This is a genomic window from Streptomyces sp. NPDC001108 (assembly GCF_053598535.1).
The window spans coordinates 342,898-398,376 of the sequence record NZ_JBSFKL010000002.1; the positions used below are offsets into that span (position 1 = coordinate 342,898).

Annotated in this window: 56 protein-coding genes (2 of these 56 cut by a window edge); 21 read left to right on the forward strand and 35 right to left on the reverse strand. The window is 72.0% G+C overall.

The annotated features are described in order from the left end of the window. Positions 1-321, reverse strand: partial view of an NYN domain-containing protein gene (locus ACWC97_RS06345; protein ID WP_352278285.1) — the beginning only. 567 nt of this gene lie to the left of the window's left edge; the window shows 321 of its 888 coding nt (coding positions 1-321); it begins with the start codon at positions 319-321; its stop codon lies off the left edge, out of view. Positions 322-532: 211 nt separating this feature from the next. Between ACWC97_RS06345 and ACWC97_RS06350 the strand changes: the two genes are divergently transcribed. Continuing rightward, entirely contained in the window at positions 533-685 is a 153-nt protein-coding gene (locus ACWC97_RS06350) for a hypothetical protein (RefSeq protein WP_352278284.1), read from the forward strand. 76 nt (positions 686-761) lie between these two features. On the opposite strand, the gene ACWC97_RS06355 is transcribed toward ACWC97_RS06350, so the two are convergent. The 3 genes from ACWC97_RS06355 to ACWC97_RS06365 form a co-directional block, all read right to left on the reverse strand. After that, the gene (locus tag ACWC97_RS06355) at positions 762-1,367 is read right to left on the reverse strand and encodes a MarC family protein (protein ID WP_450647749.1); all 606 of its coding nucleotides are present in this window, start codon (positions 1,365-1,367) and stop codon (positions 762-764) included. A gap of 169 nt (positions 1,368-1,536) precedes the next feature. Then, positions 1,537-2,403 (reverse strand): PHP domain-containing protein, encoded by an 867-nt coding sequence (locus tag ACWC97_RS06360; RefSeq protein ID WP_450647751.1) that lies wholly within the window; start codon positions 2,401-2,403, stop codon positions 1,537-1,539. A gap of 123 nt (positions 2,404-2,526) precedes the next feature. Beyond that, complete coding sequence (locus ACWC97_RS06365) at positions 2,527-3,165, reverse strand: DUF6758 family protein (protein WP_450647753.1); 639 nt, start codon at positions 3,163-3,165, stop codon at positions 2,527-2,529. Between the two features lie 167 nt (positions 3,166-3,332). Between ACWC97_RS06365 and ACWC97_RS06370 the strand changes: the two genes are divergently transcribed. Continuing rightward, positions 3,333-4,565: an MFS transporter gene (locus tag ACWC97_RS06370; protein WP_450647755.1), complete on the forward strand. Its 1,233-nt coding sequence runs from the start codon at positions 3,333-3,335 to the stop codon at positions 4,563-4,565. Between the two features lie 87 nt (positions 4,566-4,652). On the opposite strand, the gene ACWC97_RS06375 is transcribed toward ACWC97_RS06370, so the two are convergent. Then, entirely contained in the window at positions 4,653-5,237 is a 585-nt protein-coding gene (locus ACWC97_RS06375) for a suppressor of fused domain protein (protein ID WP_385214025.1), read from the reverse strand. A gap of 447 nt (positions 5,238-5,684) precedes the next feature. On the opposite strand from ACWC97_RS06375, the gene ACWC97_RS06380 reads away from it, so the two are divergent. Beyond that, the gene (locus ACWC97_RS06380; protein WP_352278273.1) at positions 5,685-6,800 is read left to right on the forward strand and encodes a magnesium and cobalt transport protein CorA; all 1,116 of its coding nucleotides are present in this window, start codon (positions 5,685-5,687) and stop codon (positions 6,798-6,800) included. A gap of 44 nt (positions 6,801-6,844) precedes the next feature. Then, the gene (locus ACWC97_RS06385) at positions 6,845-7,366 is read left to right on the forward strand and encodes a hypothetical protein (protein WP_385214031.1); all 522 of its coding nucleotides are present in this window, start codon (positions 6,845-6,847) and stop codon (positions 7,364-7,366) included. An 11-nt stretch (positions 7,367-7,377) separates the two neighbouring features. Here ACWC97_RS06385 and ACWC97_RS06390 read toward each other — a convergent pair whose 3' ends face one another. Next, positions 7,378-8,139, reverse strand: a complete 762-nt coding sequence (locus ACWC97_RS06390; RefSeq protein ID WP_450647758.1) for a hypothetical protein — start codon at positions 8,137-8,139, stop codon at positions 7,378-7,380. Between the two features lie 204 nt (positions 8,140-8,343). Here ACWC97_RS06390 and ACWC97_RS06395 point away from each other — a divergent pair, with 204 nt between their 5' ends. The 3 genes from ACWC97_RS06395 to ACWC97_RS06405 are packed head-to-tail and all read left to right on the forward strand — an operon-like array spanning position 8,344 to position 11,347. Continuing rightward, positions 8,344-9,612, forward strand: a complete 1,269-nt coding sequence (locus ACWC97_RS06395) for a magnesium transporter MgtE N-terminal domain-containing protein (protein ID WP_352278269.1) — start codon at positions 8,344-8,346, stop codon at positions 9,610-9,612. Next, a complete protein-coding gene (locus tag ACWC97_RS06400) occupies positions 9,602-10,159 on the forward strand; it encodes a DUF1003 domain-containing protein (RefSeq protein ID WP_450647760.1) in 558 nt (185 codons plus the stop codon). The genes ACWC97_RS06395 and ACWC97_RS06400 overlap by 11 nt, the downstream gene beginning before the upstream one ends. 54 nt (positions 10,160-10,213) lie before the next feature. Beyond that, positions 10,214-11,347 carry an Mrp/NBP35 family ATP-binding protein gene (locus ACWC97_RS06405; protein WP_352278267.1) on the forward strand — a complete coding sequence of 378 codons (1,134 nt, stop codon included), beginning with the start codon at positions 10,214-10,216 and terminating at the stop codon, positions 11,345-11,347. A 72-nt stretch (positions 11,348-11,419) separates the two neighbouring features. Here ACWC97_RS06405 and ACWC97_RS06410 read toward each other — a convergent pair whose 3' ends face one another. The 5 genes from ACWC97_RS06410 to sigE form a co-directional block, all read right to left on the reverse strand. Beyond that, positions 11,420-12,106: a hypothetical protein gene (locus ACWC97_RS06410; protein ID WP_352278265.1), complete on the reverse strand. Its 687-nt coding sequence runs from the start codon at positions 12,104-12,106 to the stop codon at positions 11,420-11,422. Between the two features lie 120 nt (positions 12,107-12,226). Beyond that, on the reverse strand, positions 12,227-12,703 hold the full coding sequence (locus tag ACWC97_RS06415; RefSeq protein WP_450647762.1) for a sec-independent translocase: 477 nt from the start codon (positions 12,701-12,703) through the stop codon (positions 12,227-12,229). Positions 12,704-12,805: 102 nt separating this feature from the next. Further along, entirely contained in the window at positions 12,806-14,440 is a 1,635-nt protein-coding gene (locus ACWC97_RS06420) for a S1C family serine protease (RefSeq protein ID WP_450647764.1), read from the reverse strand. A 109-nt stretch (positions 14,441-14,549) separates the two neighbouring features. Next, a complete protein-coding gene (locus ACWC97_RS06425) occupies positions 14,550-15,566 on the reverse strand; it encodes a zf-HC2 domain-containing protein (protein WP_450647766.1) in 1,017 nt (338 codons plus the stop codon). After that, positions 15,563-16,324 (reverse strand): RNA polymerase sigma factor SigE, encoded by a 762-nt coding sequence (gene sigE / locus ACWC97_RS06430; RefSeq protein WP_352278258.1) that lies wholly within the window; start codon positions 16,322-16,324, stop codon positions 15,563-15,565. Before sigE ends, ACWC97_RS06425 begins: the two co-directional genes overlap by 4 nt. A 182-nt stretch (positions 16,325-16,506) precedes the next feature. Here sigE and ACWC97_RS06435 point away from each other — a divergent pair, with 182 nt between their 5' ends. Further along, the gene (locus ACWC97_RS06435) at positions 16,507-17,172 is read left to right on the forward strand and encodes an O-methyltransferase (protein ID WP_352278256.1); all 666 of its coding nucleotides are present in this window, start codon (positions 16,507-16,509) and stop codon (positions 17,170-17,172) included. Positions 17,173-17,266: 94 nt separating this feature from the next. Here the strand turns inward: ACWC97_RS06435 and ACWC97_RS06440 are convergent, their stop codons facing one another. Next, entirely contained in the window at positions 17,267-17,434 is a 168-nt protein-coding gene (locus ACWC97_RS06440; RefSeq protein ID WP_003966491.1) for a DUF3117 domain-containing protein, read from the reverse strand. A 312-nt stretch (positions 17,435-17,746) separates the two neighbouring features. On the opposite strand from ACWC97_RS06440, the gene chcB reads away from it, so the two are divergent. Further along, entirely contained in the window at positions 17,747-18,559 is an 813-nt protein-coding gene (chcB, locus tag ACWC97_RS06445; RefSeq protein ID WP_450648191.1) for a 2-cyclohexenylcarbonyl CoA isomerase, read from the forward strand. Positions 18,560-18,574: 15 nt separating this feature from the next. Here chcB and ACWC97_RS06450 read toward each other — a convergent pair whose 3' ends face one another. Together ACWC97_RS06450 and ACWC97_RS06455 are read right to left on the reverse strand one after the other, a co-directional pair. Then, positions 18,575-19,162 carry a DNA-3-methyladenine glycosylase I gene (locus ACWC97_RS06450; protein ID WP_352278254.1) on the reverse strand — a complete coding sequence of 196 codons (588 nt, stop codon included), beginning with the start codon at positions 19,160-19,162 and terminating at the stop codon, positions 18,575-18,577. Beyond that, positions 19,159-19,617, reverse strand: a complete 459-nt coding sequence (locus ACWC97_RS06455) for a hypothetical protein (protein WP_450647769.1) — start codon at positions 19,615-19,617, stop codon at positions 19,159-19,161. Before ACWC97_RS06455 ends, ACWC97_RS06450 begins: the two co-directional genes overlap by 4 nt. Before the next feature lie 153 nt (positions 19,618-19,770). Here ACWC97_RS06455 and folP point away from each other — a divergent pair, with 153 nt between their 5' ends. Further along, a complete protein-coding gene (gene folP / locus ACWC97_RS06460) occupies positions 19,771-20,643 on the forward strand; it encodes a dihydropteroate synthase (RefSeq protein WP_352278251.1) in 873 nt (290 codons plus the stop codon). A gap of 50 nt (positions 20,644-20,693) precedes the next feature. Here the strand turns inward: folP and ACWC97_RS06465 are convergent, their stop codons facing one another. Both ACWC97_RS06465 and dapE read right to left on the reverse strand, forming a co-directional pair. Continuing rightward, positions 20,694-21,443 carry an LOG family protein gene (locus ACWC97_RS06465; protein WP_352278249.1) on the reverse strand — a complete coding sequence of 250 codons (750 nt, stop codon included), beginning with the start codon at positions 21,441-21,443 and terminating at the stop codon, positions 20,694-20,696. Between the two features lie 102 nt (positions 21,444-21,545). Further along, the gene (dapE, locus tag ACWC97_RS06470) at positions 21,546-22,625 is read right to left on the reverse strand and encodes a succinyl-diaminopimelate desuccinylase (RefSeq protein WP_352278247.1); all 1,080 of its coding nucleotides are present in this window, start codon (positions 22,623-22,625) and stop codon (positions 21,546-21,548) included. A gap of 118 nt (positions 22,626-22,743) precedes the next feature. Between dapE and ACWC97_RS06475 the strand changes: the two genes are divergently transcribed. Both ACWC97_RS06475 and ACWC97_RS06480 read left to right on the forward strand, forming a co-directional pair. After that, entirely contained in the window at positions 22,744-23,703 is a 960-nt protein-coding gene (locus ACWC97_RS06475; protein ID WP_450647772.1) for a hypothetical protein, read from the forward strand. A 310-nt stretch (positions 23,704-24,013) separates the two neighbouring features. Further along, complete coding sequence (locus tag ACWC97_RS06480) at positions 24,014-24,385, forward strand: ATP-binding protein (RefSeq protein WP_450647774.1); 372 nt, start codon at positions 24,014-24,016, stop codon at positions 24,383-24,385. A 66-nt stretch (positions 24,386-24,451) separates the two neighbouring features. Here ACWC97_RS06480 and dapC read toward each other — a convergent pair whose 3' ends face one another. Both dapC and fdxA read right to left on the reverse strand, forming a co-directional pair. Then, complete coding sequence (gene dapC / locus ACWC97_RS06485; protein WP_450647776.1) at positions 24,452-25,546, reverse strand: succinyldiaminopimelate transaminase; 1,095 nt, start codon at positions 25,544-25,546, stop codon at positions 24,452-24,454. 112 nt (positions 25,547-25,658) lie between these two features. After that, positions 25,659-25,979 carry a ferredoxin gene (gene fdxA, locus ACWC97_RS06490; RefSeq protein WP_014048159.1) on the reverse strand — a complete coding sequence of 107 codons (321 nt, stop codon included), beginning with the start codon at positions 25,977-25,979 and terminating at the stop codon, positions 25,659-25,661. Positions 25,980-26,096: 117 nt separating this feature from the next. Between fdxA and ACWC97_RS06495 the strand changes: the two genes are divergently transcribed. Continuing rightward, positions 26,097-27,098, forward strand: a complete 1,002-nt coding sequence (locus tag ACWC97_RS06495) for a GNAT family N-acetyltransferase (protein WP_450647778.1) — start codon at positions 26,097-26,099, stop codon at positions 27,096-27,098. Positions 27,099-27,116: 18 nt separating this feature from the next. Then, the gene (locus ACWC97_RS06500; RefSeq protein WP_450647780.1) at positions 27,117-27,956 is read left to right on the forward strand and encodes a transglutaminase-like domain-containing protein; all 840 of its coding nucleotides are present in this window, start codon (positions 27,117-27,119) and stop codon (positions 27,954-27,956) included. Here the strand turns inward: ACWC97_RS06500 and ACWC97_RS06505 are convergent. The 3 genes from ACWC97_RS06505 to ACWC97_RS06515 form a co-directional block, all read right to left on the reverse strand. Next, the gene (locus ACWC97_RS06505; protein WP_450647782.1) at positions 27,949-28,491 is read right to left on the reverse strand and encodes a hypothetical protein; all 543 of its coding nucleotides are present in this window, start codon (positions 28,489-28,491) and stop codon (positions 27,949-27,951) included. The two genes, ACWC97_RS06500 and ACWC97_RS06505, sit on opposite strands and share 8 nt — an antisense overlap. Positions 28,492-28,570: 79 nt before the next feature. Continuing rightward, positions 28,571-30,586, reverse strand: a complete 2,016-nt coding sequence (locus ACWC97_RS06510; protein WP_352273282.1) for a translation factor GTPase family protein — start codon at positions 30,584-30,586, stop codon at positions 28,571-28,573. 623 nt (positions 30,587-31,209) lie between these two features. Further along, positions 31,210-32,115 (reverse strand): hypothetical protein, encoded by a 906-nt coding sequence (locus tag ACWC97_RS06515; protein WP_450647784.1) that lies wholly within the window; start codon positions 32,113-32,115, stop codon positions 31,210-31,212. A 27-nt stretch (positions 32,116-32,142) separates the two neighbouring features. Here ACWC97_RS06515 and ACWC97_RS06520 point away from each other — a divergent pair, with 27 nt between their 5' ends. The 3 genes from ACWC97_RS06520 to ACWC97_RS06530 all read left to right on the forward strand — a co-directional run bounded on the left by ACWC97_RS06520 (position 32,143) and on the right by ACWC97_RS06530 (position 34,763). Further along, positions 32,143-32,256, forward strand: a complete 114-nt coding sequence (locus tag ACWC97_RS06520; RefSeq protein ID WP_352273284.1) for an MYXO-CTERM sorting domain-containing protein — start codon at positions 32,143-32,145, stop codon at positions 32,254-32,256. Between the two features lie 175 nt (positions 32,257-32,431). Then, complete coding sequence (locus ACWC97_RS06525; protein ID WP_352273285.1) at positions 32,432-33,151, forward strand: class F sortase; 720 nt, start codon at positions 32,432-32,434, stop codon at positions 33,149-33,151. Between the two features lie 124 nt (positions 33,152-33,275). Beyond that, positions 33,276-34,763 (forward strand): FG-GAP-like repeat-containing protein, encoded by a 1,488-nt coding sequence (locus tag ACWC97_RS06530; protein ID WP_352273286.1) that lies wholly within the window; start codon positions 33,276-33,278, stop codon positions 34,761-34,763. Between the two features lie 29 nt (positions 34,764-34,792). Here ACWC97_RS06530 and ACWC97_RS06535 read toward each other — a convergent pair whose 3' ends face one another. The 8 genes from ACWC97_RS06535 to ACWC97_RS06570 form a co-directional block, all read right to left on the reverse strand. Further along, on the reverse strand, positions 34,793-35,404 hold the full coding sequence (locus ACWC97_RS06535; protein WP_352273287.1) for a response regulator transcription factor: 612 nt from the start codon (positions 35,402-35,404) through the stop codon (positions 34,793-34,795). Between the two features lie 54 nt (positions 35,405-35,458). Then, positions 35,459-36,634 carry a sensor histidine kinase gene (locus ACWC97_RS06540; RefSeq protein WP_352273288.1) on the reverse strand — a complete coding sequence of 392 codons (1,176 nt, stop codon included), beginning with the start codon at positions 36,632-36,634 and terminating at the stop codon, positions 35,459-35,461. Continuing rightward, on the reverse strand, positions 36,631-37,386 hold the full coding sequence (locus tag ACWC97_RS06545) for an ABC transporter permease (protein WP_352273289.1): 756 nt from the start codon (positions 37,384-37,386) through the stop codon (positions 36,631-36,633). Before ACWC97_RS06545 ends, ACWC97_RS06540 begins: the two co-directional genes overlap by 4 nt. Further along, positions 37,383-38,318, reverse strand: a complete 936-nt coding sequence (locus ACWC97_RS06550) for an ABC transporter ATP-binding protein (protein WP_352273290.1) — start codon at positions 38,316-38,318, stop codon at positions 37,383-37,385. Before ACWC97_RS06550 ends, ACWC97_RS06545 begins: the two co-directional genes overlap by 4 nt. Positions 38,319-38,485: 167 nt before the next feature. Continuing rightward, positions 38,486-40,525, reverse strand: a complete 2,040-nt coding sequence (locus ACWC97_RS06555; protein ID WP_450647788.1) for a peptidoglycan binding domain-containing protein — start codon at positions 40,523-40,525, stop codon at positions 38,486-38,488. Positions 40,526-40,701: 176 nt separating this feature from the next. Further along, on the reverse strand, positions 40,702-41,139 hold the full coding sequence (locus tag ACWC97_RS06560) for a DUF6113 family protein (protein WP_450647790.1): 438 nt from the start codon (positions 41,137-41,139) through the stop codon (positions 40,702-40,704). Further along, complete coding sequence (mshB, locus tag ACWC97_RS06565; RefSeq protein WP_450647792.1) at positions 41,136-42,035, reverse strand: N-acetyl-1-D-myo-inositol-2-amino-2-deoxy-alpha-D-glucopyranoside deacetylase; 900 nt, start codon at positions 42,033-42,035, stop codon at positions 41,136-41,138. Before mshB ends, ACWC97_RS06560 begins: the two co-directional genes overlap by 4 nt. 65 nt (positions 42,036-42,100) lie before the next feature. Then, entirely contained in the window at positions 42,101-42,295 is a 195-nt protein-coding gene (locus tag ACWC97_RS06570) for a hypothetical protein (RefSeq protein WP_352273294.1), read from the reverse strand. A 189-nt stretch (positions 42,296-42,484) separates the two neighbouring features. On the opposite strand from ACWC97_RS06570, the gene ACWC97_RS06575 reads away from it, so the two are divergent. Beyond that, positions 42,485-44,617, forward strand: a complete 2,133-nt coding sequence (locus ACWC97_RS06575; protein WP_450647794.1) for a prolyl oligopeptidase family serine peptidase — start codon at positions 42,485-42,487, stop codon at positions 44,615-44,617. A gap of 19 nt (positions 44,618-44,636) precedes the next feature. Here the strand turns inward: ACWC97_RS06575 and ACWC97_RS06580 are convergent, their stop codons facing one another. The 6 genes from ACWC97_RS06580 to ACWC97_RS06605 all read right to left on the reverse strand — a co-directional run bounded on the left by ACWC97_RS06580 (position 44,637) and on the right by ACWC97_RS06605 (position 51,603). Next, complete coding sequence (locus ACWC97_RS06580) at positions 44,637-45,644, reverse strand: hypothetical protein (protein WP_450647796.1); 1,008 nt, start codon at positions 45,642-45,644, stop codon at positions 44,637-44,639. A gap of 108 nt (positions 45,645-45,752) precedes the next feature. Continuing rightward, positions 45,753-46,976: an ABC transporter ATP-binding protein gene (locus tag ACWC97_RS06585; protein ID WP_450647798.1), complete on the reverse strand. Its 1,224-nt coding sequence runs from the start codon at positions 46,974-46,976 to the stop codon at positions 45,753-45,755. Continuing rightward, complete coding sequence (locus tag ACWC97_RS06590; RefSeq protein WP_352273298.1) at positions 46,966-47,943, reverse strand: ABC transporter ATP-binding protein; 978 nt, start codon at positions 47,941-47,943, stop codon at positions 46,966-46,968. Before ACWC97_RS06590 ends, ACWC97_RS06585 begins: the two co-directional genes overlap by 11 nt. A gap of 13 nt (positions 47,944-47,956) precedes the next feature. Next, positions 47,957-48,931 carry an ABC transporter permease gene (locus ACWC97_RS06595; RefSeq protein WP_450647801.1) on the reverse strand — a complete coding sequence of 325 codons (975 nt, stop codon included), beginning with the start codon at positions 48,929-48,931 and terminating at the stop codon, positions 47,957-47,959. After that, positions 48,924-49,847 (reverse strand): ABC transporter permease, encoded by a 924-nt coding sequence (locus ACWC97_RS06600; RefSeq protein ID WP_352273300.1) that lies wholly within the window; start codon positions 49,845-49,847, stop codon positions 48,924-48,926. The genes ACWC97_RS06595 and ACWC97_RS06600 overlap by 8 nt, the downstream gene beginning before the upstream one ends. Positions 49,848-49,971: 124 nt before the next feature. Further along, entirely contained in the window at positions 49,972-51,603 is a 1,632-nt protein-coding gene (locus ACWC97_RS06605) for a peptide ABC transporter substrate-binding protein (RefSeq protein WP_450647803.1), read from the reverse strand. A gap of 495 nt (positions 51,604-52,098) precedes the next feature. Between ACWC97_RS06605 and ACWC97_RS06610 the strand changes: the two genes are divergently transcribed. From ACWC97_RS06610 to ACWC97_RS06620, 3 genes are all read left to right on the forward strand, one after another. Next, a complete protein-coding gene (locus ACWC97_RS06610; protein ID WP_450647805.1) occupies positions 52,099-53,127 on the forward strand; it encodes an ABC transporter permease in 1,029 nt (342 codons plus the stop codon). A gap of 71 nt (positions 53,128-53,198) precedes the next feature. Next, the gene (locus ACWC97_RS06615) at positions 53,199-54,980 is read left to right on the forward strand and encodes an ABC transporter substrate-binding protein (RefSeq protein WP_450647807.1); all 1,782 of its coding nucleotides are present in this window, start codon (positions 53,199-53,201) and stop codon (positions 54,978-54,980) included. 87 nt (positions 54,981-55,067) lie between these two features. Then, positions 55,068-55,479: the 5' portion of an ABC transporter permease gene (locus tag ACWC97_RS06620; RefSeq protein ID WP_450647809.1), read on the forward strand. Its footprint extends 569 nt past the window's final position; the window shows 412 of its 981 coding nt (coding positions 1-412); its start codon is at positions 55,068-55,070; its stop codon lies beyond the right edge, outside the window.

Below are 55,479 nucleotides of genomic sequence, written 5' to 3' on the forward strand. Positions count from 1 at the left end.
GTCGGGGAGTTCGGCGATGGACTGCTGCTCGACGGTGTGGATGCGCCGCCTGGCTCCGTCGTACCAGTAGACGCGGAGCAGTCTGCTGTCGGCGAAGATCGTCCGGGCCTTGTCGATGAAGGCCTCGATCATTCCCTCCGCGTCGAGGTCGAAGGAGCGGCGGTCCTCGGTACCGGTGACGAGCAGTCCGGCCGCGGCGTAGACATAGCCCGCGTCGACGAAGATCGCGTGGGTCGAGGGCGTTCGCGACACCTCGGCAAGCACGCGTTCGAGCAGCTCGTTGGTGCGGTCCAGCCGCTCGCGGATCTCTTCGTCGTTCATCCGCGCCTCGTCGCGGTCGCCCGCCCGGTGACCAGCTGATACTTAGACATCCAAAAAATTTCCTTAGCGTAGGGAATGTTTGCTCCGGGCAAGCCGTTGTTACCCCTGTGGAGCGCGGGACAGCGGTGTCCGGCGCCCTCATCCTTGCGGACGGGTTTCATCCGTCCTCCCAGTAGTTCTCCATCAGGAGGATCAGACGAAGGGGAGCCTTATGCGCTTCGAGATCATGCGCCTGGACGATGTCGACGGTACCGCCGTCGACAGCACCGTCGTGGACGCCGCCTCCGTCAACCGGATCGTGCAGCAGGCCGCAGCCACCGGCCAGCGCATCTACATCCGCCCGGCCGAATCCTCGGCTTCGTAACGCCGTACGACGTACAAAGACGAAGCGCCCCCGCACGGAAGGTCCGTGCGGGGGCGCTGTGGTGTCCACCGGGCGGTCAGGAGCCCTGTATGACCTGGGTGACCCCGTTGATGATCTGCTGGACGGCGATGGCGGAGAGCATCATTCCGGCGAGCCTGGTCACCAGCACGACACCGCCGTCCTTGATGACCCGGATGATCAGCAGCGAGTAGCGCATGGCCACCCAGAGCACCAGGTGCATGGCTATGATCGCCGACCAGACCGAGAGCTGGCCGCCGAAACCGTCGGCGTGCTGCACGGCGAGTATCACCGACACTATGGCGCCGGGGCCGGCCAGCAGCGGCATGCCCAGCGGCACGAGCGCCACGTTGACGTCCTTGGTCTGCGTCGGCTCGTCGGTCTTGCCGGTCAGCAGATCGAGCGCGATCAGCAGCAGGAGCAACCCGCCGGCGATCATCAGGGCGGGCACGGAGACATGCAGATAGCCGAGGATCTGCTGGCCGAGCACACCGAAGACGACGATCACCCCGAAGGCGACCGCGACCGCCTGGAACGCCATCTTGCGCTGCGTCTTGGCGGGGCGGCCCGCCGTGAGCGCGAGGAAGATCGGCGTGATCCCAGGCGGATCCATAATCACAAATAGCGTGAGAAAAAGGGACCCAAAGACAGCGACGTCGAACACAGTGAGCCTTGCGGGAGGAGGGGGCGAGCAGAAGGGCGGGACAGGAGGGCCCCGAGGGGCGCATCGCGGAGCAATGATCGACCGGTTGGCCGGGCGCGCGACAGCGGTACGCGGTGACGGGTCGAGGTAAGAGGGACGCGGCGGGGTACGTGCCCCGGCGCGTGTGCCGTTACGCCGGGCGGGGTCCGCCGGCCCCGGGCACGGGGAAGGCTCCCGTGGCGCGCCGGGTGATCTCGCCGTAGATCTCGGGGTCGGTGACGCACTCACCGAGTCCGACGGTCTTGCGGCTGCCGTGGTAGTCGCTCGACCCGGTGGTCAGCAACCCCAGGTCGCGGGCGATCCCGCGCAGCCTGGCCCGGGTCGGCTCGTCGTGGTCCGTGTGGTCGACCTCGATGCCGTCGAGCCCGGCGGCGGCGAGCCGCTCCATCGCGGACTCGGGCACCACCCGGCCCCGTTTGACGGCGGCGGGGTGGGCGAAGACCGCGACACCGCCGGCCGCCTTGACCAGCCGGATCGCCTCGAAGGGGTCGAGCTCGTGCTTCTCGGCGTAGGCGCGTCCGCCGTCGGCGAGCCAGTCGGGCGTGAAGGCGTCGGAGACGGTCTCGACGACGCCCAGCTCGACCAGGGCGGTGGCGATGTGCGGCCTGCCGACGGAGCCGTCCCCGGCGATCGCGGCGACCCGCTCCCATGCGACGGGCACGCCCAGCTCCTGGAGCTTGCGCACCATGGTCCGGGCGCGCGGCACCCGGTCGTCGCGCAGCAGCTCGCGCTCGCGGGCCAGCTCGGGCTCGTCCGGGTCGAAGAGGTAGGCCAGCAGATGCATGCCCACGCCGTCGAGCCGGCAGGACAGCTCGGCGCCGGTGACGAGGGTGAGCCCCTCGGGCAGGGCGGCGATCGCCTCGGCGTGGCCGCGCACGGTGTCGTGGTCGGTGAGGGCGACGACGTCCAGCCCCGCGGCGGCGGCGCCGCGCACCAGCTCGGCGGGGGTGTCCGTGCCGTCCGAAGCGGTGGAGTGGGTGTGCAGGTCGATGCGCACGACGCGTACTCCAGGATTCGGGGCCGGACAAGGGGACATTCAAGGATAACCGGCGTTCGAACACCTTTGGGACGGATGTGACGGGCGTGACGGGCGGCCGGAACGGGACGCCCGGCGCGGGTATCAGCCGAGCAGGCGGGGGGTGAGCGCCCCGCAGGGCACCAGGTCCATCTCGCCCCCGGCGTCACGCAGATCGGCGAGGACCAGCTCGTCGTACATCAGCAGTCCGGACTGCTCGGGCCAGACGATCGCCCAGAGCCAGAGGCCGCGCGCCTCGCCGGCGAAGACCGCCCGGTCGGTCGGGGCGCCCTTGACGTTCCAGAGCGGGGTGGGGCGGCCGGCGGCGAGCATCTTGACGTCCGGCGGGCCGTCGACGTCCAGGTAGGGGGCGGGGTCGGGGCCCTCGACCCCGGCGTAGCGCGCGCCGAGGCCGACGCCCAGGTCCTCGGTGACGAGCAGCAGCTCGCCGATGCCGCCGACCGGGCCGGGACCGGAGCAGGCGACGGCGGTGGCCCGGCCTCCGCTGCGGTCGTCGCCCGCGCTCGCCACTCCGGTGAACAGCCAGCCCACCGGCAGCGGCCAGGGCATCCACACCGGGACCTTCGCACGGCGCACCACCACGCCCAGGGCGTCGACACTGGGCGGGATCACCGGCTGGAGCGGCTGCACACTGCCGTGCTCGGCGCACTGCCAGGTGTCGGCGAACAGACCGGGCGCCCTGACCCGGCCTCCGCACTTCGGGCAACTGGGTTCGCCCCTCATAGCGACCAACGGTCCTCCACGACCGCCGCCGCGTCAAGCAAGATCACCCGTACGCGGCGGGCACCTCACCAGCAGAAATAGATGTAACTTGCACTCATTAGATTGCCTAACTTATTCTGTGCATAGCGCAGCTACCCAGGGCGATCAATCGGAGAGCGAGAGGGCCCATGCAGACAGAGGATCCGTTCGACCAGGGCGCGGGCAGCATCCTGCGGCAGCCGAAGGCCGTCTGGGCCACGGCGGGCGCGTCCGTCGTGGCGTTCATGGGGATCGGGCTGGTGGACCCGATCCTGCCGTCCATCGCGAAGGGACTGGAGGCGACACCGAGCCAGGTGTCCCTGCTCTTCACCTCGTACTTCCTGATCACCGCCGTGGCGATGCTCGTCACCGGGTTCGTCTCCAGCCGGATGGGCGGCCGCAAGACGCTGCTCCTCGGCCTCGCACTGGTGGTCGTCTTCGCCGGGCTCTCCGGCACCTCGTCGTCGGTCGGCGAGCTGGTCGGCTTCCGGGCCGGCTGGGGGCTCGGCAACGCGCTCTTCGTCTCGACCGCGCTGGCCGTGATCGTCGGCGCCGCGGCCGGCGGCAGCGCGGCGGCGATCCTGCTGTACGAGTCGGCGCTCGGCCTCGGCATGGCCTGCGGGCCGCTGCTCGGCGCCCTGCTCGGGGACGCCAGCTGGCGCTACCCGTTCTTCGGTACGGCCGCGCTGATGGCCGTCGGCTTCGTCTGCATCACCGCGTTCCTGAAGGAGCAGCCCCGGCCCGCGCGGAAGACCTCGCTGCTCGACCCGGTGAAGGCGCTCGGCCACGGCGGGCTGGCCTCGGTCGCGGCCTCGGCGTTCTTCTACAACTACGCGTTCTTCACGATCCTGGCGTTCACCCCGTTCGTGCTGAACATGACGCCGTACAAGTCGGGCGCGGTGTTCTTCGCCTGGGGGCTGCTGCTCGCGGTGTTCTCGGTGCTGGTCGCGCCGCGGCTCCAGAAGCGGTTCGGCTCGCTGAAGGTGCTGGGCGCCTCGCTGGTGCTGCTCGCCGCCGACCTGCTGGTGCTGGGATACGGCGACCACACCGCCGCGATCGTCTGCACGATCGTCTCCGGCGCCTTCATCGGCATGAACAACACCGTCTACACGGAGCTGGCGCTCGGCGTCTCGGACGCGCCGCGTCCGGTGGCCAGCGCGGGCTACAACTTCGTCCGCTGGTTCGCCGCGGCCGCCGCCCCGTACCTGGCGCCGAAGATCGAGGAGTGGAGCGACATCCACATCCCGTTCGTCGTCGCCGCGGCCGCCGCCGTGATCGGCGCGGTGGTTGTCTGGCTGCGCCGCTCGGCCCTGACCCACGAGGCCGAGGAGCTGGCGCCCGGGCACGCCACCGAGGACGGGGTCACCGTCTTCGCCGACTGACGGCCCCGTTCCCCCGTACCGCCCCGCCCGCGGTTCCCCCTCCTTGGCCGCGCGGCGGGGCTTCCCCATGTGCGCGGGAGCCCGCGCTCAGTCCAGCGGCACCGAGCCGCGCAGCGGGTCGCGCAGGTCCGTACCGTGCGAGAGCCACCTCTCCTGGAGCTCCTGCGCTCCCCTGACCCGCTTCCACGCCGCCTCGTTGGGCGTCATCGGCAGCAGCGGCAGGAAGCGCACCGGCTCCCTCGGCGCGTCCAGCTCCAGATCCTCCACCAGCCCCCCGGACTCGGCGACCAGCACCGAGTCGAACGGAGCCCCCGGCCAGAGCGGACCGCCGAGGTCCAGCGAGGCACCCGGCGCCACGACCACCCCTTCGACCTGCGGCGACGCCGCCAGCACGGCCAGCGGGCGCAGCACCGCGTCGGTGTCGGCGAGCCCGGCCCGTACGGAGAGGACCAGCTCGGCGCGCGGCCCCTTCAGCGGGTCCACGACCGCGGCGGTCGGATCGGCCATCGGCTGTGCCGACATCCCGAGCGTGGCGTAGCGCACCACGTCCCCGTCGAAGAAGCGGAGCACCTCGATCCGGTCCGTGCCGAGGAAGGTCACCGAGGCGCGGGCGTCCGGTTCGCCGAGGGCCGTGCGCAGCCGTGCCTCGACCAGAGCAAGAATTTCTTCCATCCCGCGAGCATAGGTCGCGTATGGAACGGGCAAAGTAAGGGATTGACCGTCAGTCGGCTGATAGTGTTGGCCGCTGTTCGGGGCAGCACGCAGAAGCGTCGCTCTCCGCCCCGACGAGACGTCATCCCCCACGGGGGACCGGCTGGAGGAGGTGGGGCTGTCATGGATCGAAGTCGATCGTGCAGTACCAACCGCCCTTCCGCCCCTCGCCTCCCTCGGTGACCCGAGGCCCCACCGGCCGAGGTTCGAAGCACCGCGCCACACCCCCGGCCCCGTGCCCGGAGTACATGGCGTCGCGCACGACGGAAGAGCACTCCCCTTCTGCCTGTCCGTAGCGAACGCCGTCGTCGTGCCGCCGCGGTGCCGCCCGCTTTGCGGACGTGGGTCCACGTCCCCATTCCGGGCTGTTCCACGTGCCCGCCGACGGCCCTCCGTGAAGGAGCCAGCATGTCGATGATCCGTGACCTCCGTGCCGCCGTCCGGCCGTCCCTGCGCAGGACCAGCCCCCTGCACAACAGTTACGACACCACCCGCGACCCGTCCGCCTCCAGCGCGGTCGTCGACTGCGCGGTCTACCGCGACGGGCGGCGCCTGGAGCGTGCGAACTGCCTCACCCCGCACGAGGCGATGCTCCAGGTGCGCGAGGAGGGTGGCTTCGCCTGGATCGGCCTGCACGAGCCGACCGAGGAGGAATTCGCCGGTATCGCGCGGGAGTTCGGCCTTCACCCGCTGGCCGTCGAGGACGCCGTCCATGCCCACCAGCGGCCCAAGCTGGAGCGTTACGACGACACCCTCTTCACCGTCTTCAAGACCATCCACTACGTCGAGCACACCGAGCTCACCGCGACCAGCGAGGTCGTCGAGACCGGTGAGGTGATGTGCTTCACCGGCCGGGACTTCGTGATCACCGTGCGGCACGGCGGCCACGGCTCGCTGCGCGCGCTGCGCCACCGGCTCCAGGACGACCCCGAGCTGCTCGCCAAGGGCCCCTCCTCGGTGCTGCACTCCATCGCCGACCACGTCGTGGACGGGTACATCGCGGTGGCGGGCGCGGTCCAGGACGACATCGACGAGGTGGAGATCGGGGTCTTCTCGGCCCCGGCGAAGGGCAGCCCGCGCGGCACGGACGCCGGGCGGATCTACCAGCTGAAGCGCGAGGTCCTGGAGTTCAAGCGGGCGGTGTCGCCGCTGCTGCGGCCGATGCAGCTGCTCAGCGAGCGGCCCATGCGGCTGATCGACCCGGACATCCAGAAGTACTTCCGGGACGTCGCCGACCACCTGGCCCGCGTCCACGAGGAGGTCATCGGCTTCGACGAGCTGCTGAACTCGATCCTCCAGGCCAGCCTGGCGCAGGCGACGGTGGCGCAGAACGAGGACATGCGCAAGATCACCTCCTGGGCGGCGATCGTCGCCGTACCCACGATGATCTGCGGTGTCTACGGCATGAACTTCAAGCACATGCCGGAGCTGCGCTGGACGTACGGCTATCCGATGGTGCTGGGCGTCATCGGGGTGGTCTGCTTCTCCATCCACCGCACCCTCAAGCGCAACGGCTGGCTCTGAGCCTCGGACGGCGGCCGTGCCGCCCGTTCCCTTAGAGTGCGGGCATGACTGCTGCTGCCGCCGATACGCCGCTGGCCCGGGCCCTCGTCGAGGAGGCCACCAAGAAGTCCGGCCTCGTATGGGTGCGGGGCACCGGTCCCGCACGGGCGGTGTGGCACGTGTGGCACGAGGGGGCGGTGCATCTGGTCGGGGACGGCCCCGGCGAACAGCCGCTGCCCGCCGGGCTCACCGACGGCTCCGCCGCCGAGGTGACCGTGCGCAGCAAGGACAAGGGCGGCCGGCTGGTCGCCTGGACGGCCGCCGTCACCGAACTCGCGCCCGGATCGCCCGCGTGGGACGCGGCGGTCGGCGAGCTCAAGGGCAAGCGGCTGAACGCGCCGGACGCCGAGACGATGACGGAGCGCTGGGCCCGCGAGTGCCGGGTGCTGCGGCTGACGCCGGGCGAGGTCCGCACCGGTCTGCCGGACGGCTCGCTGGCCGCCGCCCCGCTGCCGACGCCCGCCACCACCCGGCGGCCGGTGCCGGCCGGGCTGCCCCGCCTGCTGAAGCGCGGCCTCAAGGGCTGAGCGCCGCCCGTTCAGGACCCCGTACGGGGCAGCTGCTTGCCGTAGTCGACCGTGTCCACCTCGGACGGGGCCTCCAGCGGGAAGTCCTTGCCCCAGTCCGCGAAGGTGACGGTCCCCGCCTCGCCGCCGCGCGCGAAGCGCAGCGGGTACGCGGTGCCCTCCAGTGAGACGTCGAGCGTGCCGCCCTCGCCCGCGCCCCCCATGATCTGGACGGTCCGGGTGCCGTCGACCGTGTCCCGGTCGCCCTTGTTGAGGGTGCCGTGCAGGCCGAGCAGGCCGTCGAGCAGGGTCTTCTTGTCGGTGAAGCCCCGCAGTTGCTGGTAGACGGGGTCGCCCTCGGGGACCTTGACGTACTTGTTCCGCAGCTTGTCCGCCGCCGCGCCACCCGCCTCGCTGTCGGCGCCGGACTTCTCGTCGTGGTTCCAGAACCCCGAGTCCGCCTTCAGATAGAGCTCGTCGCCGATCCGCAGCAGCTCGAACCTGCTGTCCTTGGACACCACGGAGCCGGTGCCGCCCTCGGCCTTGAGCCGCATGTTCAGCTTGTACGTACCGCCCTTGCTGACCAGCGTCCCGGCCAGCCGCACCGTGTCGGCGGCGTTCGCCGCGGACTGCGTCTTCTTCTCGATCTGCGCGGCGGTCAGCTTGCCGACGCCGTTGGTCCCCTCGTCCGGGTCCTCGCCGCACGCCGTGGCGCCGGTGGCCAGCCCGGCGCAGAGCAGAACGGCCAGGGCGGTCCGGTGTCGGGCCCGGACGGGCGGAACGGAGGAGGTCACAGGTGCACTGCCTCTCAGCTGCATCGCGGGGGGTGGCTGACGGCAGCGTACCCGGGCCGCCCGGCCCGTTCGGCAGGGAGCCGGACGGACCGCTCGCCGGGGCACCCCGGAGCGGTACGGGCTAGCCTGATCACGTCATAACGGTCTATTCAACATCCAATCGGACTGACCGGTGACGTCCCGTACGGAGGAAGGAGGCGCGCGATGGCGGCAGGCACCCCTCGGGTCTTCGTCTCCCACCTCGCCGGCGTCCCGGTCTTCGACCCCAACGGCGAACAGGTGGGACGCGTCCGCGACCTGGTCGCGATGCTCCGGGTCGGCGGTCGGCCGCCCCGGCTGCTGGGCCTCGTCGTCGAGGTGCTCAGCCGCCGCCGGATCTTCCTCCCGATGACCCGGGTCACCGGCATCGAGTCCGGCCAGGTCATCACCACCGGCGTGGTCAACATGCGGCGCTTCGAACGCAGGCCCACCGAACGCCTGGTGCTGGGCGACTTCCTCGACCGGCGGGTCCGCCTGGTCGAGACCGGCGAGGAGGTCACCGTCCTGGACGTCTCCATCCAGCAGCTCCCGGCCCGCCGCGACTGGGAGATCGACAAGTACTTCGTGCGCAAGGGCAAGGGCGGGGCGCTGCGCCGCAAGGGCGAGACCCTGACGGTCGAGTGGTCGGCGGTGCGCGGGTTCTCCCTGGAGGAGGAGGGGCAGGGGGCGGAGTCCCTGGTCGCCACCTTCGAACAGCTGCGCCCGACCGACGTGGCCAACGCGCTGCACCACCTGTCGCCCAAGCGGCGGGCCGAGGTCGCCGCCGCGCTCGACGACGACCGGCTCGCCGACGTCCTGGAGGAGCTGCCCGGGGACGACCAGGTGGAGATCATCGGCAAGCTCCAGGAGGAGCGCGCCGCCGACGTCCTGGAGGCGATGGACCCGGACGACGCGGCCGACCTGCTGTCCGAGCTGCCCGAGGAGGACAAGGAACGGCTGCTGACCCTGATGCGCCCGGACGACGCGGCCGACGTACGGCGCCTGATGTCGTACGAGGAGCGGACGGCGGGCGGCCTGATGACCACGGAGCCGGTCATCCTGCGGCCGGACGCGACGGTGGCCGACGCGCTGGCCCGGGTCCGGCAGGCCGACCTCTCCCCCGCGCTCGCCGCCCAGGTGTACGTGTGCCGCTCGCCCGACGAGACGCCGACCGGCAGGTACCTGGGCACCGTCCACTTCCAGCGGCTGCTGCGCGACCCGCCGTACACCCTGGTCAGCTCGGTGGTGGACAGCGATCTCGTCCCGCTCGGCCCGGACACCCCGCTGCCCGCCGTGACGAGCTATCTGGCCGCGTACAACCTGGTCTCGGTGCCCGTGGTGGACGAGAGCGGGTCGCTGCTCGGCGCGGTGACGGTCGACGACGTGCTCGACCACCTGCTGCCCGACGACTGGCGGGAGACCGACTTCCACGCGGAGGCCCCCCATGGCCGGTGAGGACCGCGGGAAGCCGGCGTCCACGGGCGCCCCGGGCGTCGTGCGCCCGCCCCGCACCCGCCTCGACCAGCCAAAGCTCCCCAAGCGGCGGCTGGTCCCGGAGTACGACGCGGAGACGTTCGGCAGGTTCTCCGAGCGGATCGCCCGCTTCCTGGGAACGTGGCGCTTCATCGCCTGGATGACGCTGTTCATCATCGCGTGGCTCGTCTGGAACGTCTTCGCACCGCAGGACTGGCGGTTCGACCCGTACCCCTTCATCTTCCTGACGCTGATGCTGTCGCTCCAGGCGTCCTACGCCGCCCCGCTGATCCTGCTCGCGCAGAACCGGCAGGACGACCGCGACCGCGTCACCCACGAGCAGGAACGCAAGCAGAACGAGCGCTCCATCGCGGACACCGAGTACCTCACCCGGGAGATCGCGGCACTGCGGATCGGGCTCGGCGAGGTCGCCACCCGCGACTGGATCCGCTCCGAGCTGGAAGACCTGGTGCGGGACCTGGACGACCGGAGGGAACTGTTCCGGGCCGAGAGTGACGAAGACCGCTGACAGCCGCTACTCGCGCGTAGCAACCAGCGCCGCGCGCCCCCGTACTATCGAGGTATGGCTACGGAAGACGCGGTGCTTGAGGCACTGGCGACAGTGAACGACCCGGAGATCCACCGCCCGATCACCGAACTCGGCATGGTGAAATCGGTCGAGATCGACGCTGACGGTGCAGTCGCTGTCACGGTCTATCTCACGGTCTCCGGCTGCCCGATGCGCGAGACGATCACCAAGAACGTGACGGACGCGGTCGCCCGCGTCGAGGGCGTCTCGCGGGTCGACGTCACGCTCGACGTGATGAGCGACGAGCAGCGCAAGGAACTGGCGGCCTCGCTGCGCGGCGGTACGGCGGAGCGCGAGGTGCCGTTCGCCAAGCCCGGCTCCCTGACCCGCGTCTACGCCGTCGCCTCCGGCAAGGGCGGCGTCGGCAAGTCGTCCGTGACCGTCAACCTGGCGGCCGCGATGGCCGCCGAGGGCCTCAAGGTCGGCGTCGTGGACGCGGACATCTACGGCCACAGCGTGCCCCGGATGCTCGGCGCGGACGGCAAGCCGACCCAGGTCGAGAACATGATCATGCCGCCGTCGGCGAACGGCGTGAAGGTCATCTCCATCGGCATGTTCACCCCGGGCAACGCCCCGGTGGTCTGGCGCGGGCCGATGCTCCACCGCGCGCTCCAGCAGTTCCTCGCCGATGTGTACTGGGGCGACCTGGACGTGCTGCTGCTCGACCTGCCGCCGGGCACCGGCGACATCGCGATCTCCGTGGCGCAGCTCGTGCCGAACGCCGAGATCCTGGTCGTCACGACCCCGCAGCAGGCGGCGGCCGAGGTCGCCGAGCGGGCCGGTTCGATCGCGGTGCAGACCCACCAGAAGATCGTCGGCGTCGTCGAGAACATGTCGGGCATGCCCTGCCCGCACTGCGACGAGATGGTCGACGTGTTCGGCACCGGCGGTGGCCGGAAGGTCGCCGAGGGGCTGACGAAGACGGTCGGCGCGGAGGTGCCGGTGCTGGGTTCCATCCCGATCGACGTACGGCTGCGCGAGGGCGGCGACGAGGGCCGGCCGGTCGTGCTCTCCGACCCGGACTCCCCCGCCGGCAAGGCGCTGCGCACCATCGCGGACAAGCTGGGCGGCCGTCAGCGCGGCCTGTCGGGCATGTCGCTGGGCATCACCCCGCGCAACAAGTTCTGAGCGAACGGGGGCGGGCGGTGACCGGGCCACCCGGTCACCGCCCGCCCCCGTTCCGAACCTCTTCGCGCGGCTTCAGGCGTACGTCCCGATGTCCTCGATGACCGAGAAGCCCAGCCCGTACGCGCTCATCCCGCGCCCGTACGCCCCGAGGTGGACGCCCTCGGGCGTGGAGCCCGCCAGCACCCAGCCGTACTCGGACTCGCGGTAGTGGAAGTGCACCGGGACGCCGTCCACCGGCAGCGACAGGGCCGACCAGGCGGGTCCGTCCAGGTCGTCGGCGAGCTCGAACGCCGTCTCCGTCTGCTGGTCGAGCCAGTCGTCGCGCAGCGCGTGGTCCATCTGGGCGGGCCAGGTGCAGGCGAGCAGGCCGGAACCGGCCAGCCAGGCCGCGGACGACACCGTGGTCGCGTCCAGCACCCCCGTACCGTCGCCGCTGTGCCGCACCGGGCTGCTGGCCATCGACACCACGACCGCGAACCGCTGCTTCTCGGCGCCCGCCTCCCGGACCGACAGCTCGTCGCCGTGACCGATGGAGCCGTGCTGCACCGTGCCGTCCGCGGCGGTGCCCACCTGCATCAGCCGGCGCGGGCCGGTGAAGGCCCCGTCCAGTCCGTACCAGGGGAACGTCGCCGCGAGGAAGCCGTCGACGACCGTACGCCGGGCGGCCGACACTCCGTCCGCGGTGGCCGTGCCCTGCGGGTCTTCCGCGGTGGTTGTGTCCGGCGCGGTTTCCGCGCCCACCCGACTCGTCGTCTCCATCTGCCCGGCCGCCTCCTCGATCCGTTGGGTCCGGAACGGCCCGCCCCCCGGCGGGCGTACTCACAACCGGACAGATGGAGAATAGCCATAGCCTCCGGACGAGCCGGGATTGGCAGGGGGTCAGGTGGCGTCGGCGTCGAACGGCGGACGGTCGTCCTTGCCCGGCTGGTCACGCTTCTTGAGCAGGTCGGGAGCGCCGGCGGAGCCGTTGGCGGCGGTGATCGCCGAAGCGCCGGACACGCTGCTGTGGGAGTCGGCGGACTCCACCTCCCGGCCGTTCACCGCGTCGGCGACCTCGCTCAGGTCCTTGCGGAGGTCGAAGCTCTCGCGGATCTCCTTCAGCCCCAGGTCGTCGCCGCCCTCCATGAGCTGCTTGCGGACGAACGTCTTGGGGTTGAGGTCCTCGAACTCGAAGTCCTTGAACTCCGGACCCAGCTCGGTGCGGATGTCCTGCTTGGCGTTCTCGGAGAACTCACGGACCTTGCGGATGAAGCGCGAGGCGTCCTGGATGACCTTCGGCAGCTTGTCCGGGCCGAAGATCAGCATGCCCAGAACCGCGATGGTCACCAGCTCCAGTACGCCTATGTCATTGAACACCCTGTTGCTCCCTGTGTTCTCCTCCGAGACCTTGTCGGTCGAGGTCCGGACTCGGGCCACGGTACCCGTCGAAACCGCCCACGCGGTAGCGCGCCGGACCCGTCACGTTCCGCTGGCGGAGCCGAGTGTCAAAGAGATGGACAGGTCTTTACCACCACGGGTCAGCTTCAGCTCCAGACGGTCGCCGGGACGATGCGCCCGGATCTTCACGATCAGTTCCTCGCCGCTGTGCACCCGCCGGCCGCCGACCTCGGTGATGACGTCCCCGGGCCTGATCCCGGCCTTGGCCCCGGGACCGCCCGGCGTCACCGCGGGCGTCCCGCCCGCACCCTTGGCACCGACCCTGGCGCCGTCCCCGGCGTACTTCATGTCGAGCGTGACGCCTATCACCGGGTGGGTGGCCTTCCCGGTGTTGATCAGCTCCTCGGCGACCCGCTTGCCCTGGTTGATCGGTATCGCGAAGCCGAGACCGATGGAGCCCGCCTGGCCGCCCTCCTCGGACGCGCTGCTGTCGGCGGCCCGGATGGCGCTGTTGATGCCGATGACATGGGCGGCGGCGTCGACCAGCGGACCGCCGGAGTTGCCCGGGTTGATCGGCGCGTCGGTCTGGAGCGCGTCGACATAGCTGATGTCGCTGCCGTCGCCCTTCTCGCCGCCCGCGGTGATCGGCCGGTCCTTGGCGCTGATGATGCCGGAGGTGACGGTGTTGGACAGGTCGAAGGGGGCACCGATGGCCACCACCGGGTCGCCGACCCGCACGTTGTCGGAGTTGCCCAGCGGCAGCGGCTTGAGGCCGGAGACCCCGCTGACCTTGACCACCGCCAGGTCGTAGCCGCTGTCCTTGCCGACGACCTCGCCGCGCGCGGTCTCCCCGCCGCTGAACGTGACGGTGATCCGGCCGCCCCGGCCGGCCGGGGCCACGACATGGTTGTTGGTGAGGATGTGGCCCGAGGAGTCCAGGACGAAACCGGTGCCGGTGCCGGACTCGGTGGAGCCGCTGACGTGCAGGGTGACCACGCTGGGCAGGGCGCTGGCGGCGATTCCGGCGACGCTGTCGGGGGCGCGGCCGCCGGTGTCCCGGGACGCCTGCGGGAGTTCGACCCGGGTGAGGCCGCCGTTGCGCTCGATGTAGGCGCCGATGCCGCCGCCGATCCCGCCCGCCACCAGGGCGAGCAGCAGCCCGCCGACCAGCAGGGAGCCGCCGCGGCTCTTCTTCCGGCCGGCCCCCGCCCCGGACGGCGGGCCCGGGTTGGTGAGCGGCTGCCCGGGGGCGCCCCAGGGGTCGTACTGGAGCCACTGCGCGGGCCCCGGCTGCGGCTGCTGGGGCTGCGGCGCGGGGACGGAAGCCGGCACCGGCGGAACCGGAACGGGCGGCGCGGCCGATGGCGGTACGGGGATGCCCGCGCCGTTCGTCCCCGGGTACTGCGGGGGTACGGGGGTGCCGTGCGCCGGGGTGGGGACCGGCCGCTGCACGGGAGGCGCGGGGGCCCAGGGGCCGGGGCCGCCGTAGGGCGGGGTGCTGTACTCGTCGGGCTCGTGCAGCGGCTTCACCGGCCGGGCCGCCGGTACGTCGGACAGCGCCGGGGGCGCGTCGGCCGGCGGCGGGGCCGGTACGTCGGCCGGGGGCGGGGCCTCCGCGAGGGCGGGCGGCTCGTCCGACGCGGTGCGGGTGGCGCCCACCGGTGTGGGCCTGCTCCACCACTTCGCCTTCGGGCCGGTGGACTTGCCGTCTTCCATGCTCTCCCCGCAACTGCCGCGACTGGCCTGTGCACGCCCCACCAGGGAGCGTCCTCCCGGAACTGCTCCCGGAATTCAACCAGGTTTGCGAATGCTTGCGCAGACCCCGTCAGCGCCGGGCGGAGAGCGGCAGGCGGAGTTCGGCGGGGGTGGGCAGGGCCGAATCCGACGGCTGCGCCCCCGGCTGCGGTGCGGCGGACGCCGAGGGCCGGGCGGCCAGCCGCCCGAAGACCTCGGCGAAGAGCGGGGTGGTGGTGGTCGGACGTATCAGCGGCGGCGCGGGCACGCTGTTCAGCATCCCCGTGGTGAACGGGGAGCCCGCGAGGCTCTCGCCGGAGAGCACCGCCGGGGTGACGGCGGTGACGGGCCGCACCGCGCCGGCGGCGTCCGGCGCACCGGACGGAGCCGCGACGGACGGGCCGCCGCCCGATTCGCGCACCCTGAGCAGGCCCTGACCGCCGCTGTTGCGGCGGCTGACCGAGCCGGTCTTCTCGCCCCGGAGCGTGGAGTCGAGCGGAGTCACCGCGTTCCCGCCGCCCGCCGCCCGCGTGGACGTGCTCGTGCCGGACCCCGAGGGCAGCGCACCGCCGAGGGCGATCGCGGCCAGCGAGACGGCGCTCGCCGCCGCGAAGGCGAACCTCCGGCCGCGCCAGGGCGATCGCTCACCCTCCCGCCCCACCTCGTGGATACGGAATCCGGAACGGGCGGGGGCGGCCGGCAGCACGGCGGACGAGCCGTGCGGAACCGGAAGGTAGCCGAAGCCGCCGAGCGGCCCGTTCACCGGTGCGTCGGGGCGGCTGCCGGACGGCCGGGTCACGGGGAAGAATCCGTCGGCGATCCGTCCGGAGCCGCCGAATGGTCTGCCCGGCCCGCCGTCGTCACCTCCCGGTCCACCGGGAAGGCCCTGCAGCCGGGCGAGGAAGCCCTCGGACGGCGACGGCGGGGCGGACTGGGCGAAGACGTTCTTGAGGCGCCGCTGCGCCGCGGCCTCCGCCTTGCACTTGGCGCAGGTCGCGAGGTGGGCGAGGACCCGCTCCCGGGCGTCGTGCTTCAGCTCGCCGTCGACCAGCGCGGCGAGACGGTCCCCCAGATGCTGTTCCGCGGGGGTCGGACCTGTGCCACTCACGCCGTTCCGCCCTCCCCCGCCAGGACCGCGCCCGCCAGCGAGCGCTGCTCGGCGCGGGCCTCGGGCGAACGGTGCCGCAGGGCCTTGCGCAGATGCGAGCGCCCGCGGTGGATGCGGCTGCGCACGGTGCCGAGCTTCACGCCCAGCGTCGCGGCGATCTCCTCGTACGAGAGGCCCTCGATGTCGCAGAGCACGACGGCGGCCCGGAACTCGGGCGCGAGGGTGTCCAGCGCCTGCTGCACGTCCGCGTCGAAGTGGGTGTCGTTGAAGACCTGCTGCGGGGAGGGCTCACGGCTCGGCAGCCGCTCGGCGGCGTCGTCACCGAGGGAGTCGAACCGGATCCGCTGCTTGCGGCGGACCATGTCCAGGAACAGGTTGGTCGTGATGCGGTGCAGCCAGCCCTCGAACGTGCCCGGCGTGTAGGTCGACAAGGACCTGAACACCCGGACGAAGACCTCCTGCGTGAGGTCCTCCGCATCGTGCTGGTTGCCCGTCAGCCGGTAGGCGAGGCGGTAGACCCGGCCGCTGTGCGTGCTGACGATCTCTTCCCATGAGGGCGGTGTCCACGCCTGGGATTCCGCGTCGGAGGCGAAGGTCGCGGTCGTTGCGGAGTCGTTGGAAGAACGGTCAGCGATGTTGGTCACGGATTTCGGCTCACCCGCCGACCTGAGAAAGCGCCGCAGCACTCCTCCCCGATCCACAGGCGCAGCCGCACCTCCCCTATCGGCTCTGGTGGTGTCCAGTGGAGCCCCTACCATAGCGACCTCGCCCGTTAGCTCCGGATAAGCCTTATTCCTGCTGGGGCCGGGGGTCACCCCGGGAACCGCCGGCCCGCGGAAAGTCGGCCCGATCCACCGGCCGTTTCCACGGGCTTTCCCCCGCCCCCGCATAACGCCTGGTCCCATCTGCGGGTTCCCGGGCACAGCGGATACAGTCACCGTTGCGCCAACTAAGGGGACAGGAGAGGGTCATTACCGCCAACCGGCAGACGAGCTGGGCGTTCGCCGACGCCTTTGTCGCCGAGGACGAACCACTGCTCTGGGCCCGCGACCGGGCCCACGAGACGGGGCTCCGCCCGGTGTCGCCAGGTACCGGCGCCGCGCTGCGTCTGCTCGCCGGTACGACGGACGCCAAAGCGGTGGCCGAGATCGGCACCGGCACGGGCGTGTCCGGGCTCTACCTGCTGGCCGGGATGCGGCCGGACGGCGTGCTGACCACGGTCGACCCGGAGCCCGAGCGCCAGCAGTTCGCCCGCGAGGCGTTCCGGGCCGCGGGCTACGCCGCCAACCGGGCCCGGTTCATCCCTGGCCGCGCCCTGGACGTGCTGCCGCGCCTCGCGGACGGCGGCTACGACCTCGTTTTCTGCGACGGCGACCGGCTGGAGACCCTCGAATACCTCGCTGAATCGTTGCGCCTGCTGCGCCCCGGCGGCCTGGTCTGCTTCGAGGGCATGTTCGCGGACGGCCGGACGGTCGACTCGGCGGCGCAGCCCGCCGAGGTGCTGCGGGTGCGGGAGCTGCTGCGCGCGGCGCGGGAGAGCCAGGAGCTGATGGCGACGCTGCTGCCGGTGGGCGACGGGCTGCTGTGCGCAGTGCGCCGGGGCTGAGCCCGGCCCCGCCGGATACGGACTGCTTCGAACATGCCACTGCCCCGGTACGGACGACGTACCGGGGCAGTGGCGGAAGTCTGGGCTCCTGGGTTCAGCCGACGACCTTCTTGAGAGCGTCGCCGAGCGCATCGGCCTCGTCCGGCGTCAGCTCCACGACAAGCCGACCGCCGCCTTCGAGCGGAACTCGCATGACGATGCCCCGCCCCTCCTTTGTCACCTCGAGCGGGCCGTCGCCCGTCCGCGGCTTCATGGCCGCCATGCTCGTTCCCCTTCCTGAAACCAGCTCATTGCAACCGGCGGCCCCAATGAAAGGCGCTGTGTCACCGGCATCGAACACATTGCTTCCAGGCCATTATCCCGCATCATCGACCCCAATGACCAACATCGGTCTGCATCTCTTGTGCAACGCGCTCTCGCAAAACCACCCAATTCGGCGATCGGCCTGCGATACTCCGGCCCTCGCACCCCCATGACGGGGCGCGAATATTAGACGCAGGTCACATGTCGGCCGTCGCCGGAGTCGGCCATGCTTGCCTGGACAGGCATGGCCCAGGTGCGAAGGGACGACGAAATGGCCGACCACATGGCGGACAGCGTGCTCTGCGAAGTGAGCGACGGACTGGCGACGATCACGATCAACCGCCCCGATGCGATGAACGCCATGAACACCGCGGCCAAGGAGGCGCTGCGGGACGCGCTGGAGGCCGTGGCCGCCGACACCGCCGTACGGGCCGTGCTGCTCACCGCGTCCGGGCGGGCGTTCTGCGTCGGTCAGGACCTGAAGGAGCACGTCGCCACGTTGGAACGCACCCGGGAGGCGGGCGGCGGCAACGCGCTGAGCACCGTACGGGAGCACTACAACCCGATCGTGCGGGCCATCACCGGCATGGCGAAGCCGGTCGTGGCCGGGGTGAACGGGGTGGCCGCCGGAGCGGGCTTCGGCTTCGCGCTCGCCTGCGACTACCGGGTGGCCTCCGACACCGCGTCGTTCAACACCTCCTTCGCCGGGGTGGCCCTCACCGCGGACTCGGGCGTCTCCTGGACGCTGCCGCGGCTGATCGGCCAGAGCCGCGCCGCCGACCTGCTGCTCTTCCCCCGCTCGATCTCCGCGAAGGACGCCCACGAGCTGGGCATCGTGAACCGGCTGGTGCCCGCGGCCGAGCTGGCCCCGGAGGCCGCGGCGGTGGCCCGCGCCCTGGCCGACGGGCCGACGGTGGCCTACGCGGCGCTGAAGGCGTCGCTCGCGTACGGCGCGGACCACGGCCTGGACGAGGCTCTGGAGAAGGAGGACGAGCTCCAGACCCGGGCGGGCGCCTCCGAGGACCACACGATCGCGGTGCGGGCGTTCCTCGGCAAGGAGAAGCCGAAGTACCTCGGCCGGTAGCCCCCGGCCCCGCCCCTACGCCCCGGTGCCGCGCGCCACGCAGTCGGCGAGGTGGTCGTCGACCAAACCGCACGCCTGCATCAGGGCGTAGGCCGTGGTGGGGCCGACGAAGCGGACGCCGCGCTTCTTCAGGTCCTTGGCGAGGGCGGTGGACTCCGTGGTGACCGCGGGCACGTCGCCCGTGGAACGCGGGGCCGGGCGGCCGGCCGGATCCGGGGCGTGGGACCAGATCAGCTCGTCCAGCTCGCCGGGGCTCCAGCCGGCCAGCGTCCGGGCGTTGGCGAGGGTCGCGTCGATCTTCGCGCGGTTGCGGATGATGCCCGCGTCGGCGAGGAGGCGCTCCCGGTCGGTGTCGGTGAACTCCGCGACCTCGGCGATCCGGAAGCCCGCGAAGGCGGTACGGAAGCCCTCCCGGCGGCGCAGGATCGTCAGCCAGGAGAGGCCGGACTGGAACGCCTCCAGGGAGAGCCGTTCGAACAGGGCGTCGTCGCCGTGGACGGGGCGGCCCCACTCGGTGTCGTGGTACGCGAGGTAGTCCTCGGTGGACAGGCCCCAGGGGCAGCGCGGCGCGCCGTCCGGGCCCTTCTCCGTGCCGCCGCTCATCGCCGGGGCTCCTCTCCGGACTCGTCCGTGGGCCGGGGCCGCTCGGCGGGCGCCTCCCAGGGGGCCCTCGGCCGGTCCTCGGGGAGGAGCGGCCGCTCCTCGGCCCCCGTCCCCTCGACGAGGCCGGGATCGACGAGGCCGGGGCCGCCGACCGCCGTGGCCTGCACACCGGCCAGCGCGGACTCCAGCTCCGCGATCCGCGCGTCCCGCTCGGCGAGTTCGGCACCGAGCCGGTCGAGCGCGACGTCGACGTCCATCATCCGGTAGCCGCGCAGGGCCACCGGGAGCCGCAGGGCGTCGAGGTCCGCCCGGCCGACCGGGCGGTTCTCCGGCAGCGGGTCGGTCAGCCGCTCGGGCGCCACGTCCTGGAGGATCGCCGTTCTCCCCCCGCCGACCACCGCCAGGGTGACCGCGGCCACCACCACGACCATCGTCACCAGCAAGAACCAGAACACGCGCATCTCCCCGGAAGCGGAAACCTGTCCGGGTCCGATCGTGCCATGCGGCACCGACAGCCGGTGCCGGACGGGGCGACCGGCCCTGCGGCGCTCCCCGATCGCTTAGGGTCACAGGCGACCCACGGGCGACGGAGCAGAGGAGAGACCCGGATGCGAAGCGGTGCGCTCAGGCTGGGGCGGCGCGAGTTCGGTGCGCACGAGCCGGTGATCATGGCGATCGTGAACCGTACCCCGGACTCCTTCTACGACCAGGGCGCCACCTTCCGGGACGAACCGGCGCTGGCCCGGGTCGAGCAGGCGGTCGCGGAGGGTGCGGCGATCGTCGACATCGGCGGGGTGAAGGCGGGCCCCGGCGAGGAGGTCACCGCCGAGGAGGAGGCGCGCCGCACGGTGGGCTTCGTCGCGGAGGTGCGCCGCCGCCACCCGGACGTGGTGATCAGCGTCGACACCTGGCGCCACGACGTGGGCGAGGCGGTCTGCGAGGCCGGGGCGGACCTGCTGAACGACGCCTGGGGCGGCGTCGACCCGAAGCTCGCGGAGGTCGCCGCGCGGTACGGGGCCGGTCTGGTCTGCACGCACGCGGGCGGCGCCGAGCCGCGTACCCGGCCGCACCGGATCGCGTACGACGACGTGATGGCGGACATCCTGCGGGTGACGGTGGGGCTGGCCGAGCGGGCGGTGGCGCTCGGGGTGCGGCCCGACGGGATCATGATCGACCCCGGTCACGACTTCGGGAAGAACACCCGGCACTCCCTGGAGGCGACCCGCCGGCTCGGCGAGATGACGGAGACCGGATGGCCGGTTCTCGTCTCCCTGTCCAACAAGGACTTCGTCGGCGAGACCCTGGACCGGCCGGTGAAGGAGCGGGTCATCGGAACGCTCGCGACCACGGCCGTGTCCGCCTGGCTGGGCGCGCAGGTCTACCGGGTCCACGAGGTGGCCGAGACCCGGCAGGTGCTGGACATGGTGGCGTCCATCGCCGGGCACCGGGAGCCCGCCGTCGCCCGGCGCGGCCTCGCCTGACAAGCGCGCCGGGGCCGGGACCGCCGCTCCCGCGACGGTCCCCGCGCCGCCTACCGGCCGACCTCCTTGGTGACGAGCGCGACCGCCTCGTCCACGTCGTCCGTGACGTGGAACAGCAGCAGGTCGTGCTCGGACGCCTTGCCCTGGGCCACCACCGTGTCCCGCAGCCAGTCGACCAGCCCGCTCCAGTACGCCGTGCCGAACAGCACGATCGGGAAACGGGTGACCTTGCGGGTCTGGACCAGGGTGAGGGCCTCGAAGAGCTCGTCCAGCGTGCCGAGGCCGCCGGGCAGCACGACGAACCCTTGGGCGTACTTCACGAACATCGTCTTGCGGACGAAGAAGTAGCGGAAGTTGACGCCGATGTCGACGTGCGGGTTGAGGCCGGACTCGAAGGGCAGCTCGATGCCGAGGCCGACCGAGACGCCCTTCGCCTCCCGCGCGCCCTTGTTCGCCGCCTCCATCGCGCCCGGACCGCCGCCGGTGATCACCGCGAACCCGGCCTCGACCAGGGCCTTGCCGATCCGTACGCCCGCCTCGTACTCGGGCCCGTCGGGCCGGGTGCGGGCCGAGCCGAAGACGCTGATCGCGCTCGGCAGTTCGGCCAGCGCGCCGAACCCCTCGACGAACTCCGACTGGATGCGCATCACCCGCCAGGGGTCGGTGTGGACCCACTCGGAGTCGCCCTCGGTGTCCAGCAGCCGCTGGTCGGTGGTGCCGGGCTGCACCTGTTCCCTGCGGCGCAGTACCGGTCCGAGCCGCTGTTCCTCGGGGACGCGCGTTCCCTCGGGGTTGCCCATGACCTGCTCCCTCCGACGACGATGGGCGGCCGTCGGGCGACGGCCGCCCCTGGTCAGGTCAGGGTAGATCGCCGGAGGTTACGGGCGGGGGAATGCGGTGGGTCAGGCGGTGAGCCAGGAGCGGAGCCGCTCCTCGCAGTGGGTGATCCGCTCGGTCCGCACGTGCTCGTCCCGCTTGTGGGCGAACAGCGGGTCGCCCGGTCCGTAGTTGACCGCGGGGATGCCGAGGGAGCCGAAGCGGGAGACGTCCGTCCAGCCGAACTTGGGCCGGGCGGTGCCGCCCACCGCCGCCATGAACGCGCGGGCCACCGGGTGGGAGAGGCCCGGCATCGCCGCGCCCGAGTGGTCGTCGACGGTGAACTCGGCGACGCCGCAGTCCGCGAAGACCTCCCGGACGTGGGCCAGCGCCTCCTCGGGGCTCCGGTCGGGCGCGTACCGGAAGTTGACGACGACGGTGCAGGCGTCCGGGATGACGTTGTTGGCGACGCCTCCCTCGATCCGGACCGCGTTCAGGCCCTCGCGGTATTCGAGCCCGTCGATGACCGGGCGGCGCGGCTCGTAGGCGGCGAGCCGGGCCAGGATCGGGGCGGCGGCGTGGATGGCGTTCGACCCCATCCAGCTGCGCGCGGAGTGGGAGCGCTCGCCCTCGGTACGGAGGAAGACCCGCAGGGTGCCCTGGCAGCCGCCCTCGACCTCCCCGTCGGAGCCCTCCAGCAGGATCGCGAAGTCGCCCGCGAGCCAGTCGGGGTGGGCGTCGACGATGTGGCCGAGCCCGTTGAGGTGCGCGGCGACCTCCTCGTTGTCGTAGAAGACGAAGGTGAGGTCGCGGTTGGGCTCGGGCACGGTCGCGGCGATCCGCAGCTGGACGGCGACGCCCGACTTCATGTCGGAGGTGCCGCAGCCCCACAGCACCCCGTCGTCGTCGAGCCGGGAGGGCACGTTGTCGGCGATCGGCACGGTGTCGATGTGCCCGGCGAGCACCACCCGCTCGGCCCGGCCCAGGTTCGTCCGGGCCACGACGTTGTTGCCGTACCGGTCGACGGTCAGGTGCGGAAGGGGGCGCAGGGCGGCCTCGATGGCGTCCGCGAGGTCCTTCTCCTGACCGCTGACCGACGGGAGGTCGACGAGCCGGGCGGTGAGCGCCGGGCCGTCGAGGGTGAGGTCAAGTGTGGTTTCGGGCATGGGACCGACCCTAAAGGACCGGACTTGGGCGGTGCTGCCCCGGAACATGGGCCCTGCGTTCCCGAACAGGGTCCCCGGGCCCTCGGAGCCCGGGCGGACTCTCCAGTACGGTGGGCGCGTGCCCCGGACCACCTCCCCCACCCGTCGCAGCCGTCTCGCGCGCATCACTGCCGCACTCGTCGTTCTCGCCGCGCTCTGCGGCTACATGACCGTGCAGTACATAACGAGCAGCAAGGTCGTCGACGGCTGCGTCGTGGAGTCCGCCGACGGCTCGGCGGGCGAGCGGCGGACGTTCCGGATGAGCCCGGAGCAGGCCGTCAACGCGGCGACGATCGCGGCGGTCGGCACCTCGCGCGGGATGCCGGAGCGCGCCGTGACGATCGCGCTGGCGACCGCGCTCCAGGAGTCCGGGCTGCGCAACATCGAGCACGGCGACCGGGACTCGCTGGGGCTCTTCCAGCAACGCCCCTCGCAGGGCTGGGGCACCGGGAAGCAGATCCTGGACCCGGTCTACTCCGCCGGGGAGTTCTACCGCCACCTCGCCGAGGTCCCCGGCTACTCGCGGCTTCCGCTGACGGTCGCCGCGCAGCGGGTCCAGCGCAGCGGCTACCCCCAGGCGTACGCGAAGCACGAGCCGGACGCGGCCCTGCTGTCCGCGGCGCTGACCGGCCGTACGCCCGCCGCGCTGAACTGCTCGCCGCCCCGGGCCACGGCCGCCGGTGCCGACCCGGCTAAGGTGCGCGCGGAGCTGGTGCGCGCCTTCGGCAAGGACGTGCTGCCGGCCGCGGACAAGGCGCCCGCGGAGGGCGCGGGCGCGGCCGGCTCCACGGCGGCCGGCATCGTCTCGGTGCCGGTTCCCCCGGCCCCGGAGTCCGCGGAGGGCTCCGGGAAGGACGCCGGGAACGGCGGCGCGGACCGGCGCGGCTGGGAGCTCGCGCACTGGGCGGTCGCCCAGTCCGAGGCGCTCCGGCTGGACCGGGTCTCGTACGGGGGCCGGGTGTGGGAGGCCGGGGCGGGCTGGCGGACGGAGCGCGACGACACGGGCGGAACAGACGTCCGGATCCGGCTCGCACCGTAGACCACCCCCGTACCGAACGGGGGTTCGCAAGGTCGCCCGAGGGGTGTGCTCCGGTCCGTTTCGAGCGCCCCCTCGCGCACCCCTCCCGCCCTCGCGCGACGGTTCACGGGTTCCCTTGCGGGAGCGGTGGAGTGACGGTTCGCCACGCCTCGCGGGAATGCCGCGTTCGCCCGGTTTCCTCCGGCGCGGACCGCGCGTCGCATTACCTACTCTTTACCTTGGCCCACCGCAACCTCCCCCGCCCTTTCGACGGTTGTCATTGCGTCCGATCAACGGACAGACTCATTTCTCACTCCGCCGAAGGAGCATCATGTCCCTCCCCCTGACCCGCCGGATCGCCCGTGCCGCGCTGCTGATCGCCGCAGGCGCGGCCCCCGTGGTCGGTGCGGCCGGAGCCGCGGGCGCCGCCGAGCTCCCGCAGACCCAGGACCTCGGTGGCCTGACCAGCGTCGACGGCTCCCAGCTGGGCAAGACGGTCGACGGTGCGGCCAAGCAGGGCAACCGGGTCGCGGGCGACACCGGCGGCCGCCTCGTCGGTACGGCCCTCCCGGCCGCGCAGCGGACCGTCGGCGGCGCCGCCCCGACCGTGCAGAAGGCGGCCGGTGGCGCCGCCGGTACCGCGGGCCAGCTCCTCGGCAACGCGGCCGGTGCCGCCACCCAGGGCGGCCTCCCGCTCGGCTGATCCGTTTCCTGCGCGAGGGGGCCCCGGGAGTGCGCACTCCCGGGGCCCCCTCGCGTACGGGACGGATCAGGCCAGCCGCTTGACGGCCGCCGCCACCCGCTCGTCCGTGGCCGTGAACGCCACCCGGACGAAGCGGTCGCCGGCCGGGCCGTAGAAGTCGCCCGGCGCCACCAGGATGCCGAGCTCCGCCAGGTACGCCACGGTCTGCCAGCACGGCTCGTCGCGGGTCGCCCACAGGTAGAGGCTGGCCTCGCTGTGCTCGATACGGAAGCCGTGCGCCTCCAGCGCGCCGCGCAGGGCGGTGCGCCGCTCCGCGTACCGGGCCCGCTGCTCGGCCACGTGCGCGTCGTCGCCGAGCGCCGCGACCGCCGCCGCCTGGACCGGGGCCGGGGTCATCATGCCGCCGTGCTTGCGGATCTTCACCAGCTCGCCCAGGACCGCCGCGTCGCCCGCGACGAAGGCCGCGCGGTACCCGGCCAGGTTGGAGCGCTTGGACAGCGAGTGGACGGCGACGACGCCCTCGTACGTGCCGCCGCAGACGTCCGGGTGGAGGACGGAGACCGGCTCGGCCTCCCAGCCCAGCTCCAGATAGCACTCGTCGCTGAAGACCAGCACCCCGTGCTCGCGGGCCCAGGCCACGATCCGGGTCAGCTCCTCCTTGGGCAGGACCCGGCCGGTCGGGTTCGACGGCGAGTTCAGCCAGAGCAGCTTCAGCCCGGCCGGGTCCAGCTCCGTCGGGTCGTCGTAGACGACGGGCTCGGCGCCGCAGAGCCGGGCGCCCACCTCGTACGTCGGGTAGGCGAGCCGGGGGTAGGCCACCTTGTCGCCCGCGCCCAGGCCCAGCTGGGTCGGCAGCCAGGCCACCAGCTCCTTGGAGCCGACGACCGGCAGGACGTTCTCGTGGCCGGCCCCGCGTGCGCCGAGCCGCCGCTCCAGCCAGCCGGTGATCGCGTCGCGCAGCTCGGCGGTCCCCCACACCGTCGGATAGCCGGGGCTGTCCGCGGCGGCGACCAGCGCCCGCTGGATCAGCCCGGGCACCGGGTCGACGGGCGTTCCGACCGACAGGTCCACGATGCCGTCCGGATGGGCCTCGGCCGTCGTCTTGTAGGGCGTGAGCTTGTCCCAGGGGAAGACCGGGAGGCGGGAGGAGACTGCGGACACGGATCTCTGCTTTCTCGTACGTCTGGTACGTCTCGTACGGGGCTGAAAACGCCTCGGTCCCGCACGGTGACGAGCCGTGCGGGACCGGGGCGGCGCACCTGGCGGCCGCCTGCTACTGGTTCTGCGGCGGGAGCGCGGCGACGAACGGGTGGTCACGCTCGATCAGGCCGAGCTTGGAAGCACCACCGGGCGACCCGAGGTCGTCGAAGAACTCGACGTTCGCCTTGTAGTAGTCCTTCCACTCCTCCGGGGTGTCGTCCTCGTAGAAGATCGCCTCGACCGGGCAGACCGGCTCGCAGGCTCCGCAGTCGACACACTCGTCCGGGTGGATGTACAAGGACCGCTGGCCCTCGTAGATGCAGTCGACGGGGCACTCTTCGATGCAGGCCTTGTCCTTGACGTCGACACAAGGCTGCGCGATGACGTAGGTCACGCTGTCGTTCCTCCTCGGTAGGGCGTTGGCTCTCGCGCGGGAGCGCGGCGTCGTCGATGCCCGCCCCTAGTATCTCCGTTCCGGGGCACGAACCGAACAGGAGGGGCGTACAGAGCTGTGGAATTCACCATCGGCGGACAGCTCACGGTCCGAATCACACCTGCTGACGTGGGCAAACGCGTATCAGTCCGGCGTATGTACGAGAGTGGATCACAAAAGGCGCTCTTCACCGACACGGTAGGCGTTCTCACATCGTGGGACGACGGTGTGCTCTCGATCACACCCAGGAACGGTGAGCCGGTCCGGATCGCCGAGGCGGATCTGGCGGCGGGCAAGGTGGTGCCCGCGGCCCCGGCACGGCGGCGGGGCCCGGCGGCCTCCTTCGAGGAGCTGACCGCGGCCGGTGCCCGCGCCTGGCAGCCGGTGGAGAGCGAGCCGTTGGGCGACTGGCGGCTGCGCTCCGCGCACGGCTTCACCCGACGGGCCAACTCCGTCCTGCCGCTCGGTGATCCCGGCCGCCCGCTCGACGAGGCCCTCGCCCACGTGCGCCAGTGGTACGGGCGCCGGGGACTGCCCCCGTACATGCAGGTCGCGACCGGCGCCGAGGGCACCCAGGAGGTGCTCGCCGCCGAGCTGACCGGGCGCGGCTGGCGCCGCGAGGTGACGGCGGAGGTGCGGGTGGCCGGGCTGGCCCCGGTCGGCGACCTGGACGCGGAGGTGTCCGCGGTACGGCTGGACCGGGAGCCGGACGGGAGCTGGCTCGCCCGCTACCAGCGCGCCTCCGCCCCGGGGCCGCACGTCCTCGCGGTGCTGCGCGGCGGGCCCTCGGTGTGGTTCGCCTCGGTGCCCGGCGACGAGGAGGGCGCGCCGCCCGCCGCGATCGGGCGGTGCGTGGTGGACGGGCGGTGGGCCGGTTTCATGGCCGTCGAGGTCGATCCGGCGCAGCGGCGCCGGGGGCTGGCCACCGCCGTGATGACCGCGCTCGCCCGCCGGGCCCTGGCGGAGGGCGCCTCGGTGGCGTGGCTCCAGGTGGAGCAGGACAACCCGGGGGCGCGGGCGCTGTACGACGGCATGGGCTTCGCGGTGCACCACCTCTACCACCACTTCCGGTCGGCGTGAGCGGGGCGGGCGGCTGCCATGTGTGCTGAGGCCGAGGGGCGGGAGGAGTGGTTCCGGCAGTTCGCCGAGGAGGCGCGGGCCGAGCGCCCGGACCTGGCGCTGCTCTGCCTGCTGCTGGGCGCGGTGGCCGATCCGGGGCTGGACGCGCACGGGATCGACGCGGCGCAGATCGAGCTGGACGAGCTGGCGGGGCGGCTGCCGTACGGGATCCGGGGCGGCCGGGCCTGGGCGTCGGCGCTGGCCGAGCTGCTCGGTGAGCGGTGCGGTTTCGCGGGGTCGTCGGCGGACTACCGGCGGCTGGAGTCGTCGTTGCTGCACACGGTGCTCCGCAGGCGTCGCGGGCTGCCGATCCTGCTGTCGGTGGTGTGGATCGAGGTCGCGCGGCGGGCGGGCGCCCCGGTGTACGGGGTGGCGCTGCCCGGCCATTTCGTCGTCGGCTTCGGCGATCCGGACGAGCGGGTGCTGGCCGATCCGTTCGACGGCGGACGGCCGATGACCGGCCAGGACGCGGAGCTGCTGGCGGCGGGGGCGACCGGCCGGCCGCTCGACGCCTCGGTGCTGGAGCCCGCGCGGACCCTGGACATCGTGGGGCGGATCCTGAACAACGTCCGCGTCTGGGCGGCGACCCGGCCGGAGCGTACGGACGTGGCGCTGTGGGCGGTGGACCTGTCTCTGCGGCTCCCCTCGCACCCGGCCCGGCTCCGCTACGAACGGGCCCAACTCCTCGTACAGAGCGGGCAGTTCTTGCGGGGTGCGGCGGAGATGGAGGAGTACGCGGACGTGGTCGACGGGGTCGAGCCCGTGGCGGCGGAGGCGATCCGTCACCGGGCCCGGGCGGCCCGGTCGCTGCTCAACTAGTTCCGGACCCCTGGTCGGCCCACCGGCGCAGCAGGCGTTCCCGTTCGGCGCTCCGGGGCGCCCCGCCCTCGGCGCGGCCCCACTCCGCCATGGCGGCCAGGGTCGTGGACATCGTCGCGGCGCCCTCGGTGAGCCGGGACAGGACGGCCCCGGAGAGGGCGGTCTCGGTCTCGGAGTAGCCGGCCGCGGCGGCGGCGTACGCGTGCAGCAGGCGCCCGGAGCCGCCCGACTCCACCCGCAGCGTCATCAGCGGCGGCGCCTCGCCCGACCGGAGCGGGCGCTCGGGCAGGACCAGGTTCAGCACCGTCTCCACGGCCACTCCCCCGACGATCCCGGCCTGCCGCAGCAGGGACTTCATGGGGACGTCGGCCACGGTCAGGGCCGTCACGTCCTCCCAGAGGAGAAGGCTGGACTGCCCCTCGCCGAGACCCAGCACGCCTTCGGGCGTCAGCCGCACCCCGGGGGCCGGGCCGGACGGCTTCGCGCCCAGGTAGACATCGCCCTCGGCTATCCAGAACAGGCCCACCATGGCCATCGGCCGCTCACTCCCCGTCGATCGGTCCGGGCCGCCCACCCGTGCGGCCCGGACCGATCCTAAGGGGTGTCCTGGCTGGTCAGCGCGGGTCCGCACCGGCGGCGACCCCGCGCGTGGTGCGCAGCAGGTACTCCTTGCGGTGGAGCGGATCGCGGTCGGTGCGCGGCCGGTCCGGGGGTGTGCCGACGACGGGCCGGTGGCGGGCGAAGCCGGATTCGAGCACCCCCTCGCCCCGGGTCAGGGACGGCAGCAGCTGCTGGAGCCCATGGACCCCGGCCGCCGGGATCTCCCCCTCCAGCACGCAGACGTCGCCGTGCGGGGCGGGTGTGCCCGGGACGGCCCGCAACCGGGCGAGTACCGGCAGCACCGGGCCGAGCAGCTCCGCGGGCAGCTCCAGCCGGAACCGGTGGATCGGCTCGTGGACGGTGGTGCCGGCCCGCCGCAAGGCTTCCATCAGCACTAGCGGGGTCAGATTGCGGAAGTCGCCCGCGGTACTCGACATGCTCTTGTCGAAGGTCGCGTGGGAATGGCTCTGGCGGGGCCAGTATCCCGAGTGTGTCAGGGTGACGACGCAGTCGGTGACCCGCCAGCCGTGGAGTCCCTGTTCCAGGGTCTCCCGCACGGTTTCCTCCACCGCCCTCATCAGGGACGAGGGCATCGATCCGAGTTCCACCTCCAGCCGGTAGGAATTGCCGCTCCCGGCCGGTGCGGGATCGACCCGCAGTCCCACGGTCGCCAGAAAGGGATTGTCGCCCTCGTCGATGATCTCGTGCGCCGCGCCGGTGCCGTTCGGCCGTTCCAGGCAAATGGTGGTGGTCTCGCGGAAGGTGACGCCGATTCCGAATTCGTCGGCCAGCGTCGCCTGGACCACCTCCTTCTGCACCTCGCCGTAGAGCGAGACGGACACCTCCCTGCGGACGTCGTCCTGCCGCAGGTCGATCAGCGGGTCCTGCTCGGCGAGCCGGGCGAGCGCGGCGTGCAGCTCACCCCGGCCCGCCGGGGGAACCGGGACGACGACGGACTCCAGCGTGGGCGGCGCGAACCAGCGGTCCGGAACCGACGCGTCCGGCAGGCCGACCGGATCGCCGATCCGGATGCCGTCGAGCCCCCGGAGCCTCGCGATCCGGCCCGCGCCGACCTCCGTGCCGCGTACGGCGGAGCCCTGGTCGAAGAGGTCGATCCCGGTCACCTTGGCCTCGGCGCGCCGGTCGTCCCGGCCGAAGGGCAGCCGGTCGCGGAGCCGGACGGTGCCGGAGAACATCCGTACGTAGGCCGTCCGCTCGCCGCCCGGTCCGCGCTCCACCTTGAAGACCGTGCCCGAGACCGGCCCTGCGGCGTCGCCCCGGCTCGCGGGGAGCAGCTCCCTGACCCCGTCGACCAGGGCGTCCACCCCGGCGCCGGTGATCGCGGAACCGAAGTACACCGGATGCACCAGGGCCCGCCCGGTCTGCGCGGCCAGCTCCTCGCGGAGCCGGTGGTACGGGAGCGGCCCGGTGTCCTCGACGTACGCGGCCAGCAGCGTGTAGTCGTGGTCGGCGAGCAGTTCGGCGAGCCGGTCCGTGTGGGCGGTGTCGGCGCCGGTGTACGGCACGCAGCGGGCGCCGGGGGTGCCGGGTTGCTCGACGCGGCCCATGGCGAGGACGGCCGGGGTGAGCTTTCCGGCGACGGCCCGCAGCACGGCCCCATCCCGCGCGCCGCCCCGGTCGACCTTGTTCACGAAGACGAGCGTCGGGATGCGCAGGCGCCGCAGCGTCCGCATGAGCACGCGGGTCTGCGCCTGTACGCCCTCCACGGCCGAAACGACCAGGACGGCGCCGTCGAGCACGTTCAGCACGCGCTCGACCTCGGCGATGAAATCGGGGTGCCCGGGGGTGTCGATCAGATTGACCGTGGTGTCCCCGACGGCGAACGAGACCACGGCGGATTTGATCGTGATGCCGCGCTGCCGTTCCAACGCCAGGGAATCGGTCCGGGTGCTGCCGTCGTCGACGCTGCCGATTTCGTCGATGACTCCGGCGGTATGGAGCAGTCGCTCCGTCAGGCTCGTCTTACCCGCGTCGACATGCGCCAGGATTCCGAGGTTCAGCGTGTGCACGAATCTCCATGTATTCGAAGTCGGTGATGATTCCCGCCTGAATGAACATGGGAGTTCCGCGCATGATCCGCTCCTTGGGTCGGTCGTTGCCGGCGACGAGTAGAGCAGGGCGCCGGATCGCCGCACAACCGGTTTTACCGGGCGCGGCTCCGGCCCCCGGTCGGCCCCGCCGTCGTCGCTCCGCACACCTGTGGGCGCCGGAAGCAAGGAAGCGGCGTTGCGGCGCGTCGGGCCCTCAGAGGCCGTCCGGGAGGCGGATCGGTGACGCTCCGGGGGCGGAGCGGGCGCGGGGCCCGGGTGCGGCGGGACGCGTCGTGGTCCGGGGGCGATCCACGGATCGCGCGTCAATTACCGCTGGGCAAACGCGTGTTGACGGCCGCCGGAGGGAGCGTACGGGGCGCGCGGGGCGTTTCGGGCGGCGAATCGGGCGCGGCAAACGAGTGGCGGCCCGCCGCCCAAACCTCCCGCACCGCCGCCGTGCAGTCCAACGGGTGATTATCGGCCCCACACCACCCGAAGAGCCCACGCGCCGGCTCCCTGGCGGCTCTCTCCGATGGCGCGCACCGGCATTCCGACTGACGGTGGATCACGTCGCCACTGCGCCACATTGAGTCGACAACCAGTCACTCTGCGCAGTTGCACGGAAGGAATGTGTTCAGATGCGCTCTGCCCGCACACTGTTCGCTTCGGCCGCTGTCACAGCGGTTCTCGCCATCACCGGCCCGGCCGCCTACGCCATGGCGACGTCCGGCGACTCGGGCCACGACAACGGCTACTCGTCCTCGCGGGGCGGCGACCACGGAGACCGCGGCGGTGACCACGGCGACCGCGGTGGCGACCGCGGTGGCGACCGCGGCGGCCGCGGCGGCGACCACGGGGACCGTGGTGGTCGTGGCGGTGACCACGGAGACCGTGGTGGCCGTGGCGAGCACGGCCGCCCGCACGGCGGCATGCACACCGGTGGCGGCTTCATGGCCCGCGTGATCACCGGAGAGAACGGCCCGGACGACGGCGGCGACCGCGGCGGCGACCGCGGTGGCTACGGCGGCGACCGCGGTGGAGACCGCGGTGGACGCGGCGGCGACCACGGACGCGGCGGCCACGACCGCGGCGGCCGTGGCGACCACGACCGTCCCCACGGCGGCATCCACACCGGCGGTGGCTTCATGGCCTCCGTCGTGGCCGGCGAGAACGGCCCGGACGACGGCGGCGACCGCGGCGGCGACCGCGGTGGCTACGGCGGCGACCGCGGTGGAGACCGCGGCGGACGCGGCGGCGACCACGGACGCGGCGGCCACGACCGCGGCGGCCGTGGCGACCACGACCGTCCCCACGGCGGCATCCACACCGGTGGCGGCTTCATGGCCGCTGCGGTCGCCGGTGAGAACGGCCCCGACGACGGTGGCGACCGCGGTGACCGCGGTGGCGACCGGGGCGGCTACGGCGGCGACCGTGGCGGCGACCACGGGCGTGGCGGCGACCGGGGTCACGGCGACCGTGGTGGCCGTGGCGAGCACGGCCGCCCGCACGGTGGCATCCACACCGGCGGTGGCGGCATGGCGATGACCGGTGGCGGCATGGCCGCCGGCTCGGCGCTCCTGCTCGGCGGTCTCGGCGTCGGCGCGTACAAGCTGCGCCGCCGCCAGTCCACGGGCGGTGCGATGGCCTGACCGGGCCACCTCTCCCGCCAGTCGTTTCGTTGTCGCGGCCGCCGCCCCTCGGGGTGGCGGTCGCGGCGGCTGCGTTTCCCCCGGGGGGCCGGTCCGCCGTCGCCTCCCCGTACCGCCGTACCGCCCGTACGACGCCGCCTCTCTTCCTCGCCGCACAATCGAAAGGCACGTTCACATGGCCGCCCCGAAGTCGACCGACTCCACCCCCGCCCGGCCCTCGCCCCGTTCGTCACTGGTCCGGGCCCTGATGTGGCCCGCCCTGGCGGCCGGGCTCGGCATGGTCCTGATCTACAACTCCTTCGGCACCCCGGTGAGCAGCAGCCGGACGGCCCCGCCGGTGGCCATCTCGTCCCCCTCCCCCGAGATCCTCGGCCACCACGCCGCCCCCGCCCCCGCGATGACGCCGAAGGCCCCCGTCGGCCCGTCGATGTCCCGTTCCGAGCCGACCCGGCTGGAGATCGACTCTCTCGGCATCGACGCGCCGTTCACCGGCCTCGCGCTCGGCGCCAACGGCCAGCTGGACGCGCCGCCGCCGGACGACAAGAACCTCGTCGGCTGGTACAAGGACGGCATCAGTCCGGGTGAGCGCGGCACGTCCATCGTGGCGGGACACGTCGACACGAAGACCGGCCCGGCCGTGTTCCTCCCGCTCCAGACCATCCAGCCCGGGGCCGAGGTCGACATCACCCGCGCCGACGGCTCGGTGGCGGTCTTCAAGGTCGACGGCGTACGGCAGTACAGCAAGGCGGACTTCCCGAACGACCTGGTCTACTCCGACAGCGACTTCGCCGACCTGCGCCTGATCACCTGCGGCGGCAACTACAACAAGACCGTCAAGGACTACGAGGACAACGTGGTCGTCTTCGCCCACCTCGACAGCTACACGAAGGGCTGACCCGGCGGCCGTCCGGGACGGCGGCCCGCACAACCATCCACCGAGCCGCGAGGTCGAACGGGGCAGTACGGAACCCGCTTCCGTACTGCCCCGACCCACGTACCGAGCACCGGAGTTGATCGACGTGCCCGCTCTTTCCCCCCACCGCAGGCTGGTGCTGGCGACCGGAATCGCCCTGCTCGCCGGAGCCCTGGCCGCCCCGGCCGGCCACGCCGCCACCGCGAAGGCGCCGGACACGAAGGCGCCGAGCGCCGAGCGGCTGCACGACGACTTCAACGGCGACGGCTACCCGGACGTGGCCGTGGGCGCCCCCATGGCCAGCGTCGGCGGCTTTGAGGGCGCGGGCGCGGTGAGCGTCCTGTACGGCGGGCCCGGCGGCCTCACCCCCACCCGCAAGCAGGTGCTGACCTGGCCGAACCGCCCCGGCATCAAGCAGCCCGGCGACGCCCGCTACGGCACCGGCCTGCGCGCCGCCGACCTGGACGGCGACGGATACGCGGATCTCGTCGGCCGCCTCTGGGCGACCACCACCGACGGCGACCAGGGCACCGTGCTGGCCGTCAACTGGGGCGGTCCCTCCGGGCTTTCCGCGAGTGCCACCCTGCTGAAGCCGGTCCCCGGCGACCAGGTGGACGGCACCGGTGACCTGGCCGTCGGTGATGTGGACGGCGACGGCCGCCCCGACATCGCGGTGGGCGACATGCGGCGCGGCGGCCATGTGCTGCACGGGCCGTTCACCCGTACCGGGGCGTGGAGCCGGGCCGACGCGTTCTCGGTCGACGGCACGGCCGTGCTCGACACCTCCACGATCGCGCTCGGCGACCTGACCGGAGACGGCGCGGACGATCTGGTGATCCTCGGCTTCGGCCCGGACGACCCGTGGCAGCAGCACACGTACCTGCTGCGCAGCGGCACCGGCGGATTCGCCGCCCCGGTCGAGATCCTGGACGCCGACGGGGCCCCGGTCGGCGGCGACTCGGCGGGCATCGCCGATCTGGACCAGGACGGCCACGGGGACCTCGTGATCGGGCGGGCCGACGAGTGGGCGCAGGTGGACCCCCCGGCGAAGAAGGGCGGTGCGCTCTTCATCGCGTACGGCGGACCGGGCGGGGTCGGCACGGGCCGCGCGCCCGTCTGGATCAACCAGGACACCGAGGGCGTTTCCGGGACCGCCGAGTACCACGACCGGATGGGCTACAGCCTGGCGCTGGGCGACACGGACGGCGACGGCTACCCGGACATCGCCACCGGTCTGCCCGGTGAGCGGATCAACGGGATCGGCGAGGCCGGCCGGGTCCTGGTCCTCAAGGGCGGGCCGCAGGGCGTGAGCGGCGCGGGCTCCAAGGAGTTCGGCCAGTACACGGCCGGGGTGCCGGGGGTCGCCGAGGCGGGCGACCAGTTCGGCGAGGCGCTGGCGCTGGGCGACCACGACGGCGCGGGCCGCACGGAGATGGTGGTCGGCGACCCGTCGGAGAACTCGGCGCACGGCGCCCTGTGGACCTTCCGTACGGACGCCACCGGGATCGTCGCCCAGGGCTCCGCCTCGTTCGGTGCGGCCACCCTCGGCGCCCCGACCGGGCCGTCCATGTTCAGCCAGTACCTGACGCACTGACGCCTGCGCCCGCGAGCGGGACCGGGGCCCTACAGCCAGCCCTTCTCGCGGGCGATGCGGACCGCCTCCGCGCGGTTGCGGGCGGCCAGCTTCTGGATGGCCGTGGAGAGGTAGTTGCGGACCGTGCCCTGCGAGAGGTGGAGGGCGGCGGCGATCTCCGCGTTGGTGGAGCCGTCCGCCGCCGTGCGCAGGACGTCCCGCTCGCGTTCGGTGAGCGGGCTCGCCCCGTCGGCGAGGGCGGCGGCCGCGAGCGTGGGATCGATGACCCGCTCCCCCGCCAGCACCTTCCGTACCGCCTCGGCCAGTTGGGCGGCCGGGGCGTCCTTCACCAGGAAGGCGTCGGCGCCCGACTCCATGGCCCGGCGCAGATAGCCGGGGCGGCCGAAGGTGGTGACGACGACGAGCTTCACGGCCGGGAGTTCGCGCCGCAGCAGCGCCGCCGCGTCGATCCCCGTCATGCCCGGCATCTCGATGTCCAGGAGCGCCACGTCGATGTCGTGCGCCCTGGCCGCCTCCAGCACCTCGTCGCCCCGCGCGACCTGGGCGACCACCTCGATGTCCGGCTCCAGGCCGAGCAGCGCCGCGAGGGCCTCGCGCACCATGGACTGGTCCTCGGCCAGAAGAAGTCTGATCATGCTCATTCCGTGGATCCTAGGACCTGAGGGCGGGGCCGGCGGATCACGGCCGGACTCGTACTAGGCGGAAGCGAGCGGGACGCTCAGGGTCAGGGTGAAGCCCTTGCCCCGGCCGGGCCCCTGCCCCGGGCCGGACGCCGAGGTGGTGAGCGTGCCGTCGACCGCCGCGAGGCGTTCGCCGATGCCGGTGAGGCCGTTGCCCGGCTTGCTGCCCGAGGGGCCCACCCCGTCGTCCGCGACGGTGAGTTCGAGGACCGGGCCGTCCAGGGTCTGGCGCGGGGTGAGGGCGACGGCGCACCGCTTGGCCCTGCTGTGGCGTACGACGTTGGTGACGGCCTCGCGCAGCGCCCAGGCGAGCACCTCCTCCGCCTTCTCCGGCAGGTCGCCGGGCACCTCGGCCGGGACGTCGGCGGTGACACCGGCGGCGGCCAACGCCGTGCGCGCGCCGGCCAGTTCGCCGGGGAGGGTGGGGCGGCGGTAGCCGGTGACCGCGCTCCGTACGTCGATCAGGGCCTGGCGGCTCACCTTCTCGATGTCCGCCACCTGGGCGGCCGCCTGCTCCGGGTGGGCGGGCAGCATCCGGCCCGCCAGCTCGCTCTTGAGGGTGATCAGGGAGAGCGAGTGGCCGAGCAGGTCGTGCAGGTCGCGGGCGAGCCTGAGCCGCTCCTCGTTGGCGGCGAGCTGGGCGACGGTGGCGCGGGCCTCGCGCAGCTCGATCGTCGTACGGATCAGCTGCCGTACACCCGTCATGGAGAAGCCGCCCAGCAGTGCCGGGAAGACCAGCGCGGTGATGATCTCGCGCGGGTGGTCGGCGGTCAGGCCCAGGCCGACCAGGACCGCCGTGACGGCGGGGATCAGCCACGCGGCCGTCCGCAGCGGGAGGGTGGCGCCGGCCGAAACCGCCACGTAGACGAAGAGGACCAGCCAGGAGGGGCCGAGCGTCAGGGTCAGCAGGGCGGCGAGTCCGCCGAGGAAGGCGATGGCGGCGTGGGCGCCGCGGTCGTTGCCGTCCCGGGGGGTGCGGCGCAGGACCAGGAGCAGGTAGGCGCCGACGAAGGCGAGCAGACCGAGGGCGCCGAGCGCCGTCGCCCACGGGGTGTGGCCGCCGTCGGTCAGGTCCCTGACGGGCGCGCTCATGAACGCGAGCCAGATGCCGACCCAGAGCAGCTTGATCCATCGCTGTCCGCGGTTGGTGGGCGGGCGTCCGATCCCCACGGACGTCTCGTCGTCGTTCACGCCTTCAGGGTGTCCTTCCGGTAGAGCCAGGCCGCACCGCCCGCGAAGACCACGAAGTAGGCGCAGAGGATCGCGACGTCCTTGCCGTGCGGCGAACCGCCCATCTCGATCGCCTGTCCGAGAGAAGCGTACGCGTGCGTGGGCAGCCACTCGGCGATGTTCTGGAGCCACTGCGGGAAGGTGGCGCTGGGCATCCAGAGGCCGCCGAGGATGGAGAGCCCGAAGTAGATGATCATCGTGACCGGGCGGACCGCGTCCCCGCTGGCCAGGTAGCCGATGGCCACCCCGAGCGCGGCGAAGACCAGCGAACCGGCCCAGATGACGCCGCCCAGCGCGAACCACTGCCAGGTCTCCACCCGTACGTGCTTGACGGCGGCGGCCACCAGGAAGACCACCACGATGCAGGGCAGGGTGACGATCGCGGCGCCGGCGATCTTCGCGAGGACGTAGCCCCGGCCGGGCAGCGCGGTGAGCCGCAGTTGGCGGACCCAGCCCTTCTCCCGCTCCTTGGCGATGCGCTCGCTGTTGCCCATCAGGACGGCGGTCAGCGCGCCGAAGGAGGCCATCGAGACCATGAAGAAGGCCTGGAAGGTGAGGTCGGTGTGCGGAACGCGGTCGGTGGTGTTCCGGGTGCCGGAGATCAGCAGGTAGATCACCGAGGGGTAGATGACCGAGAAGAACATGAACTTCTTGTTCCGCAGGGTGCGGGTCACTTCGAGCCTGATCAGGGCCCCGGAGAAGAGCTTCGTCATGCGGTCCTGGCCTCCTCGGCCTCGGTGATGGCGACGAAGGCCTGCTCCAGGCCCAGTCCGGCGACTTCGAGCGCGCGCGGGTAGAGGCCGAGCCGGTAGACGGCTTGGACCGTGGCGTCGGCGTCGTGCGACTGGATGCGGACCCGGTTGCCGGTGACGTCGAGCGTGGAGAGGTGCGGCAGGCCGCGCAGGGCGGCCTCGTCGACCGGACCCTCCAGCTCGAAGGAGATCCGGCGGGCCCCGGCCCGCGCCTTGATCTCGGCGGCGGTGCCGTCGGCGAGCAGGCGCCCCTTGTGCAGGACGAGCACCCGGTCGGCGATCGCGTCGGCCTCTTCGAGGTAGTGGGTGGCGAACAGGACGGTACGGCCCTGCTCGGCCTGCTCGCGCATGGTGGCCCAGAAGGCCTGGCGGGCCGTGACGTCCATGCCGGTGGTCGGCTCGTCGAGGACGATCAGGTCGTTGGCGCCGGCCGTGGCGAGGGCGAAGCGGACCCGCTGTTCCTGGCCGCCGGAGAGCTTGTTGACCATCCGTCCGGCGATCTGGGCGAGCCCCGCCCGGGAAAGCACCTCCGCCACCGGGAGGGGGCGGGGGTGCAGGGCGCAGGCGAGGCCGACCAGTTCCCCGACCGTCACGTCCTCCATCAGCCCGCCGCTCTGGAGCATCGCCCCGACCCGGCCCGCCGCGATGGCGTCCTGCGGGGTCGTGCCGAAGACCTCGACGCTGCCGGAGTCGGCGGTGCGCAGGCCGAGCAGCAGGTCGAGGGTGGAGGACTTGCCCGCGCCGTTGGGGCCGAGGAGCGCCACGGTCTCGCCGGGGTGCAGTTCGAGGGTGAGCCCGTCGACGGCGCGCACCTCTCCGTACGTCTTGCTGACCTGCATGAAGCGGACCGCGGCGGTCCTCGCTCCGGTGGCCTCGTCGGCTGTCGTCGTCATGGATCCAGCGTCGCGGAGCACGGGTGCCCGCGGCAGAGCCGTTCCTCGTGGATTCGGCATGACAGATGTCATGCCCGGCACGCGCGTCGGCCGGACCTGTGCCGCCGCCCCGGCCGGAGGGTCCGGCCGGGGCGGCGGTGGGTACGTGCCAGGGGTGCGGGCTCCGGTCAGCCGGTGGCGCCCGTGCCGCCCGTCCCGTCGAGGGCGATGACGGCGGTGCGCTCGGCGGGGGTCTTGCCGAGCAGCGCCTTCTGCATCGCGTTGGCCACGTCGCCCGCGTCGAGCTGACGCTTCTTGCCGTCGTCGCCGGTGACCATGATGCCGTCGAAGACGCCGTCGCAGAGGGTGTCGATGGCCTTCGAGTCGTACCGGGGTACCAGCTTGCCCTTGACCGGGACCATGGAGAGGATCTGCGGCAGCGACCGGGCCGGGCCGAACTGGATCTGCTTGGCCCCCGCCTTGATGGTGACCAGGCCCGACATCGCCGGCTGTGCGAACTCCTTCATCGCCCGGTCCAGCTCGGCCTGGTCGATGGTGGGTTCGTGGGTGCCGACGGGGAGTTCGACCACCTTGGAGCGGCCGGTCTGCACCTGGGCCCGGTAGGCGTCGCGCACCGAGTTCATCGACCGGGCGACGTCCAGCGACTTGCCGGACTTCCCGGGGACGGCGACGGCCTTGTCGGGCTCGAACTTGATCGTGCCGTCGTTGGCGGAGCCGGAGACGCCCGCCAGGTCCGTCAGCGCGACGCCGAGCTTCTCCTCGTCGACCGGGATCACCGGGTCGACGGCGCGCTTGGTGCCGAAGAGGGAGCCGATGACGGAGACCGGGTTGTAGTCGCTGCCCGCGGCGGCGCGCACGGTCTCCTGGCTGTCCAGGGCGAGCCCGGCCTTGTCGGGCGCGAGCTCGGTCTTGCGACCGTCCACGGAGAGCTGGAGCGGGGCCACGGCGCGCTTGCCGAGGGCGGCGTCCAGCTTGGTGGCGGCCTCCTCCTTCGTGCCGCCGCCGATGTCGACGCCGAGGACCGTGGTGCCCTTGGGCACGTCGGAGTGGTTCATCAGCAGCCCGGCGCCGTACGCGACTCCGAGCAGGCCGACCACGGCCGCGCCGAGGAGGACCAGCTTGGAGCGGCCCTTCTTCTTCGCGGGCGCGGAGGCCGGTTCGGGCCGGGGGGCGGGCGCCGGTACGGCCGGGCCGCCGGGCCCCGCCGGGCCGGTGCCCATCGGGTCGCCGAGGCCGCCCGGGGACGGCTCGCCACGGACCCCGTCGGGGCCGCCCGGGAACGGGGACGCCGTCCGGCGCTCCGGCGGCACGGCGGGGATGCCGCTGTTGAGCGTGTCACCGGACACGTTGCCGCCCGGCACGTTGCCACCGGGTCCGGCGGGCGCCGGACCCGCGAACTGCGGGGTCAGCACGGCGGTGTCGTCCGACAGCCGGGGCACCGGACCGCCCGGGACGCCGAGGGGGCGGGGGCCCTTCGGGCCGTCGAGGTCCGGGGTGAGCGCGGAGGTGCCGGTGGCCGGTCCCGTGGTGGGCCCGGCGGGGCCGGGCGTGCGCACCCCGAGGTCGGGGGTGGGGCGCTGACCGCCGAAGTCGTCGGGCCGGGGCGCGCCCTGACCGTCCGTGCGCTGCGGGCCGTCCGAGAAGTACGGCAGGTCGGGGCGGGCCGGGGCGGACGCACTCGTGGCGCCCTCGCCCCCGCCCACGACGGGCGTACCGGCCGCCGGGGTACCGCCGACGACGGGGGTGCCGGCCGCCGGGGTGTTCGCGAGGGGCTTGCGCGGGGCGAACCAGTCGCTGCCGCTCTTCTCCCGGGCCGGCTTCTCGGCGGGCTCCGCCGCCGGGGCGGCCGTCCGGGCCTCGGCGGCCGGGGCGGCGCCGGAGGCGTCCGGCGCGTCCGCGGGGCGCGGAACGCTGCCCGTGCGCTCGGCGTCGGTACCGTCGGCCTCCCCCACGGGCGTACGCATGACGACGGGCGGGATCGGGCGCGAGCCGGGGATGTTGATCCGGATCCGCGTCGTCAGCGTCGTCTCGGTCCTGGGCTCGTCGGCCCGGGACGCGTCGGTGGCCTCCGGGCCCCCCTCCGGGGCGTCCTGCGAAGGGTTCGACGACGGATACTGGCGTGATCCGTACGGCGGCGTCCCCGAAGGGTACGCGGCGCCCCCGCGCCCCTGGGGCCCGGAGGACGTACTGTCAGTTTCACGACTCAAAGCAGGTTCTCCCGATTGGCTCCGCCGCCCGTACTTCCCCCATGCCGTGGGCCTGGGGACGGCTCGGCGCGCGCACCACCATACTGGCCGCAGCCGACGGCCACCCCGCGACCGGGGGAAACGGCTGCCCGTCCCCCGCTCGGCCGGATACGGCCCAAGGGATCGGACGTGGCACTTTACTTGCCGGACCGGACGCTTCCGGCGCCCGGTCGGGGCACCCGCGACATGGTGGCACAGATCACAGCGACGGCCATCCCGCCCAGCAGGTAGAGGCCGAGGCCCAGTTCGTCGCCGAAGACGTAGTCGCCCTCCGGACGCCCGCCCAGCAGAACAAAGATGGTAATCAGCCATCCTGCGACGGGGGCCAGCGCCCCGAGCTGGGTGCCGAAGACCAGCCGGCCGCCGAGGAAGAGCCCGGCCGCGCCCAGCAGCGCCAGCAGCAGCCCGCCGGGGAACCAGGCGGCCTGGACCAGCGTCCCGGCGATCCCGACGAGTGCGCCGAGCACGGCGAGGCCCGCGTAGGCGGCGATCCGGGCGGGGTTGAGGGGGGCGGCCAGACCGGTGGCGGCGGGGGCCGGGGCAGGTGCGCGTCGCTTCCTGCCGTCGTCGCTCATCGCTCCGCTCCCGTCAGACCCGCGAACAGGTCGTCCTCCCTGGTCCCCCGCGGCGCCCCGTGGTCGCCGCGCACCAACTCGTAGTACTCGGTGGTGAAGAGCGGCTGCCCGAGGTCGTTGGAGAGGGCGAAGAAGGGCCCGTCGACGGCGATCTGGGTGGCGTGGGCGCGCATCGCGGCGCTCTTCGCGGCGGCGTGAGCCGTACCGTCGATGGCCGCGGCGATCCGGCAGTCGTCCACCACGCCCGGTACGTCGTCGAGGGCGGCGATGCCGGGGAAGGCGTCCGGCGCCGTCTCTCGGAGGCGGGCGAAGCCCTCCTCGGCGACGGTGCGCGGCACCCGGTTCCAGTAGATCTTGGCGATGGTGTGCGGGGCGCCGTCACCGGGACGGTACGCGGGGTCGGCGGCGAGCTCGGCCGCGCGCATCGCGACGCGGTGGGCCTGGATGTGGTCGGGGTGGCCGTAGCCGCCGTCGGGGTCGTAGGTGACCAGCACCTGGGGGCGGACCTCACGGACGACCTCCACCAGGTGTCCGGCGGCCTCGTCCACGTCGGCCGACCAGAAGGCGTGCGGGCGGTCGTTCTGCGCGGTGCCCATCATCCCGGAGTCGCGGTAGCGGCCGGGGCCGCCGAGGAGCCGGTGGTCGGTGACCCCCAGCTCCTTCATCGCGGCGGCGAGTTCGCCCTGGCGGTAGGGGCCCAGGGTGTCGTCCCGGTCGGCCGCGAGATGGGCGAGCGAGGGCGGGATGACCTCGCCCTCCTCACCGAGTGTGCAGGTCACCAGGGTGACCCGGGCACCCTGGGCCGCGTACATGGCCATGGTGGCGCCGTTGTTGATCGACTCGTCGTCGGGGTGCGCGTGCACCAGGAGGAGGCGCCTGGCAGGGAGGTCCGTCATGGGACCAGCCTACGAGCCGGGCCCCCCGGTCCCCGCCCGCGCACCCGCCGTCGACGGGCCGGGCCTCAGAACTTGAGGCTGCCGATCATCCCCGCCACGTTCGAGGTCAGGTTCGAGATGCTCGGCGCGATCGACGAGCTGGCGAGGTAGAAGCCGAGCAGTGCGCAGACCACCGCATGTCCGCCCTTCAGTCCGGATTTCCGGATCAGCAGGAAGACGACGATCGCCAGCAGCACCACCACGGAAATCGAGAGTGCCACGGCGGTTCACCTCCATCAGTACGGTCGAAACGGGCAGCACACATGGAGCCAGCAGGTTTCCTACCCACCAAGCGCTACGGATCATAACTATCCGTGGAAAGGCACTGATCGGTGCACGGCAGCACGAGGGGCGCACGCCCGGCCGGGTGGCACTCCCCGACCGATCGGTCGGCGACTAGGTTTCGACGTATGACTTCACAGCGGATCTCGTTCCCCCGTCAGCACGCCAGGACCATGCGGTACACGCTCGGCGCCCCCCGTTCCTTCACCGTCTCGCCGGACGGGGAACGGGTGGTCTTCCTCCGTTCGGAGTCCGGAACCGATCGTTCCGGCCGGCTGTGGGTGCTGGACCTGCCCCGGGACGGGGAGGCGCGGGAACGGGTGGTCGCCGATCCGGTGGCCCTGCTGGGCGGTTCGGCGGAGCGGCTCTCCGCGCAGGAGCGGGCGCGCCGCGAGCGCAGCCGCGAGGGTTCCTCGGGGATCGTCGGCTACGCGGTGGACGCGGCCGTCGAGCTGGCGGCGTTCGCCCTCTCCGGGAAGGTCTACGTCGCCGGGCTGCGGTCGGGTACGGCACGTGCGCTGCCCGTTCCGGGCCCGGTGATCGACCCCCGGCCCGCACCGGACGGACGACACATCGCCTATGTGTCCAAGGGCGCGCTGCGCGTCGTCGACGTGGAGGGGGAGGGCGACCGGGCCCTCGCCGAGCCGGAGGCGGACGAGGTGTCGTACGGCCTCGCGGAGTTCATCGCGGCCGAGGAGATGCAGCGGTCGCGGGGCTTCTGGTGGTCGCCGGAGTCGGACCGGCTGCTGGTGGCCCGGGTCGACAACAGCCCGGTGCGGCGGTGGTGGATCGCGGACCCGGCCCATCCGGAGCGGCGGCCGGCCGAGATCGCGTACCCGGCGGCGGGGACGCCCAACGCCGAGGTGCGGCTCTTCGTGGTGGGTCTGGACGGCGCCCGGACCGAGGTGGTCTGGGACCGGACGAGCCACCCGTACCTGGCCCAGGTGCACTGGTCGTCCGGCGGGGCGCCGCTGCTGCTGGTGCAGTCCCGCGACCAGCGCGGCCATCTGTACCTCGCGGTGGACCCGGAGACCGGGCGGACCCGGACGGTGCACGCGGACGAGGACCCGGTGTGGCTGGAAATCTACCCCGGCGTGCCCGCCTGGACGCCGGACGGACAGCTCGTGCGGATCGCCGACGAGGCCGGTGCCCGGGTGCTCGCGGTCGGCGACCGGCCGCTGACCGGGGCGCGCTTGCAGCTCAGGGCGGTACTGGACATCGGGGAGTCGGACATCCTGGTGTCGGCCACGGCCGGTGAGGAGGCGGCCGCGCCGGAGATCGGCGAGACCCATGTCTACCGGGTCAACGAACTGGGCGTGGAGCGGGTCTCGGAGGAGCCCGGGGTGCACACGGCGGTCCGCGCGGGCGGGGTGACGGTGCTGGCCTCGCAGACCCTAGAGCGGTCCGGCTCCCTGGTCCGGGTGTTCCGGGACGGAAAGCCCGTCGCCACCGTGGCCAACCACGCGCAGGAACCGGTCATCTCCGCCCGGGTACAGCTCACCGAGGGGGGCGCGCGGCGGATTCCGTGCGCCGTGCTGCTCCCCACGGGGTACCAGGAGTCGGACGGTCCGCTTCCGGTCCTGATGGATCCGTACGGCGGGCCGCACGGCCGGCGGGTGGCCGCCGCGCAGAACGCGCATCTCACCTCGCAGTGGTTCGCCGACCAGGGCTTCGCGGTCGTGGTCGCCGACGGCCGGGGCACCCCCGGACGTTCGCCCGCCTGGGAGAAGGCGGTCAAGAACAACCTGCTCCTCACGCTGGACGACCAGGTCGAGGCGGTGCACGCGCTCGCGGACCGGTTCCCGCTGGACCTCGGCCGGGTGGCGATCCGGGGCTGGTCCTTCGGTGGTTACCTGGCGGCCCTGGCCATCACCCGGCGCCCCGACGTCTTCCACGCGGCGGTGGTCGGCGCCCCGGTGACCGACCAGCGGCTCTACGACACCCACTACACCGAGCGCTACCTCGGCGACCCCGCCGAGCAGCCCGAGGTGTACGCGTACAACTCGGTCGTCACCGACGAGGGGCTCTCCGGGGCCGCCGAGCAGGTGCGGCCGATGATGATCGTCCACGGCCTCGCGGACGACAACGTGGTGATGGCGCACACCCTCCGGCTCTCCTCCGCCCTGCTCGCGGCCGGGCGCCCGCACGAGGTGCTGCCGCTGAGCGGGGTGACCCACATGACGCCGCAGGAGCAGGTGGCCGAAAACCTGCTGCTGCTCCAGGTCGACTTCCTGAAGCGGTCGCTGGCGCCCCGGGGCTGAGGACCGGGCCGCGCCTCCGTCACCAGCCCGGCGGCGGCTGGGACGGGGGCGGCGGTCCGAAGGGACCGGGCAGCGCCCCGTACCCCGGTACGTGCCCCGGCGGCGCGGGCGCCGGCGGCACCTGGCCCGGCAGGGCCGCCGCCAGCAGCGTCAGGGCCCCGAGGAACACCTGGAAGAAGCCGGTCAGCACGAGCAGTTCGTTCTCGACGCGCAGGTCGAGGAAGTGCTGGAGCAGATCGAAGTGGAACGAGCGGGCCACGCTCAGGCCCCCTTCGAGCAGCAGCAGCGCGGCGGCGATCAGCGCGAACGGCCGCGCGTGCACGGCGCGGACGACCGCGCTCACCGCGGCGAACAGGCAGAGCAGCGCCAGCAGGACGGAGAACCAGCCGGGCGGCGGGTCCGTCAGCGGCTGGAAGATCCGGGGCCCGCCCAGGTACCAGTCGGGGTACATGCCCAGGTGCAGGTCGGTGCTCCGGATCCGCTGGCGGATCTCCCAGCCGATCGTCACTGCAGCGGCCGCGCCGAGCCCCAGGAAGACGACCACCCCGGCGCCCGTACCCGGCCGGGCCGGTGGGCGTTCGGTGAAGTCCTGTACGGGGCGGCGGCCCGCCCCGGCGGTGATGACCAGCGCGATGCCCGCGGCGAGTGCGGCGAAGGCGCAGATCAGGGCACGGGTGCGCAGCTCGTCGGAGAACCGGGAGTCCAACCAGGACGGGCCGATGCCCCAGAGTCCGGGCAGCCGCACCGCGACCGTGACCACGCCGACGGCGACCAGCGTGGTGGCGCCCGCCGAGGACCGCAGGGCGACGGCGGCCGCGACGGCGTACACCACGAGCAGCACCAGGTCGTACGCCGACGTCGTCGGCAGCATGGTGAACCGGGCGTCGGAGAAGCCCGCCCATCGCTGCCCCAACTGCCCGATGTCGTCAGCGGCGTTGATGTCCCGTACGATCCAGCCCGCGACCATCAGCGCGAGCACCGCGCACAGGACGGCGCCGGTGACCCTTGCCCCCCGTGTCAGTATCACCCGAGCGATACTCACACCGTGGTGCCCGGCGGACAAGGGGTTGCACCGGCGTGGTGCGCGAACGGGCAACCGGCCGGGAGGACTTGGCGGCTTCCCGGCCGGTACGCGTCATGCCCGCCCCGGCTCCCCGGGCCCGTCCGGCGGCTCCGGCTCCTGAGGTGTCCCGGGAACCTCCGGCGTCTCCGGCTTCCCGGCCGTCTCCGGCGTCCCCGTGACGTCCTCGGCGGCCGACGGGGCGGACACTCCCAGCAGCCCCTCCGGCGGGACCACCCGCTTCTCCTCCGCGAAGTGGCAGGCCGAGTCGTGGGCGGCCGGCGACTGCAGCAGCCGGAAGACGGCGGGCACGGCGAGCAGCGGCACCTCCAGCGCGCACCGGTCCTGCGCCTTCCAGCAGCGGGTGCGGAAGCGGCAGCCGGACGGCGGGTTCGCCGGTGAGGGGACGTCGCCGTGCAGGATGATCCGCTCCCGGTGCGCGCGGGCGGCGGGGTCCGGCACCGGGACCGCCGACAGCAGCGCCTGGGTGTACGGGTGCGTGGGGTGCTCGTAGATCTGCTCGTCGGTGCCGGTCTCGACGATCCGGCCGAGGTACATCACGCCGACCCGGTCGGAGATGTGCCGGACGATCGACAGGTCGTGCGCGATGAAGACGTAGGCGAGCTTGAACTCCGCCTGGAGCCGGTCCAGCAGGTTGACCACCTGCGCCTGTACGGAGACGTCGAGCGCGGAGACCGGCTCGTCGGCGACGATGATCTCCGGGTTCAGGGCCAGGCCGCGGGCGATGCCGATGCGCTGGCGCTGGCCGCCGGAGAACTGGTGCGGATAGCGGTTGATGTACTCCGGGTTGAGGCCCACGACGTCCAGCAGCTCCTGGACCTTCCGGCGCCGCTCCCCCTTCGGGGCGACCTCGGGGTGGATCTCGTACGGCTCGCCGATGATGTCGCCGACCGTCATGCGCGGGTTCAGCGAGGTGTACGGGTCCTGGAACACCATCTGGATGTTCCGGCGGACCGCCTTCAGCGCGCGGCCCGAGAGCTTGGTGATGTCCTCGCCCTTGTACCGGATCGCCCCGGCCGTCGGCTGCTCCAGGTGCACCAGCATCTTGGCCACGGTCGACTTGCCGCAGCCGGACTCCCCCACGATGCCCAGGGTCTCGCCCGCGGCCAGGTCGAAGGAGACCCCGTCGACCGCCTTGACGGCACCGACCTGCTTCTTGATCAGGATGCCCTGGGTCATCGGGTAGTGCTTGACCAGGTCGCGGACCTCCAGGATCGGCTCACCGGTCCGCACGGCCGTTGCCGGCGCGGGGCCGCCCGCCGCCTCGTCAGCGCGCATCGAGCGTCTCCTTCCAGAAGTAGCAGGCGCTCTCGCGGTGCGGGCCCACCTCGAACAGCGGCGGCACCTCGCCCCGGCAGACCTCCTGGGCCAGCGGGCAGCGCGGGTTGAAGGCGCAGCCGGGCGGGATGTGCAGCAGGTTGGGCGGCAGGCCCTTGATGGCGTACAGCTCCTGCCCCTTCTGGTCCAGGCGCGGGATCGACCGGAGCAGGCCCTTGGTGTACGGGTGGGCGGGGGCCCGGTAGATCTCGTGGACGGGGGCGGCCTCGACGATCCGGCCCGCGTACATCACGGCGATCTTGTCGGCGACGTCGGCGACCACGCCCAGGTCGTGGGTGATCAGGATGAGGCCCATGTTCAGCTCGCGCTGGAGCTCGGCGAGCAGGTCCATCACCTGGGCCTGGACGGTGACGTCGAGGGCGGTGGTGGGTTCGTCGGCGATGATCAGCGAGGGTTCCAGCGCCATCGCCATGGCGATCATGATGCGCTGGCGCATGCCGCCGGAGAACTGGTGCGGGTAGTTGCCGACCCGCTCCCTGGCCGCCGGGATGCGGACCCGGTCCATCAGTTCGACGGCCTTGGCCTTCGCGTCCTTGCGGGACATCCCCCGGTGCACGACGAACATCTCGCCGAGCTGCTCCCCCACGCTGAGCACGGGGTTGAGGGAGGAGAGCGCGTCCTGGAAGATCATGGCCATCTCCTGGCCGCGGATCCTCCGGCGTTCGTCCTTCTTCATGGTGAGCAGGTCGCGGCCCTTGAAGAGGATCTCGCCGCCGGCGATCCGCCCCGGGGGCATGTCGAGGATGCCCATGACGGCCTGGGCGGTGACGGATTTGCCGGAGCCGGATTCGCCGAGCACGGCCAGCGTCTCGCCCTCGGCGACCGAGTAGTCGACGCCGTTGACGGCCTTGACGACCCCGTCGCGGGTGTGGAACTCCACGTGCAGATCGCGCACTTCGAGCAACATGGCAGCGGGCTCCTCAGCGCAGCTTGGGGTCGAGGGCGTCGCGCACCGCGTCGCCGAGCATGATGAAGGCGAGCACGGTGACCGCCAGGGCCCCGGCGGGCCAGAGCAGCATGTGCGGGGCGTTGCGGATGTACTGGGAGGCGGCGGAGATGTCGATGCCCCAGGAGACGGCGGGCGGTTTCAGCCCGACGCCGAGGAACGAGAGCGTCGCCTCCAGCGAGATGTACGTACCGAGCGCGATGGTCGCGACGACGATGACGGGAGCGATGGCGTTCGGGGCGATGTGGCGCAGCAGCATCCGGCTGTTGGAGGCGCCGAGGGCCCGGGCCGCCTGGACGTAGTCGTTCTGCTTGGCGGTGATCACCGAGCCGCGGGCGATGCGGGCGATCTGCGGCCAGCCCAGCAGGACGATGAAGCCGATCACCGGCCAGACGGTGGCGCTGGTGACCACGGAGAGGAAGACCAGGCCGCCGAGGACCACCGGGATGCCGAAGAAGATGTCGGTGAGGCGGGAGAGCACGGCGTCCGACCAGCGGCCGAAGAAGCCGGCCAGGCCGCCGAGGAGGCCGCCGAGGAGGGTGACGCCGACGGTCGAGCAGACGCCGACGGTGACCGAGTTCCGGGCCCCGTAGACGGTGCGGGTGTAGACGTCGCAGCCCTGGCCGTCGAAGCCGAAGGGGTGGCCGGGCTGGGAGCCCTGCTGGGCCTTGGCGAGGTCGCAGTCGAGGGGGTCCTGGTCGGCGATGAGCTGGGGCCAGATCGAGATGACGACCAGGAAGACGATGACCAGCGCGGAGATGATGAAGACCGGGTTGCGGCGCAGGTCGCGCCAGGCGTCGGACCAGAGGCTGCGGGGCTTCTGGGCGGGTCCGCTGCCGGGAGGGCCGCCGGGCGCCTTTTCGAGGGTGGTGCCCTCCGCCACGGCGAGGTCCATCGCCCCGCCCGATCCGGCCGACGAGATCGCCTCGCCCGGTGTCTGCTCAGGCATATCGGATCCTCGGGTCGAGTACGGCGTACAGCAGGTCGACGATCAGGTTCGCCGCCAGGAAGACCAGGACGAGGATGGTGACGAAGCCGACGACGGTCTGGGAGTTCTGGCGCAGGATGCCCTGGTAGAGCTGGTAGCCCACGCCGTGGATGTTGAAGATCCGCTCGGTGACGATCGCCCCGCCCATCAGGGCGCCCACGTCCGTGCCGATGAAGGTGACGACCGGGATCAGCGAGTTGCGCAGCAGGTGGCGTACGACGACGCGGCGCTGCGGCAGCCCCTTGGCGACGGCGGTGCGCACGTAGTCGGCGCGGGCGTTCTCGGCGATCGAGGTGCGGGTGAGCCGGGTGACGTAGGCCAGCGAGACGGAGGCCAGCACCAGCCCGGGGACGAGCAGTTCGTTGAAGGGGGCCTCCGGTGCGACGGAGGGTTTGATGACGCCCCACTCGACGCCGAGCAGCAGTTGGAGGAGGAGGCCGGTGACGAAGGTCGGGATGGAGATGACGACCAGGGTCAGGATGAGCACGGTGGTGTCGACGGGGCGGCCGCGGCGCAGCCCGGTGATGACGCCGAGGCTGATGCCGATGACGATCTCGAAGACGATCGCCACGATGGTCAGCCGGATCGTGATGGGGAAGGCGGTGGCCATCAGCTCGGTGACCTTCTGCCCGTTGAACGCGGTGCCGAAGTCGCCGGTGAAGACGTTGCCCATGTAGGTCGCGTATTGCTGCCACACGGGCTTGTCGAGGCCGAATTCCGAGCGGAGCTGGGCGGCGGTCGCCGGGTCGCACTGGCGGTCGCCGCAGAGACCCGCGATGGGGTCGCCCATCACGTTCACCATGAGGAAGATCAACAGCGTGGTGCCGAAGAAGACCGGGATCATCTGCAGCAGCCGCCGGATCACATAACGTCCCATGCGGGGCTCCGGGGGTCGCGGGGTTCGAGGGCGCGGGACCGGGGGTCGTCCGGGCCCCGGGGGGCGAAGTGCCGGGGGCCGGGCGGCCGGTGCGCGGTCGGCACCGGTGCCCGGCCCCGACGGGTCACTTGACCTTGATCTGCTCGTACACCGGGACGCTGAACTGGTTCAGCGTCACGTCGGAGATCCGGTCCGAGTAGCCGGCGCTGCCGTTCTGGTACCAGAGCGGGATGACGGGCATCTGGTCGGCGAGGACCTTCTCCGCGTCCTGGAAGGTCGAGACGGCCTTGGCCCGGTCGGCCTCGGCGTTGGCCTTGTCGACCAGGTCGTCGAACTTCTTGTTGCTCCACTTGCCGTCGTTCGAGGAGGCGTCGGTGTAGTAGAGCGGCTGGAGGAAGTTCTGGATGAGCGGGTAGTCCATCTGCCAGCCGGCCCGCCAGGCGCCGGTCGGTTTCTGCTGGGAGACCTGGCTGCGGAAGTCGGCGAAGGTACCGACCGGGGCGCCGATGCAGGCCCGGTTGTTGCCCAACGACCGGTTGACGCTGTTGCAGATGGCGTCCACCCACTCCTTGTGGGAGCCGGTGTCCGCGTTGTACGTGATCTTGAGCTGGCCACCGGGGATGCCGCCGCCCTCCTCGACCAGCTTCTTGGCCTTCGCCGGGTCGTACGTGCAGGGGGCGCCGCACAGTCCCTCCTTGAAGCCGCCCTTCTCGCCGAGGACCGGGGAGGTCCAGTCCGAGGCGGGGGTGCGGGTCTTCTGGAAGATCTGGTCGGTGATCTGCTTCCGGTCGATCGCCATCGACAGGCCCTGACGGACCTTGACGCCGCCGGGGGTGTCCCACTTCTTGTCGTAGAAGGGGAAGGCGAGGGTCTGGATGATGCCGGCCGGGGTGTTGATGTAGCGGTCGCCGAGGTCGGACTTGACGTTCTTGAGCTGCGAGGCGGGCACGTCGTCGACGAGGTCGAGATTGCCGGCCGTCAGGTCCGTGTAGGCGGTGTTGTTGTCGGTGTAGACCTTGAGGTCGATGCCGCCGTTGACCGCCTTGTCCTCGCCCGGGTACCCGTCCCACTTGCGCAGGTTCATCGAGGAGCCCTTGGTGTACGTGTCGACCTTGTACGGCCCGTTGCCGATCGGCTTGGAGATCCAGGCGGCGTGGTCGGTGAAGAAGGCCCTGGGCAGCGGGGCGAAGGCCGGGTAGCCGAGGGTGTCGGGCCAGAGGGAGAACTTCTGCGACAGCTTGACCGTGAAGGTGTGGTCGTCGACGACCTTGAGGCCGGAGAGCGAGGTGGCGCCGGCGCTGCCGGACGCGGGGTGGACCTTGTCGTAGCCGTCGATGTAGCCGAAGAAGTACGCGTTCTTCTGGTTGTTCTTCAGCAGGGCGCCGTAGTTCCAGGCGTCCACGAAGGACTTCGCGGTGACCTTCTCGCCGTTGCTGAAGGTCCAGCCGTCCTTCACGGTGACCGTGAAGTTCTGGTTGTCCTTGGTGTCGATCTTCTCGGCGAGCATGTTGGTGGCGGCGCCGGTCTTCGGGTCGTACCGCTTGAGCCCCCGGAAGATCATGTCGAGGACCTTGCCGCCCTGGACCTCGTTGGTGTTTGCCGGTTCCAGCGGGTTCTGCGGGTCACCCCAGGACGAGCTCACGATGCCGTTCGCGCCACTGCCGCCACTGCTGCTGCCCCCGCCGCCGCATGCCGTCGCGGCCAGCGCGACGACCGCCGCGCATGCGGCCCACCTGGCCCGTGTGGCTCCGCGCATGGAGTGCCTCCTCGTAGTGCTCGTCTCACTTAGGGCAAATATCACCGCACAAGGGACGTCATGCACCTCTATCCCACCCATTCGGGCGCGTCGCACTCGATGCCGAGTGGCACACTGCGAGCGATTCCGCTCCACGCGCACGGACCGGCGTACGACCGGTACGCGAGGGTCGGCGGCAGCGGCCCGGTAACAGCCGTGCATCGAATGCGCATCGACCGCGAGTCGGTCTGATCCGATGTACGCATTCCGAGACAACAGCGCCCGCATATCGGACTCATTGCCGGAGTTCACCCATTAAGCCGCGTTCGCACCGCCGAAAAAGCCAAGTGGAAGCAAAGACACCCCCTTGCTTTAGTCATGGATTGGCAAACTTTCCAAAGAGCGTGCCAAGGGCGTCGGACATTCATTGACCCTGCATGAATTGCGTTGAAAAAGTCCCGGTAGCCCGTAGGTGTTGCCCTGCGGAGTCCTTCGACCCTCCGGGCCAGGAGCACCATGACGATTCCAACGCCACAAGCCGCCACCTCCGTTGAGGCGGAGGACGAGACCCCTCGCCCCGCGGCAACCCCCGCCGCGACCAAGGGCGACGCCGGCCGTTCGCCGGGCAAGATGGCCTGGCTGCGCTTCAAGCGCGACCGCACGGGCGTGATTTCGGCCTATGTGGTCATTTTCTTCTTCGTGATCGGCATCGCCGCGCCGCTGATCGCGAAGCTCTACGGGAAGGACCCGTACACGACGTACGGGCAGAACCAGGAAGGGCTGCTGGACGACTTCGGCTCACCGGTCCTGCCCAACGGCGGTATCAGCGGCGACTTCTGGTTCGGTATCGAACCCTCGCTCGGCCGGGACGTCTTCACCTTCCTGCTCTACGGCATCCGCAACTCGCTGCTCATCGCCACCGCGACGACCCTGCTGGTGACCCTGTTCGGCATCATCATCGGCATCACCGCGGGCTACCTGGGCGGGAAGACGGACTACTTCATCGGCCGGGTCATCGACATCCTGCTGGCCTTCCCCTCCACGCTCTTCTTCATCGCCTTCTGGCCGGTGATGCTGTCGATCCTGGTCTCCCCGGAGGAGAACACCCCGATCTGGCTGGTCGTCGTCAGCCTCATCACGGTGATGACCGCGTTCGGCTGGGCCTCCATCGCCCGCCTGCTGCGCGGCGAGGTACTCGCCCTGCGCGAGCGCGAGTTCGTCGAGGCCGCCAAGGTCACGGGAGCGTCTCCGGCACGCATCATCTTCAAGGAGCTGCTGCCGAACCTCTGGACGCCGATCCTGATCCAGGCCACGCTCGCGCTGCCGATGTACGTCACCGCCGAGGCGGGACTCGCCTTCCTCGGCGTCGGTCTCAGCGACCCGACGCCCGACTGGGGCGTGATGATCCAGCGCGGATCGGACGTCTACCAGAGCGACATCACGTTCATGCTCTTCCCCGGCGTCTCGATGGTGATCTTCGTCATCGCCTTCAACCTGCTGGGCGACTCGGTGCGTGACGCACTGGACCCGAAGACCAAGCGCTGAACCGCACTTCCTCCGGCGGGCGACGGGGCTCGCCGGATTGATCGTTTCTCCATCGACCAGAGCAGGAAGCCATGTCCCTTTCCCGCAGAAACTTCGTCATCGCCACGTCGGTCGCGGCCGGCGGATCGATGCTCCTTTCCGCGTGCAGCAGCGGCAGCACGGCCAAGAAGGGCGGCGGTGCCGGACACGGCGGTGCCGACAAGTACACCGGCTCGGTCGTCGTCGGCACGAAGGCCGACTCCACCGGTCCCGCCCCCGAGATCCCGGGTGCCAAGAAGGGCGGCACGATCAACGGCCTCGCGCCGAGCGACTTCTCGCACCTGGACCCGCAGCGGATCTACTACTCCTGGAACTCCCAGTTCGGTGACCTCGTCATCCGCTGCCTGACCGGCTACAAGATCGCCGCGGACGGCTCGATGAAGCTCGTCGGCGACCTCGCCACCGACGCGGGCACCATGTCCGACGACGGCAAGACCTGGACCTTCACCCTGAAGGACGGTCTGAAGTGGGAGGACGGCAAGGAGCTCACCGTCGAGGACGTGCGCCACGGCATCGAGCGCGGCTTCGCCAGCTTCACCACCGAGGGCGCCGGCTACGTCCAGGGCGCGCTGACGGGCACCTCCAGCTTCCGCTCGAAGTACAAGGGCCCGTTCAGCGGCAAGCACCTCGACTCGGTGGTCACCGACGCCAAGGCCAAGACGATCACCTTCAAGCTGGCCGAGGCCCGCCCGGACCTCAACTTCACGCTGGCGATGACCTCCTACGGCGCCGTCCCGGTCAAGGGCGACACCAAGGAGAAGTACGACAAGGACCCGGTGAGCTGCGGTCCGTACCGGATCAAGACGCACTCCATCGACAAGTCGATGACGCTGGTCCGCAACCCGCACTGGGACCCCAACACGGACTCGATCCGCAACGCGTACCCGGACAGCTTCACCTACGAGTTCGGCCCCGAGTCGCTCCAGGCCGCCGACCGCCTGATCGCCAACAACGGCGACGACCAGTACGCGTACATGGCCTACAGCGGTGTCCCGGCCGAGCGCATCCAGAAGGTCCTCACCGACCCGGAGCTGAAGAAGCGGACCTTCAACGGCCTGCTGAGCGGCATCTACTACTACGCCATCAACACCACGCGGATCACCGACCTGAAGGTCCGCCAGGCCCTGATCCACGCCTGGCCGCTGGAGCAGATCCGCAAGATCTACGGTGGCCCGTCGGCCGGTGACTACGCCTCCTCCATCCTCAGCCCCGACATCGTCGGCTACGCCAAGGACGACGTCTACGGCAAGCTGAAGAAGCCGCAGGGCGACCCGGAGGCGGCGAAGAAGCTGCTGAAGGAGGCCGGCAAGGAGGGCCAGAAGATCGTCTACGCCTTCCCGGTCGGCAACACGTACAACAAGACCAAGGTCGTCATCGAGAACGCCCTCAAGGCGGCCGGCTTCGACCCGGTCATCAAGCCGCTGGACGCCACCAGCTACTACGACCAGATCCAGCAGATCGACAACAAGTTCGACGTGATGTGGTTCGGCTGGGCCCCGGACTGGCCGACCGGCTACACCCTGATGCAGCCGCTGTTCGACGGCGGCACGGTCGCCAACGGCGGGAACAACATCTCCCAGCTGAAGGTCGACTGGGTCGACGCGGCGATCAAGAAGAACGTCGCGATCGCCGACCCGAACGAGGCCGGCAAGGCCTGGGCCGCGCTGGACAAGCGGATCATGACGGAGGAGGCGCCGATCATCCCCGAGACGTACCAGCGCCGTTTCTACCTCTACGGCGAGAAGATCGGCGGGGCGATGTTCCACCCGCTGTACTCCTCGGCCGTCAGCTACAAGCTGTACGTGAAGGCCTGACGCCGACACTCCCGGGGCGGGGCGCCCGCGTGGCGCCCCGCCCGCTCCACTCCCCCTCGTCGGCGCCTGCCAGGGAAACCCATCGCCATGTTCCGCTTCCTCATCCGCCGGGCTATCGGCGCACTGGTCATCCTGCTGATCATCAGTGTCATCACATTCGTCCTCTTCTACGTCGCGCCCCGCGATCCGGCCCGCGTGGCCTGTGGCAAGGTGTGCACACCCGAGACACTGGCACTGGTCAGGCACAACCTCGGCATCGCCGATCCGCTGCCGGTGCAGTACTGGCACTGGCTCCAGGGCGTGTTCGTCGGCCGGGACTACAGCTCCTTCGGCCACTGCCCGGCCCCGTGCCTGGGCTACTCCTTCACCAACCGTGAGCCGGTCGTCGGCACCATCATCGACCGCCTCCCCACGACGCTCTCCCTCTCCGTCGGCAGCGCGTTCGTCTTCGTGATCTTCGGCGTGGGCACCGGCATGCTCGCCGCGGTCAAGCAGGGCA

Coding starts and splice junctions, on each gene's coding strand:
- ACWC97_RS06465 (WP_352278249.1), bottom strand. CDS start 21,443: ATGGGCAACCCCGAGGGAACGCGCGTCCCCGAGGAACAGCGGCTCGGA.
- ACWC97_RS06560 (WP_450647790.1), bottom strand. CDS start 41,139: ATGAGCGACGACGGCAGGAAGCGACGCGCACCTGCCCCGGCCCCCGCC.
- ACWC97_RS06600 (WP_352273300.1), bottom strand. CDS start 49,847: ATGGGACGTTATGTGATCCGGCGGCTGCTGCAGATGATCCCGGTCTTC.
- ACWC97_RS06595 (WP_450647801.1), bottom strand. CDS start 48,931: ATGCCTGAGCAGACACCGGGCGAGGCGATCTCGTCGGCCGGATCGGGC.
- ACWC97_RS06535 (WP_352273287.1), bottom strand. CDS start 35,404: ATGAGCATGATCAGACTTCTTCTGGCCGAGGACCAGTCCATGGTGCGC.
- ACWC97_RS06410 (WP_352278265.1), bottom strand. CDS start 12,106: ATGGAGACGACGAGTCGGGTGGGCGCGGAAACCGCGCCGGACACAACC.
- ACWC97_RS06420 (WP_450647764.1), bottom strand. CDS start 14,440: ATGGAAGACGGCAAGTCCACCGGCCCGAAGGCGAAGTGGTGGAGCAGG.
- dapE (WP_352278247.1), bottom strand. CDS start 22,625: ATGCCCGAAACCACACTTGACCTCACCCTCGACGGCCCGGCGCTCACC.
- ACWC97_RS06450 (WP_352278254.1), bottom strand. CDS start 19,162: ATGAGCGGCGGCACGGAGAAGGGCCCGGACGGCGCGCCGCGCTGCCCC.
- folP (WP_352278251.1), top strand. CDS start 19,771: ATGCGAAGCGGTGCGCTCAGGCTGGGGCGGCGCGAGTTCGGTGCGCAC.
- ACWC97_RS06575 (WP_450647794.1), top strand. CDS start 42,485: ATGACTTCACAGCGGATCTCGTTCCCCCGTCAGCACGCCAGGACCATG.
- ACWC97_RS06400 (WP_450647760.1), top strand. CDS start 9,602: ATGGCCGGTGAGGACCGCGGGAAGCCGGCGTCCACGGGCGCCCCGGGC.
- ACWC97_RS06590 (WP_352273298.1), bottom strand. CDS start 47,943: ATGTTGCTCGAAGTGCGCGATCTGCACGTGGAGTTCCACACCCGCGAC.
- ACWC97_RS06550 (WP_352273290.1), bottom strand. CDS start 38,318: ATGACGACGACAGCCGACGAGGCCACCGGAGCGAGGACCGCCGCGGTC.
- sigE (WP_352278258.1), bottom strand. CDS start 16,324: ATGGTAGGGGCTCCACTGGACACCACCAGAGCCGATAGGGGAGGTGCG.
- ACWC97_RS06395 (WP_352278269.1), top strand. CDS start 8,344: ATGGCGGCAGGCACCCCTCGGGTCTTCGTCTCCCACCTCGCCGGCGTC.
- ACWC97_RS06350 (WP_352278284.1), top strand. CDS start 533: ATGCGCTTCGAGATCATGCGCCTGGACGATGTCGACGGTACCGCCGTC.
- ACWC97_RS06505 (WP_450647782.1), bottom strand. CDS start 28,491: ATGGCCATGGTGGGCCTGTTCTGGATAGCCGAGGGCGATGTCTACCTG.
- ACWC97_RS06385 (WP_385214031.1), top strand. CDS start 6,845: ATGACTGCTGCTGCCGCCGATACGCCGCTGGCCCGGGCCCTCGTCGAG.
- mshB (WP_450647792.1), bottom strand. CDS start 42,035: ATGACGGACCTCCCTGCCAGGCGCCTCCTCCTGGTGCACGCGCACCCC.
- ACWC97_RS06370 (WP_450647755.1), top strand. CDS start 3,333: ATGCAGACAGAGGATCCGTTCGACCAGGGCGCGGGCAGCATCCTGCGG.
- chcB (WP_450648191.1), top strand. CDS start 17,747: ATGGCCGACCACATGGCGGACAGCGTGCTCTGCGAAGTGAGCGACGGA.
- ACWC97_RS06500 (WP_450647780.1), top strand. CDS start 27,117: ATGTGTGCTGAGGCCGAGGGGCGGGAGGAGTGGTTCCGGCAGTTCGCC.
- ACWC97_RS06610 (WP_450647805.1), top strand. CDS start 52,099: ATGACGATTCCAACGCCACAAGCCGCCACCTCCGTTGAGGCGGAGGAC.
- ACWC97_RS06380 (WP_352278273.1), top strand. CDS start 5,685: ATGTCGATGATCCGTGACCTCCGTGCCGCCGTCCGGCCGTCCCTGCGC.
- ACWC97_RS06405 (WP_352278267.1), top strand. CDS start 10,214: ATGGCTACGGAAGACGCGGTGCTTGAGGCACTGGCGACAGTGAACGAC.
- ACWC97_RS06525 (WP_352273285.1), top strand. CDS start 32,432: ATGGCCGCCCCGAAGTCGACCGACTCCACCCCCGCCCGGCCCTCGCCC.
- ACWC97_RS06365 (WP_450647753.1), bottom strand. CDS start 3,165: ATGAGGGGCGAACCCAGTTGCCCGAAGTGCGGAGGCCGGGTCAGGGCG.
- ACWC97_RS06375 (WP_385214025.1), bottom strand. CDS start 5,237: ATGGAAGAAATTCTTGCTCTGGTCGAGGCACGGCTGCGCACGGCCCTC.
- ACWC97_RS06545 (WP_352273289.1), bottom strand. CDS start 37,386: ATGACGAAGCTCTTCTCCGGGGCCCTGATCAGGCTCGAAGTGACCCGC.
- ACWC97_RS06615 (WP_450647807.1), top strand. CDS start 53,199: ATGTCCCTTTCCCGCAGAAACTTCGTCATCGCCACGTCGGTCGCGGCC.
- ACWC97_RS06520 (WP_352273284.1), top strand. CDS start 32,143: ATGGCGATGACCGGTGGCGGCATGGCCGCCGGCTCGGCGCTCCTGCTC.
- ACWC97_RS06440 (WP_003966491.1), bottom strand. CDS start 17,434: ATGGCGGCCATGAAGCCGCGGACGGGCGACGGCCCGCTCGAGGTGACA.
- ACWC97_RS06605 (WP_450647803.1), bottom strand. CDS start 51,603: ATGCGCGGAGCCACACGGGCCAGGTGGGCCGCATGCGCGGCGGTCGTC.
- ACWC97_RS06585 (WP_450647798.1), bottom strand. CDS start 46,976: ATGCGCGCTGACGAGGCGGCGGGCGGCCCCGCGCCGGCAACGGCCGTG.
- ACWC97_RS06480 (WP_450647774.1), top strand. CDS start 24,014: ATGTCCCTCCCCCTGACCCGCCGGATCGCCCGTGCCGCGCTGCTGATC.